General features: G+C 62.4%; 60 protein-coding genes and 2 pseudogenes (1 of these 62 cut by a window edge). 31 read left to right on the top strand and 31 right to left on the bottom strand.

Going from position 1 to position 56037, the window contains the following annotated elements:
- The 14 genes and pseudogenes from ATN38_RS32830 to ATN38_RS17745 form a co-directional block, all read right to left on the bottom strand.
- A pseudogene (locus ATN38_RS32830) lies at positions 1-300 on the bottom strand (hypothetical protein); the annotation flags it as partial.
- Complete coding sequence (locus ATN38_RS17685; protein WP_042926277.1) at positions 297-1397, bottom strand: ATPase AAA; 1101 nt, start codon at positions 1395-1397, stop codon at positions 297-299. The gene ATN38_RS17685 and the pseudogene ATN38_RS32830, both read right to left, overlap by 4 nt.
- Before the next feature lie 388 nt (positions 1398-1785).
- Positions 1786-2595: a hypothetical protein gene (locus ATN38_RS17690; protein ID WP_128638076.1), complete on the bottom strand. Its 810-nt coding sequence runs from the start codon at positions 2593-2595 to the stop codon at positions 1786-1788.
- A gap of 340 nt (positions 2596-2935) precedes the next feature.
- Positions 2936-4693, bottom strand: coding sequence for an arsenical pump-driving ATPase (gene arsA / locus ATN38_RS17695; protein ID WP_003944661.1), 1758 nt, complete (start codon positions 4691-4693; stop codon positions 2936-2938).
- Between the two features lie 16 nt (positions 4694-4709).
- Complete coding sequence (gene arsD / locus ATN38_RS17700; protein WP_003944649.1) at positions 4710-5117, bottom strand: arsenite efflux transporter metallochaperone ArsD; 408 nt, start codon at positions 5115-5117, stop codon at positions 4710-4712.
- A gap of 31 nt (positions 5118-5148) precedes the next feature.
- Positions 5149-6231, bottom strand: coding sequence for an ArsO family NAD(P)H-dependent flavin-containing monooxygenase (locus ATN38_RS17705; protein WP_003944597.1), 1083 nt, complete (start codon positions 6229-6231; stop codon positions 5149-5151).
- Between the two features lie 53 nt (positions 6232-6284).
- Entirely contained in the window at positions 6285-6692 is a 408-nt protein-coding gene (locus ATN38_RS17710) for a low molecular weight phosphatase family protein (protein ID WP_003944607.1), read from the bottom strand.
- Positions 6693-6719: 27 nt separating this feature from the next.
- Positions 6720-7706, bottom strand: a complete 987-nt coding sequence (trxB, locus tag ATN38_RS17715) for a thioredoxin-disulfide reductase (RefSeq protein ID WP_003944628.1) — start codon at positions 7704-7706, stop codon at positions 6720-6722.
- A gap of 41 nt (positions 7707-7747) precedes the next feature.
- Positions 7748-8164: an arsenate reductase ArsC gene (locus ATN38_RS17720; protein ID WP_003944644.1), complete on the bottom strand. Its 417-nt coding sequence runs from the start codon at positions 8162-8164 to the stop codon at positions 7748-7750.
- On the bottom strand, positions 8161-9249 hold the full coding sequence (arsB, locus tag ATN38_RS17725) for an ACR3 family arsenite efflux transporter (protein ID WP_003944591.1): 1089 nt from the start codon (positions 9247-9249) through the stop codon (positions 8161-8163). Before arsB ends, ATN38_RS17720 begins: the two co-directional genes overlap by 4 nt.
- Positions 9246-9629, bottom strand: a complete 384-nt coding sequence (locus ATN38_RS17730) for a helix-turn-helix transcriptional regulator (RefSeq protein ID WP_037131620.1) — start codon at positions 9627-9629, stop codon at positions 9246-9248. The genes arsB and ATN38_RS17730 overlap by 4 nt, the downstream gene beginning before the upstream one ends.
- A 24-nt stretch (positions 9630-9653) precedes the next feature.
- A complete protein-coding gene (locus tag ATN38_RS17735; RefSeq protein ID WP_003944646.1) occupies positions 9654-9980 on the bottom strand; it encodes a DUF3349 domain-containing protein in 327 nt (108 codons plus the stop codon).
- A 36-nt stretch (positions 9981-10016) separates the two neighbouring features.
- Positions 10017-10688 (bottom strand): arsenate reductase ArsC, encoded by a 672-nt coding sequence (locus ATN38_RS17740; protein ID WP_011331629.1) that lies wholly within the window; start codon positions 10686-10688, stop codon positions 10017-10019.
- On the bottom strand, positions 10685-11377 hold the full coding sequence (locus tag ATN38_RS17745; RefSeq protein WP_003944613.1) for a helix-turn-helix domain-containing protein: 693 nt from the start codon (positions 11375-11377) through the stop codon (positions 10685-10687). The genes ATN38_RS17740 and ATN38_RS17745 overlap by 4 nt, the downstream gene beginning before the upstream one ends.
- A gap of 231 nt (positions 11378-11608) precedes the next feature.
- Between ATN38_RS17745 and pstS the strand changes: the two genes are divergently transcribed.
- The 6 genes from pstS (at position 11609) to ATN38_RS17775 (ending at position 17470) form a co-directional block, all read left to right on the top strand.
- Positions 11609-12736: a phosphate ABC transporter substrate-binding protein PstS gene (gene pstS / locus ATN38_RS17750; protein ID WP_003944624.1), complete on the top strand. Its 1128-nt coding sequence runs from the start codon at positions 11609-11611 to the stop codon at positions 12734-12736.
- A gap of 14 nt (positions 12737-12750) precedes the next feature.
- The gene (gene pstC, locus ATN38_RS17755; RefSeq protein WP_374104622.1) at positions 12751-13815 is read left to right on the top strand and encodes a phosphate ABC transporter permease subunit PstC; all 1065 of its coding nucleotides are present in this window, start codon (positions 12751-12753) and stop codon (positions 13813-13815) included.
- Positions 13812-14714, top strand: a complete 903-nt coding sequence (gene pstA / locus ATN38_RS17760) for a phosphate ABC transporter permease PstA (RefSeq protein ID WP_003944617.1) — start codon at positions 13812-13814, stop codon at positions 14712-14714. The genes pstC and pstA overlap by 4 nt, the downstream gene beginning before the upstream one ends.
- Before the next feature lie 21 nt (positions 14715-14735).
- Positions 14736-15512 carry a phosphate ABC transporter ATP-binding protein PstB gene (pstB, locus tag ATN38_RS17765; protein ID WP_003944636.1) on the top strand — a complete coding sequence of 259 codons (777 nt, stop codon included), beginning with the start codon at positions 14736-14738 and terminating at the stop codon, positions 15510-15512.
- Positions 15513-15603: 91 nt separating this feature from the next.
- Positions 15604-16353 (top strand): response regulator transcription factor, encoded by a 750-nt coding sequence (locus ATN38_RS17770; protein ID WP_003944618.1) that lies wholly within the window; start codon positions 15604-15606, stop codon positions 16351-16353.
- 52 nt (positions 16354-16405) lie between these two features.
- Complete coding sequence (locus tag ATN38_RS17775) at positions 16406-17470, top strand: helicase associated domain-containing protein (RefSeq protein WP_011331631.1); 1065 nt, start codon at positions 16406-16408, stop codon at positions 17468-17470.
- 360 nt (positions 17471-17830) lie between these two features.
- On the opposite strand, the gene ATN38_RS17780 is transcribed toward ATN38_RS17775, so the two are convergent.
- Entirely contained in the window at positions 17831-18253 is a 423-nt protein-coding gene (locus ATN38_RS17780) for a heavy metal-responsive transcriptional regulator (protein WP_011331632.1), read from the bottom strand.
- A gap of 339 nt (positions 18254-18592) precedes the next feature.
- On the opposite strand from ATN38_RS17780, the gene ATN38_RS17785 reads away from it, so the two are divergent.
- From ATN38_RS17785 to ATN38_RS17800, 4 genes are read left to right on the top strand one after another with little or no spacing between them, the layout of a single operon-like run.
- On the top strand, positions 18593-18973 hold the full coding sequence (locus tag ATN38_RS17785; protein WP_003944657.1) for a helix-turn-helix transcriptional regulator: 381 nt from the start codon (positions 18593-18595) through the stop codon (positions 18971-18973).
- Complete coding sequence (locus tag ATN38_RS17790; RefSeq protein ID WP_003944623.1) at positions 18966-20918, top strand: cation-translocating P-type ATPase; 1953 nt, start codon at positions 18966-18968, stop codon at positions 20916-20918. Before ATN38_RS17785 ends, ATN38_RS17790 begins: the two co-directional genes overlap by 8 nt.
- Complete coding sequence (gene lspA, locus ATN38_RS17795; RefSeq protein ID WP_011133466.1) at positions 20915-21439, top strand: signal peptidase II; 525 nt, start codon at positions 20915-20917, stop codon at positions 21437-21439. The genes ATN38_RS17790 and lspA (ATN38_RS17795) overlap by 4 nt, the downstream gene beginning before the upstream one ends.
- Positions 21440-21488: 49 nt before the next feature.
- The gene (locus ATN38_RS17800) at positions 21489-22091 is read left to right on the top strand and encodes a cadmium resistance transporter (RefSeq protein WP_003944587.1); all 603 of its coding nucleotides are present in this window, start codon (positions 21489-21491) and stop codon (positions 22089-22091) included.
- A gap of 362 nt (positions 22092-22453) precedes the next feature.
- On the opposite strand, the gene ATN38_RS17805 is transcribed toward ATN38_RS17800, so the two are convergent.
- From ATN38_RS17805 to ATN38_RS17830, 6 genes are all read right to left on the bottom strand, one after another.
- Positions 22454-23821 carry a rhodanese-like domain-containing protein gene (locus tag ATN38_RS17805; protein ID WP_003944677.1) on the bottom strand — a complete coding sequence of 456 codons (1368 nt, stop codon included), beginning with the start codon at positions 23819-23821 and terminating at the stop codon, positions 22454-22456.
- A 53-nt stretch (positions 23822-23874) separates the two neighbouring features.
- A complete protein-coding gene (locus tag ATN38_RS17810; RefSeq protein WP_003944639.1) occupies positions 23875-24144 on the bottom strand; it encodes a metal-sensitive transcriptional regulator in 270 nt (89 codons plus the stop codon).
- Positions 24145-24222: 78 nt separating this feature from the next.
- Positions 24223-24996, bottom strand: coding sequence for a sulfite exporter TauE/SafE family protein (locus ATN38_RS17815; protein ID WP_003944622.1), 774 nt, complete (start codon positions 24994-24996; stop codon positions 24223-24225).
- Positions 24996-25412: a DUF302 domain-containing protein gene (locus tag ATN38_RS17820; protein WP_011133463.1), complete on the bottom strand. Its 417-nt coding sequence runs from the start codon at positions 25410-25412 to the stop codon at positions 24996-24998. Before ATN38_RS17820 ends, ATN38_RS17815 begins: the two co-directional genes overlap by 1 nt.
- Before the next feature lie 44 nt (positions 25413-25456).
- Positions 25457-25708, bottom strand: coding sequence for a YgaP-like transmembrane domain (locus ATN38_RS17825; RefSeq protein ID WP_003944652.1), 252 nt, complete (start codon positions 25706-25708; stop codon positions 25457-25459).
- Between the two features lie 26 nt (positions 25709-25734).
- A complete protein-coding gene (locus ATN38_RS17830) occupies positions 25735-27891 on the bottom strand; it encodes an MMPL family transporter (protein WP_037131615.1) in 2157 nt (718 codons plus the stop codon).
- Positions 27892-28435: 544 nt separating this feature from the next.
- On the opposite strand from ATN38_RS17830, the pseudogene ATN38_RS32835 reads away from it, so the two are divergent.
- The 3 genes and pseudogenes from ATN38_RS32835 to ATN38_RS17840 all read left to right on the top strand — a co-directional run.
- Positions 28436-28822, top strand: a pseudogene (locus tag ATN38_RS32835) (HAD-IC family P-type ATPase); the annotation flags it as partial.
- 56 nt (positions 28823-28878) lie between these two features.
- A complete protein-coding gene (locus ATN38_RS32840; protein WP_087503898.1) occupies positions 28879-29304 on the top strand; it encodes a DUF3703 domain-containing protein in 426 nt (141 codons plus the stop codon).
- A complete protein-coding gene (locus ATN38_RS17840; protein WP_003944633.1) occupies positions 29291-29629 on the top strand; it encodes a hypothetical protein in 339 nt (112 codons plus the stop codon). The genes ATN38_RS32840 and ATN38_RS17840 overlap by 14 nt, the downstream gene beginning before the upstream one ends.
- Positions 29630-29993: 364 nt before the next feature.
- Here ATN38_RS17840 and ATN38_RS33215 read toward each other — a convergent pair whose 3' ends face one another.
- Positions 29994-30359 carry a DUF4229 domain-containing protein gene (locus tag ATN38_RS33215; protein ID WP_019747393.1) on the bottom strand — a complete coding sequence of 122 codons (366 nt, stop codon included), beginning with the start codon at positions 30357-30359 and terminating at the stop codon, positions 29994-29996.
- A gap of 128 nt (positions 30360-30487) precedes the next feature.
- Between ATN38_RS33215 and ATN38_RS17850 the strand changes: the two genes are divergently transcribed.
- The 7 genes from ATN38_RS17850 (at position 30488) to ATN38_RS17880 (ending at position 37388) form a co-directional block, all read left to right on the top strand.
- Positions 30488-31126: a TlpA disulfide reductase family protein gene (locus tag ATN38_RS17850; protein ID WP_003944602.1), complete on the top strand. Its 639-nt coding sequence runs from the start codon at positions 30488-30490 to the stop codon at positions 31124-31126.
- The gene (locus tag ATN38_RS17855) at positions 31123-31767 is read left to right on the top strand and encodes a TlpA disulfide reductase family protein (RefSeq protein ID WP_003944594.1); all 645 of its coding nucleotides are present in this window, start codon (positions 31123-31125) and stop codon (positions 31765-31767) included. The genes ATN38_RS17850 and ATN38_RS17855 overlap by 4 nt, the downstream gene beginning before the upstream one ends.
- A complete protein-coding gene (locus tag ATN38_RS17860; RefSeq protein WP_003944619.1) occupies positions 31764-32570 on the top strand; it encodes a cytochrome c biogenesis CcdA family protein in 807 nt (268 codons plus the stop codon). The genes ATN38_RS17855 and ATN38_RS17860 overlap by 4 nt, the downstream gene beginning before the upstream one ends.
- Before the next feature lie 101 nt (positions 32571-32671).
- Complete coding sequence (locus tag ATN38_RS17865) at positions 32672-34198, top strand: cytochrome c biogenesis protein ResB (protein ID WP_229757318.1); 1527 nt, start codon at positions 32672-32674, stop codon at positions 34196-34198.
- A complete protein-coding gene (gene lnt / locus ATN38_RS17870) occupies positions 34195-35796 on the top strand; it encodes an apolipoprotein N-acyltransferase (RefSeq protein ID WP_003944595.1) in 1602 nt (533 codons plus the stop codon). The genes ATN38_RS17865 and lnt overlap by 4 nt, the downstream gene beginning before the upstream one ends.
- Positions 35797-35857: 61 nt before the next feature.
- On the top strand, positions 35858-36652 hold the full coding sequence (locus ATN38_RS17875; RefSeq protein ID WP_041814189.1) for a DUF3105 domain-containing protein: 795 nt from the start codon (positions 35858-35860) through the stop codon (positions 36650-36652).
- Positions 36645-37388 (top strand): DUF305 domain-containing protein, encoded by a 744-nt coding sequence (locus ATN38_RS17880; protein WP_003944664.1) that lies wholly within the window; start codon positions 36645-36647, stop codon positions 37386-37388. Before ATN38_RS17875 ends, ATN38_RS17880 begins: the two co-directional genes overlap by 8 nt.
- A gap of 50 nt (positions 37389-37438) precedes the next feature.
- On the opposite strand, the gene ATN38_RS17885 is transcribed toward ATN38_RS17880, so the two are convergent.
- Together ATN38_RS17885 and ATN38_RS17890 are read right to left on the bottom strand one after the other, a co-directional pair.
- Complete coding sequence (locus ATN38_RS17885; RefSeq protein ID WP_037131609.1) at positions 37439-38374, bottom strand: cytochrome c oxidase assembly protein; 936 nt, start codon at positions 38372-38374, stop codon at positions 37439-37441.
- Positions 38375-38418: 44 nt separating this feature from the next.
- On the bottom strand, positions 38419-38961 hold the full coding sequence (locus ATN38_RS17890; protein WP_229757319.1) for a copper resistance CopC family protein: 543 nt from the start codon (positions 38959-38961) through the stop codon (positions 38419-38421).
- 183 nt (positions 38962-39144) lie between these two features.
- Here ATN38_RS17890 and ATN38_RS17895 point away from each other — a divergent pair, with 183 nt between their 5' ends.
- The 3 genes from ATN38_RS17895 (at position 39145) to ATN38_RS17905 (ending at position 40788) form a co-directional block, all read left to right on the top strand.
- On the top strand, positions 39145-39801 hold the full coding sequence (locus ATN38_RS17895; RefSeq protein WP_003944626.1) for a thioredoxin domain-containing protein: 657 nt from the start codon (positions 39145-39147) through the stop codon (positions 39799-39801).
- Positions 39798-40454 carry a vitamin K epoxide reductase family protein gene (locus tag ATN38_RS17900; RefSeq protein ID WP_003944651.1) on the top strand — a complete coding sequence of 219 codons (657 nt, stop codon included), beginning with the start codon at positions 39798-39800 and terminating at the stop codon, positions 40452-40454. The genes ATN38_RS17895 and ATN38_RS17900 overlap by 4 nt, the downstream gene beginning before the upstream one ends.
- A gap of 142 nt (positions 40455-40596) precedes the next feature.
- Positions 40597-40788: an antitoxin gene (locus ATN38_RS17905; RefSeq protein ID WP_003944616.1), complete on the top strand. Its 192-nt coding sequence runs from the start codon at positions 40597-40599 to the stop codon at positions 40786-40788.
- A gap of 122 nt (positions 40789-40910) precedes the next feature.
- On the opposite strand, the gene ATN38_RS17910 is transcribed toward ATN38_RS17905, so the two are convergent.
- The 6 genes from ATN38_RS17910 to ATN38_RS17935 form a co-directional block, all read right to left on the bottom strand.
- Entirely contained in the window at positions 40911-41450 is a 540-nt protein-coding gene (locus tag ATN38_RS17910; protein ID WP_229757320.1) for a hypothetical protein, read from the bottom strand.
- Positions 41451-41479: 29 nt separating this feature from the next.
- The gene (gene ctaD / locus ATN38_RS17915) at positions 41480-43231 is read right to left on the bottom strand and encodes a cytochrome c oxidase subunit I (RefSeq protein WP_011331640.1); all 1752 of its coding nucleotides are present in this window, start codon (positions 43229-43231) and stop codon (positions 41480-41482) included.
- 117 nt (positions 43232-43348) lie between these two features.
- Positions 43349-44299, bottom strand: a complete 951-nt coding sequence (locus ATN38_RS17920; protein ID WP_003944663.1) for a M56 family metallopeptidase — start codon at positions 44297-44299, stop codon at positions 43349-43351.
- The gene (locus ATN38_RS17925; RefSeq protein WP_003944627.1) at positions 44300-44659 is read right to left on the bottom strand and encodes a BlaI/MecI/CopY family transcriptional regulator; all 360 of its coding nucleotides are present in this window, start codon (positions 44657-44659) and stop codon (positions 44300-44302) included.
- 32 nt (positions 44660-44691) lie between these two features.
- Complete coding sequence (locus ATN38_RS17930; protein WP_229757321.1) at positions 44692-45594, bottom strand: M23 family metallopeptidase; 903 nt, start codon at positions 45592-45594, stop codon at positions 44692-44694.
- Between the two features lie 138 nt (positions 45595-45732).
- Positions 45733-47661, bottom strand: coding sequence for a bifunctional copper resistance protein CopD/cytochrome c oxidase assembly protein (locus tag ATN38_RS17935; RefSeq protein ID WP_011331643.1), 1929 nt, complete (start codon positions 47659-47661; stop codon positions 45733-45735).
- 179 nt (positions 47662-47840) lie between these two features.
- Here ATN38_RS17935 and ATN38_RS17940 point away from each other — a divergent pair, with 179 nt between their 5' ends.
- The 6 genes from ATN38_RS17940 to ATN38_RS17965 all read left to right on the top strand — a co-directional run bounded on the left by ATN38_RS17940 (position 47841) and on the right by ATN38_RS17965 (position 53072).
- Positions 47841-48761: a cation diffusion facilitator family transporter gene (locus ATN38_RS17940; RefSeq protein WP_003944635.1), complete on the top strand. Its 921-nt coding sequence runs from the start codon at positions 47841-47843 to the stop codon at positions 48759-48761.
- A complete protein-coding gene (gene lspA, locus ATN38_RS17945; protein ID WP_011331644.1) occupies positions 48758-49285 on the top strand; it encodes a signal peptidase II in 528 nt (175 codons plus the stop codon). The genes ATN38_RS17940 and lspA (ATN38_RS17945) overlap by 4 nt, the downstream gene beginning before the upstream one ends.
- A gap of 244 nt (positions 49286-49529) precedes the next feature.
- Positions 49530-50591: a multicopper oxidase domain-containing protein gene (locus ATN38_RS17950; RefSeq protein WP_011331645.1), complete on the top strand. Its 1062-nt coding sequence runs from the start codon at positions 49530-49532 to the stop codon at positions 50589-50591.
- The gene (locus ATN38_RS17955; RefSeq protein WP_011331646.1) at positions 50588-51850 is read left to right on the top strand and encodes a ZIP family metal transporter; all 1263 of its coding nucleotides are present in this window, start codon (positions 50588-50590) and stop codon (positions 51848-51850) included. Before ATN38_RS17950 ends, ATN38_RS17955 begins: the two co-directional genes overlap by 4 nt.
- The gene (locus tag ATN38_RS17960; protein WP_011331647.1) at positions 51847-52266 is read left to right on the top strand and encodes a ubiquinol-cytochrome c reductase iron-sulfur subunit; all 420 of its coding nucleotides are present in this window, start codon (positions 51847-51849) and stop codon (positions 52264-52266) included. Before ATN38_RS17955 ends, ATN38_RS17960 begins: the two co-directional genes overlap by 4 nt.
- A gap of 89 nt (positions 52267-52355) precedes the next feature.
- Positions 52356-53072 (top strand): TIGR02206 family membrane protein, encoded by a 717-nt coding sequence (locus tag ATN38_RS17965; protein WP_003944610.1) that lies wholly within the window; start codon positions 52356-52358, stop codon positions 53070-53072.
- Between the two features lie 443 nt (positions 53073-53515).
- On the opposite strand, the gene ATN38_RS17970 is transcribed toward ATN38_RS17965, so the two are convergent.
- On the bottom strand, positions 53516-54397 hold the full coding sequence (locus ATN38_RS17970) for a metalloregulator ArsR/SmtB family transcription factor (RefSeq protein ID WP_037131630.1): 882 nt from the start codon (positions 54395-54397) through the stop codon (positions 53516-53518).
- A gap of 99 nt (positions 54398-54496) precedes the next feature.
- On the opposite strand from ATN38_RS17970, the gene ATN38_RS17975 reads away from it, so the two are divergent.
- Together ATN38_RS17975 and ATN38_RS17980 are read left to right on the top strand one after the other, a co-directional pair.
- Positions 54497-55849, top strand: a complete 1353-nt coding sequence (locus ATN38_RS17975; RefSeq protein ID WP_003944612.1) for an NAD(P)-binding domain-containing protein — start codon at positions 54497-54499, stop codon at positions 55847-55849.
- A gap of 10 nt (positions 55850-55859) precedes the next feature.
- Positions 55860-56037, top strand: the 5' portion of a protein-coding gene (locus ATN38_RS17980; RefSeq protein ID WP_218748310.1) for an MFS transporter. The gene runs 1055 nt beyond the window's last position; 178 of the gene's 1233 nt are visible here — the first part of the coding sequence; it begins with the start codon at positions 55860-55862; the stop codon falls past the right edge of the window.

The raw sequence follows: 56037 nt of genomic DNA on the forward strand, positions 1-56037 counted from the left end.
GTGCACCGGCTTCGGCAAGGACTGCCCCCGCACACCGTGTGCCCGCAGCAAGTGCCCGACCTCGTGCAGCAACACCGCACCCGCCACCGGCACCGGCCACGCACCCGCCCCCACCAACAACGCCGGATCTAGATAGAGCCGCCATTGCGCATCCACCGCGAACGTGCCCAACCCCGGTGCAGCAACAGGCTGCGCCGCGAACAATGCCCGCATGAAATACGGCATCTGTTCGGCAGAAACCAGTCGTGCCAGGCGAAACGCCCGCAACTCATCCGGCGCGAGGACCCGAACCCCGCTCATGCTGCCGCCTCCATCAGACCCGCAGCGGTCAACATCGGCGCGAACCGACGAGCAGACGCCGGGACAGTCGCCTTCGCCGGTCGCGCCTTCGCCAGCGTGCGCGCCGCCGCGCCCGCCACGTCCGGTGCGCCCGCCTCCGCAGCCGCGATCAGCGGACCCCACGCACTGCGCCAGGCCTCCACCGTGCCCCGTCCCACCGCCCACGCCGTGACACCGGACAGCACCGCCCACACCAGATCAGGACGCGACTGCCAATCGAACGCCGAATCGGGATTCTCCACCACCGCAACCGGATCGGGAAGATCCGCGCTACGCCGCCACTCCAAGAACTCCACGCCCGCGCCCTCACCGATCAACCCGAACACCGCCGTGTTGATCGCCGCGTTGTCGTCCTCCCGCAAATGCGGCAACACCGCCGCCAACATCGACCACGTACGACGCGACGGCCACGCACCACCGGTCTGCGCAGCCGACGACGGAAACGCATCCAACGCATCAGGATTGCGCTGCACAAAGCCGGTGATCGAACTGCGCACCAACGCAACCCGTTGCTCATCGGTGGCCACCGCACGCGAGGCAGGCGGTGCACCCCACCCCGTCGCCATACCGTCCAACCACTCATCCACAGACGGCGTGAACTCCACATGGCAGAACCGATTCGCCAACGGCGCTTCCAACTCGTACCCACCAGCAGCGCAATCCGGAGGATTCGCCCCCGCAATCACCCGAGTCCCCTTCGGCAACTGCACATCACCGACAGTCAAATCCAACGCCACCGCCAACATCGCCGCCTGCACAGCAGGCGGACTCGTCGTCAACTCGTCCAAAAACAGATACCCACCACCACCGGCAACCAATTCCTTCGCCCACGCCGGAGCCTCCAACGCCACACCGTGCTCCCGCACCACCGGCAACCCCGCGAAATCCGACGGCTCACGCAACGACCCCAACACCGTCTTGCACAACACCCCATCCGCCGCAGCCAACCCACGAACCAAACTCGACTTGCCCATACCCGGACCCGAAATCAACAACGACGGCACACCCGCCCGCCCATTCGCATCCAACACAGTCACAGCAGTAGCCAAATCAGCCACAGGAATCCTCCAGAATCGAGCGAACTGGTCAGGTCCGCTACCGAATTAGACTCCCCAATTATATAGGTTGACCTGCGCAAATAGGCGCTAGAATCGTTTCTCACGTCCCCGGCGCACCCTGTGCCGGGGACGTGAGAAACCACTACCTCACCGGCCGCCGGCACCACCGCAGACAGGCGAAGGAAAGGTGGCTACAAGACCGCGATTTCGACCTCCGATCAGCGGTCCCCAGCATGCCGACCTCTACGACATCTTTTCGGGCCGGCATCTGCACACAAGAAGTCAAACCTGCGAAACGCCACGCTAAAAAGCGGATAGACCGCAAACGATGTCCGGGCTTGGCTGTCAGCTCTTGAGCTCGCCGACCCACAACACCTCAAACAACCCGTTACTCAAGTCGAAATATGTACGGAGAGTTCGTTTCACCGTCGATACGACGCTGAAACTCAACTTGGACTTGCTGCAGCAACTCGAGGTCGTCCCAAGCAGATGAGTGATCCTTGCTCTGTTCTCGAGAGTCAAACAACAGATTCACCCACCGGGCATTGTGGGATGACCACATCACAAAGAAGACATCCGGCCACATCACCCAGACGGTGTCTACGCCAACAATCCCGTCCAGTGGGTTCAGAAGGTGTGCCACGATAGGAGCAACGTCCATTTCAACGACGGGATAGTCAAAGGGATGGGCAATCAGAAATATGTTCTTCGAGTGCGCAACCCTCACTTTCTTGTTTAGTTGGCGGAGCGCGCGATCAATCTGATTGAGGCCTTCACCTGCCAGGACCTCGTTTACAGTCGTAACAGCTGCGGTGAACGTCGTCACCATCGGAATTTCGCCACGCCCAAGGGATTGATCAATCGTGGCGTCAAACTTTCGGTACCAAAGACCAATCGATTTCACTTCGAAGTCCGCAAACCTCTTATTCGCCAAACCCATCGACGATATGGGGCTGCGCTCCGATTTCGAATGCGAAAGATCGAAGATCAAGTCTGGTTCGCCAGCACAATCAACGCTAGTCGGCGCACAGGCTAGGAATGCAGTCGTTGAAATGGCGGCTAGGTCCTCGCCCGATCTCACTTTCAGTTTTCGAAGCACCTCGTGCGGCAACGCACGGCAGAGCTCGTCGACCGCCCACCATAAAGTTCGTTGCGGTATCACCACTACGTCACTGCCCTTTGCGCCCGGATCGAGCATGAACTTATAGTCGCACATCGCAAAGCAAAGCCCCGGGAGTTCGGGTCACTTCAATCCCGGGCTTCGGCGATAGCATCAGCGGTCACCAGCATGTCGATCTCAACAACATTGGTTCCGCCGGCATCGGTGACGCGCACGGTTACTCCGGCGAGCTTGTGTACCGTCGGTCATTGACCGCAGAGGGGAAACCGAGATGCTGTTGTCTTCCTGGCGAGTGTGTATCACCGAGAGTCGTGTGGTCCGACCCCGGATCACGGCATACCGGAGCGCGGCGAGAGAAGCCGTCGCCACCATATCCAGCCAACGAAAATGACCAGCCAGAAGTCGATTCCTACTCCCGTCAGGCCTTACTCAACGCCGCCAATGCATCTGTGCCGACGGGTTCTTCGGCGAGCATCGGGACGATGGCGGTTCGCTGGCTGTATTTGTTTGTGATGCTGTCGATTTCGGTGATCTCTCCGGCTGCGCGTTGCTGCAGGAGCGTCGAGGTCGGTTCGGCTGCCGCGAGGGAGTTGTTGACCACCCACGCCCAAGGGTGAATGCCTGCGCGTTGCAGGTCGGCTTGCAGACCGGCGGCCTCGAGGACAGGTGTGGTTTCAGCGAGGGTCACGAGTAGGACTTTCGTGGCGTTCGGGTCCTGGAGCCGCATGAGCGGGGTGGTGAAGTTCGTGTTCTCACCCATTTGGCGGGCGATTTCCCGGTGGTAGGAGCCGGTGGCGTCGAGCAACAACAAAGTGTGCCCGGTCGGGGCGGTGTCGACGACGACGAATTTGCGGCTCGATTCGTGAATCACCCGCGAAAACGCCTGAAAGACCGCCACTTCCTCGGTGCAGGGTGATCGGAGGTCTTCGGCGAGGTTCGCGCGTCCGCGTTCGTCGAGGTTCTTGCCTTTGGTGGTCAGAACCCGGGTGCGGTACTGCTCGGTGGCTTCGGCGGGGTCGATTCGGGAGACCTGGAGGTTGTCGAGTTCCCCGTTCAAGGTTTCTGTCAGATGTGCGGCCGGGTCGGTGGTGGTCAGGTGCACCTGGTGGCCGCGTTCGGCGAGGGCGACAGCGATGGCGGCTGCGATGGTGGTCTTGCCGACTCCGCCTTTGCCCATGCACATGATCAGGCCGTGATCGTCGGTGTCGAGTTCGTCGATCAGGGATGAGAGCGGAGCACTGGGTAGCTGCAGGGCCGGGTCCGCTGAGGCGGCGGATACCGGGCTGAGGTCGGGGGTGAAGAGGCTTTCGAGTGCGTCGATGCCGACGATATTGGTCGCTTTGAGCGGGACCTGATCGGTGGGCAGCTGCGCCAATTCGTCGGGCAGGCCGGCTATCGCGGCTTGTTCACGCCGGTAGATCGCGGTCGCGAGTGGATCGGTGTCGTCGCCCGGTGCCGGGAGGACACCGTTGATCACGACATGCTGATGGGTCAGTCCGATGTCGGCGAGTTCGCGGTGGGTGCGGGTAATTTCGGCGAGCGTCGAACGCTGGGCGCGCGAGACCAGGACGAGGCGGGTCCGCTGCGGATCTGCGAGCGCGGCAACAGCGTCAGCGTAGATGGCTCGCTGCTTCTCGAGCCCGGACAGCGGCCCCAGGCACGATGCGTCGCCCCTACCGTCGTCGAGGAACTCGGTCCACGATCCGGGAAGCTGCAGCAGCCGGATGGTGTGCCCCGTCGGAGCGGTGTCGAAGAGGACATGGTCGAAGTCGGCGGTGATGTCGCCTTGGCAGGAGAGCAGTCCGGTGAACTCGTTGAACGACGCTATTTCGGTGGTGCAGGACCCAGAGAGCTGTTCGGCGATCGCCGCGATCTCCTTCTCGGGGAGCAGTCCGCGGACGGGGCCGATGATCCGCTCGCGATAGGCGGCGGCGGCTTGTTCCGGGTTGATCTCGAGCGCCGACAATCCGGGAGCGGCGGGAATGTCGGTGATGGTGTTGCCGATGCTCACGCCGAAGACCTGCCCGACGTTGGAGGCGGGATCGGTGCTCACGAGCAGCACTTTCTTCCCGGCGCGGGCGAGGGTGATCGCGCTCGCGCAGGCGATGGAGGTCTTTCCGACACCGCCTTTGCCGGTGAAGAACAGGAATCGGGGTGCATCGTTCAGGAACTTCATTGCGTTGTGGGTGCTTTCAGCAGCAGGTGGTGGAGTCGGCGTCGTCGGTGGAGCAGCATGCTGAGCCGTCGGCGAGTCCGAGCATGGCGATCCCGGCCGGCGCGTCCGCGGCTCCGGCTTCGGTGATGCCGGCCCATTTCGCGAGCTGGTTGCGGGTGGGATAAGTACCGGTCAGGGCGGTGACTCCGTCGACGATCGCCAGCGGGAGTCCTTCGGAGCCTGAGATTTTGAGGAATGCTGCGACGGTGTCGTTTCCGGCGAAGGCAAGGGGGTCGTTGGCGAGGTTGTGACGGGTGATGGTGCCGCCGTTGCTCGCGACCCAGTCGAGGTCGGCGGTGAAGGTGATCAGCGCTTGGTCGACGTCGTCGCCGCAGACGCCGGTGTTGCAGCACAGGGCGGGTTCGAATACTTCGATGGTGCTCATGATGTGTCCTCTGTTTTGTTTCGGATGTTGCTCAGATGGCCGGGACTGTGAAGAGGTCGTCGTCGAGTGCGGTGATGGCGTCGCGGGCGGTGCGGCCGACTCCGATCAGGGTGGCCGATGCGGGACCGGTCCAGTCGCCGTATCCGAGGAAAATCAATCCGGGTTCACCGGCGACGTGCGCTCCGTCGAGTTCGATGCGTCCGGTGTCGCCGTCTCGGAGTCCAAGGGGCTGAAGGTGCCGTAGCGCGGGGCGGAATCCGGTGCACCAGATAATGGCGTCCACCTGTTCGACGTGATCGCCGAATCCCAATCCGGTGGCGGTGAGGCGGTCGAACATCGGGTGCGCCACCATCACGCCGCGCTCGCGGGCGGCTTGGACCGGGGGCACCATCACGATGTCGCCGAGGCCGGCGATGCCACCGGAATCGGTTTCACCTGAAGCGATTTCACGGGCATGTTCACGGGCGACGTCGAAAAGGATCCGGCCGTCGACGTCGTCGGGCAGGAACCGCGGTTCCCGGCTCGTCAGCCAGAGTGTCTCGGCGACGGTGGAGACTTCGGCGACGATCTGCGCGGCAGAGTTTCCGCCGCCGACCACGGCGACCTTGCTACCGGCGAACGGGGTCGGCGAACGGTAGCTGGTGGTATGGATTTGGGTGCCGGTGAACTCGCGGATACCGGGGTAGATCGGCCAGAATGGTTGCCGCCACGTCCCGGTGGTGTTGACGACGGCCCGCGCGGACCAGCTGCCGTGATCGGATTCGACGAGATACCCGTCACCGGAGCGGGTCACGGACGTGACGCGGACCGGGCGGCGGACCGGTAGGTCGTATCGGGTCTCGTAGGCGGTGAGGTAATCCACGACGTGTGAGGCGGGCGGGAAACCGGGACTCCAGCCCGGCATCGGCCAGCCGGGCAGCGAGGAGTATTCGGCTGGTGAGAACAGGTGCAGTGAGTCCCAGTAGTGCTGCCAGGATCCACCGGGCGCTGTTTCGGCGTCGAGGATGACGAAGTCGCGGCCGGAGCGGCGCAGGTAGTACCCGGCGGCCATTCCGGCTTGACCACCACCGATCACGACAACGTCGACCGTGATCGGTGTCCCTTGCGAGTGCACGAGTGTCCTTTCCTTATCCAGATCTTCTGCTGACAGCCGGGGTGATACGTCGATTACGTGGTCAGACGCCCGGCCAGGGCGTCGACGCGGGCAGCGATGTCGTCGCGGACCAGCCGCATTCGTTCGATTCCGTCGATGCCGCGTTCGGACGGCTCGTCGGTGTCCCAGTTCTCGAAGTCGGTACCGGCGACGGGATCGACCTTCGCTTCGCTGCCCAGGGTGACGACGAGGTCGACATTGCGCACCAGTTGCGGATCGATCAACGTCGGGGTCTCACCGGAGATGTCCACCCCGACCTCGAGGAGCGTTTCGGCGGACAGGGCGTTGACCGCGTCGCCGGGTTTGGTGCCGGCCGAGTACACGTCCACCTGGTCGCCGGCGGCTTTGCGCATGAGGCCGGCGGCCATCTGGGATTTGCCGCCGTTCTTGACGCACACGAACAGCACTGAAGGCTTGCTCATCGAAGTTCCTTTCGCTGGGTGTGGGAGTCAGACGGCGTCTACGGTGTGGCCGGCTGCGTCGAGCGTGTTGGCGGTGATGTCGCCGCGGTCGGCCAGCCAGCGTTCGGCGTCGATTGCTGCGGAGCATCCGGTGCCGGCAGCGGTGATCGCCTGACGGTACGTGTGATCGACCAGGTCACCGGCAGCGAAGACGCCGTCGACGGAGGTCGCGGTGGAACCGGGAGCGACGCGCACGTATCCGGCGTCGTCGAGATCGACCTGGTCCTTGACGAGCTCACTGCGCGGGTCGTGGCCGATGGCGACGAACATGCCGGTGATCTCGAGTGTGGAAGTTTCGCCGGTGACGGTGTCGCGCACGACGAGGCCGGTGACGCTGTTCTCACCGAGCACCTCGACGGGCTCTGCGTTGGTCAGGAAGCGGATCTTCTCGTTGGCCTTGGCGCGCTCGAGCATGATCCGTGAGGCGCGGAACTCCTCGCGGCGGTGCACCAGGGTGACCGAGCGAGCGAAGCGGGTGAGGAAGGTTGCTTCTTCCATCGCGGAATCGCCGCCGCCGACCACGACGATGTCCTGGTCACGGAAGAAGAAGCCGTCGCAGGTGGCGCAGGCGCTGACGCCGCGGCCGAGGAGGCGTTCTTCACCGGGAATGCCCAGGTAGCGGGCTGCTGCGCCCATGGCGAGGATGATCGCGTGCGCGGCGTAGGTTTCGCCGTTCGCGACGACCGTCTTGATCGGGCCGCTGAGATCGATCTCCTCGACGTCCTCGGTGCGGATGTCGGTGTCGAAGCGCAGTGCCTGCTCGCGCATCTGTTCCATCAGATCGGGGCCCATGATTCCTTCGCGGAATCCGGGGAAGTTCTCGACCTCGGTGGTGGTCATGAGGGCGCCACCGAACTGGGTTCCCTCGAAGAGCAGGGGCGCGAGCTCAGCGCGCGCGGTGTAGACACCAGCGGTGTAGCCGGCCGGTCCGGAACCGACAATGATGACGTCATGGACCGCGGACGGGATGGTCATAGTGTCTCTTTCACGGGATCGAATACGGGCAGTACGAGCGGTCAGCGCGATACCGACGGGGCGGTGAGTTCGCTGATCAAGGCTTGGACGCGGGTTTTGATCTCGTCGCGGATCGGGCGAACCGCGTCGATGCCTTGGCCGGCGGGATCGTCGAGGACCCAGTCGCGGTAGCTCTTGCCGGGGAAGATCGGGCAGGTGTCGCCGCATCCCATCGTGATCACGACATCCGAATCCTGCACGGCGTCGGTGGTGAGGATCTTCGGGGTCTGGGCAGAGATGTCGATTCCGAGCTCGGCCATCGCCTCGACCGCGGCGGAGTTGATGGTCTCCGCGGGGGCAGATCCGGCGGAGCGGACCTCGATGGCATCGCCGGCGAGGTGGCTCAGGAATCCCGCGGCCATCTGCGATCGGCCGGCGTTGTGGACACAGACGAACAGGACGCTGGGCTTGTCGGTCATGGGGCTGAAACCTTTCCGTCAGTGGGTGTGAAGCGTTTGCGTAGAGCAAGGGAGACATAGACCAGCCCGACGAGCACCGGTACCTCGATCAGCGGGCCGACTACGCCGGCAAGAGCTTGCCCCGAGGTGGCGCCGTAGGTGGCGATGGCTACGGCGATCGCGAGTTCGAAGTTGTTGCCCGCGGCGGTGAACGCCAGGGTCGTCGTGCGTTCATAGCCCAATCCGATTGCGGCGCCGAGGACGTAGCCTCCGCCCCACATGAGCGCGAAGTACGCGAGCAAGGGCAGCGCGATCCGGACGACGTCCCAGGGCTGGGAGGTGATCTGTTCGCCCTGCATCGAGAAGAGCACGACGATGGTGAACAGCAGACCGTAGAGCGCCCAGGGGCTGATCTTGGGGATGAACTTGTTGTCGTACCAGTCGCGGTCTTTGGCGCGTTCACCGAAGAAGCGGGACAGAAAACCTGCCAGCAGCGGGATACCGAGGAAGATCAGGACCGATTTCGCGATCTGCCAGGGCGAGGTGTCGATGGTGGTCTGTTCGAGGCCGAGCCACCCGGGCAGGACCGAGAGGTAGAACCAACCGAGCACGGCGAACATGATCACCTGGAACACCGAGTTGATGGCGACCAGCACCGCGGCGGCTTCGCGGTCTCCGCAGGCCAGGTCGTTCCAGATGATCACCATCGCGATGCAGCGAGCGATGCCGACGATGATCAAACCGGTTCGGTATTCCGGCAGGTCAGGCAGAAACAGCCAGGCGAGGGCGAACATCAGCGCCGGGCCGAGAACCCAGTTCAGGAACAGGGAGCCGGCGAGGAGTTTCTTGTCCCCGGTGACAGTGTCGAGGCGGTCGTAGCGAACTTTCGCCAACACCGGGTACATCATGATCAGCAGGCCGAGGGCGATCGGTAACGAGATGCCGTCGATCTGCACCTTGTCCAGGGCAGTGTTCACGCCGGGGATCCAGCGTCCAACCAGCAGGCCGACGACCATGGCCACGCCGATCCAGACCGCCAGATAGCGGTCGAGGGTGGAGAGTTTTCCGACGACTTCGGGGTGTTCGGTACTGGACGGGGCGCTCATACGGCGGTCTCCTGTGGGACGTCGGCGGCAGTGGATGATGCTTCCACGAGCAGAACGGCGGAAAGTTGTTGCAGGGCTGCGGGTATCACCCAGTAGTACACCCAGGTCCCGCGACGTTCGCAGTCGAGGAGTCCGGCCTGGCGCAACACCTTGAGGTGATGCGAAATCGTCGGCTGGGACAAGTCGAAGGTGTCGGAGATGTCGCAGACGCAGGCTTCACCGCCCTCGTGGCTGGCCACCAGGCTCAGCAGTCGCAGCCGGACGGGATCGCCGAGCGCTTTGAACATCCGGGCCAGATCACCAGCCCAGTCTTCGGTCAACGGTTCACGGTTGAGTGGCGAACAACAGGCGCCGGTCTCCGCCACATCTTGATTCGACATACATCAATATTGACATCGATCAAATCAGTTCGCAACATGGGGCACGCCTCTGGTTCTGCAGCACGGGAAGGCCCCTTCCCTGGACGCGGATTTCTCGATGGCCGCGCATACGGCACTCAGATCGGCGGGTGAGGGCATCCGCCGTGCGACAGCCGTGATGGCCACTTGGATGTCGATGGCCTCGGTGGCCGGCTCCCCGTCGAGCGCGATCACGATCTCACTGATCTGCGCAGGTGAGAGCCGTTGATCCATCAGAGCCAGTAGCGGGCTGTGACCGTATCTCGGTGCGTCCTGCGGGTAGCCGCTGCGAAGCCAGTGCACAAAAGCGGTGACCACTGCCGGAATGAACATGAGAGACCTTCTTCGCAAGGAATTCATCGACGAGCATCAGTGCTGGGCGGCGATGTCGATCTCGTCGAGCAATGTGAGTACTCGCCGTTCGATCTCGTCACGGATCGGGCGGATCGCGTCGACTCCGAGACCTGCGGGGTCGGGAAGGACCCATTCTTCGTAGCGGCGTCCGGGGAAGATCGGGCATGCATCTCCGCAGCCCATCGTGATGACGACGTCGGCTGCGCGGACCACTTCGTCAGTCCATGGCTTGGGGTATTCACCGCTGATGTCGATGCCACGTTCGGCCATTGCTTCGATGGCTGCTTCGTTGACGCTGGTGCCGGGTTCGGATCCGCCGGACCATGCGACGGCACGTTCCCCGGCGAGTTTTTCGAAGAATCCCATGGCCATCTGGGAGCGTCCGGCGTTGTGCGTGCACAAGAACAACACGGTGGGTTTGCCGTCGTTGGAGAGTCCTTCGACCTTGGCCAGGGCGCGTAGTCGCTGCCGGGCGAAGCGTTCGGCCAGGAGAGGGAGGTAGTTGACGACGGAGGCGCGGCCGGCGAACTGGTCGTAGGACGAATGCAGGAACCGCTCGATGGTTTCGGTGTTGAAGACGTCGGTGAATTCCGTGGCCAGGTGTGCGGCGGCGCTTTTGAGGGCTAACCGTTGATCGATGGTCAGGTCGTCGCGGTGATGTGTTGTGGTGCTGAGGTTGTCGGTCATGAGAGTTCTCCGTTCGGGAGGCAATGGGGGGCGAGTCGAGCGACTCGGTGGTCGATGTCGTCGAAGGCTCGGTCGAACGCTGCGGCACTGCCGGTGCGGGCAGGGTCCGGAATCGACCAGTGAAGAGAGTTCGGGTTTTCGCGCATTTCTTCGTGGGCGTTGTCGCACACGGCGATGACCATGTCCCCGGGTGCGAGGACATCGGCGACATCGGCCGGGCGCGTGGCGTCGAGAGGTAGGTCGTGGCGGCGGGCGGCGGCGAGGGCGCCGCTGTGAATTCGGGGAGCGGGGTGGGTGCCGGCCGATGCTGCCGGGATGTGGGATTGCTTGTTCCACAACGCCGCGGCCAGTTGCGAGCGCGCGGAATTGTGGGTGCACACGAACACGATCCGCGTCGCGGTCAAGGGCGACGAGGTAGGAACGAGCACCTCCAGCGCGGTGGGCTGGAGTCGTAGGTAGGTACGGCGCTTGTCACCTTCGGATCTCGATCGGTGCACGAGACCAGCGCGTTCGAGGACCCCGAGGTGGTGGGCGAGCAGGTTCGAGGAGATGGAGAGTCGGCGTTGCAGTTCCGAGGGCGATGCGTCGCCGAGGACGAGCATGTCGACGATCGACAACCGTGCCGGATCGGCCAGGGCGCCATAGAGAGCGGCGCGTTGTTCGAGCGAGAACTTTTGCTCAATAGTCATTGAGTCAATACTCACTGAGTTAATTTGGGATTGTCAAGCAATACCTGCCGGTAGCCGGGCTGTTCATTCAACTTTCGCCCATGGATTCATGTTCCGTTCATTTTCGCAGCGATATCCGTTCATCCCCGGCCTCTAGGTTCATCACCCGAGCGGCAATCAGCGCTGCTCAGTGTCACTCGATCTCGGTGGCCGCGCGCCGCGCGAGCAACCCCGATACTTCGAAGGAACTACGTGAAGCTCAAGCGATCTGGCGCCGCCCTCAGTGTGCTGGCGGCCAGCACCCTCCTGCTTTCAGCGTGCGGCAGCGACAACAACACCGGCGCGACGGGTTCGACCGGATCTACGGGCGCGGGCTCGACCTCGAATGTCGAGTGCGGCGGCAAGTCGGCACTCAAGGGCAGTGGTTCTACCGCCCAGGCCAACGCCATGACGCGTTTCGTGAATGCGTTCGAGCAGGCGTGCAGCGGGCAGACTCTCAACTACACGTCCAACGGCTCCGGCGCCGGTGTGAGTGAGTTCATCGGAAACCAGACCGACATCGGTGGTTCCGATTCGCCGCTCAGCAAGGACAAGGGCGAGTACGACCGTGCGAAGGAACGCTGCGCCAGCGACGCCTGGAACCTTCCCGTCGTGTTCGGTCCGCTCGCGGTGACCTACAACGTCAAGGGTGTCGACGATCTCGTCCTCGACGGCCCCACCGCTGCCAAGATCTTCAACGGTGCGATCACCACCTGGGACGATCCGGCGATCAAGGCTCTCAACGAGGGCGCTTCGCTGCCGTCGGAGAAGATCAACGTGATCTACCGCAACGACGAGTCGGGCACCACCGACAACTTCCAGAAGTACCTCGACGCAGCCTCGGACGGCGCCTGGGGCAAGGGCGCGGGTAAGTCGTTCGTCGGTGGCGTCGGTGAGGGCGCCAAGGGCAACGAGGGCACCTCCGCCGCCATCAAGAGCACCGAAGGCGCGATCACCTACAACGAGTGGTCCTTCGCCAAGGCTCAGGACCTGCAGACCGCCAAGATCGTGACCTCCGCCGGTCCCGAACCGGTCGAGATCACCACCGAGACCGTCGGCAAGACCATCGCCGGCGCCACCATCAAGGGTGAGGGCAACGACCTCGTGCTCGACACGTCCACCTTCTACAAGCCCGCCGAGACCGGCGCGTACCCGATCGTGCTGGCTACCTACGAGATCGTGTGCTCGAAGTACCCCGACGCCGAGGTCGGCACCGCTGTCCGCGCGTTCCTGCAGTCCACGATCGGCGCCGGCCAGAACGGTCTCGAGGAAAACGGGTACATCCCGCTCCCGAGCGCGTTCCAGCAGAAGCTGACCACCGCAGTCAACGCGATCTCCTGATTGCCTGATCAGCGATGGCTCTGCACCCCGACGACGTAACCCGCTCCCCGGAGACGCCCACTGCGGCGGCTCCGGGGGCGGGCGGAAAGATACCCGGCATGCCTGATCACAGCGGCAAGACTTCCCCGACCATTCCCTCGTCTCTTTCGACCGGAAAACACCAGTTCGGTGACAAGTTCTTCCGGTGGCTGGCCACCGGTGCCGGTGCCACGATCGTCGTCTCCATCGGCCTGATCGCCATCTTCCTGCTCATTCGCGCCATCCCGTCGCTGCAGGCGAACAACGCGAACTTCTTCACCAGCACCGAATTCGTCACCAGCGATGCATCGAATCTGCGTTTCGGTATCCGTGACCTACTGACGGTCACCGTGCTCAGTTCGGTGTTCGCTCTGGCGATTGCGGTGCCGATCGCACTGGGTATCGCTGTGTTCTTGACGCAGTACGCGCCAGCGCGTCTCTCCCACGCTTTCGGCTCGATCGTCGATCTCCTCGCCGCAGTGCCCTCGATCGTGTTCGGTCTCTGGGGAATTTTCATCCTCGCCCCCAAGCTCAGCCCGGTCGCGGAGTTCCTCAACGACAACCTCGGCTGGTTCTTCCTCTTCAGCGAAGGCAACGTCTCCTTGACCGGCGGCGGAACCATCTTCACCGCAGGAATTGTTCTCGCGGTGATGATCTTGCCGATCATCACCTCCGTCACCCGTGAGGTCTTCCGCCAGACACCGCGCTCGCAGATCGAAGCGGCACAGGCCCTCGGCGCCACCAAATGGGAAGTCGTGCGTATGACCGTGCTGCCTTTCGGGCGCAGCGGCATCATCGCCGCGTCGATGCTCGGTCTGGGTCGCGCTCTCGGTGAAACCGTGGCCGTGCTGATCATCTTGCGTTCGGCTGCCAATGCCTCGACCTGGTCGATCTTCGACGGCGGTTACACCTTCGCCTCGAAGATCGCCTCTGCAGCGGCAGAGTTCAGTGCTCCCCTTCCGACCGGCGCGTACATCGCCGCTGGTTTCGTCCTCTTCGCATTGACCTTCGTCGTCAACGCACTCGCTCGCATGGTCGCGAAAGGCAAGGTCAACGGATGAGCGCCGATCTCCTCGATGCGCCGGCCAAGGCGCCGACGTTCCAAAGCATCAGCACCAGCCGCAAAGCCAAGAACGGTATCGCCACCGTACTGTTCTACGCTGCCTTCGGTATCGCGCTGATTCCTCTGGTGTGGGTGCTGTTCACCGTCATCGAAAAGGGATGGCGCGCCATCACCTCCTCCGGTTGGTGGACGAATTCTCTGCAGGGTGTGCTTCCGGAACAGTTCGCCGGCGGCATCTACCACGCGCTGTACGGCACCTTGATCCAAGCAGCGATCGCAGCGCTCATCTCCGTCCCGCTCGGCATCATGGCCGCGATCTACCTGGTCGAATACGGGCGCGGAGCCTTCGCTCGCACAGTGACCTTCATGGTCGACGTTCTCGCAGGTGTGCCCTCGATCGTTGCGGCGTTGTTCGTTTTCAGCCTGTGGATCGCCACCCTCGGATTCGAACAGAGCGCTTTTGCCGTCTCGCTGGCGCTGGTGCTGCTGATGCTGCCGGTCGTCGTACGCAACACCGAGGAAATGCTCAAGCTCGTCCCGGACGAGCTTCGGGAAGCCTCCTACGCACTGGGCGTCCCGAAGTGGAAGACGATCATGCGCATCGTCATCCCGACCGCGATGCCGGGCATCATCAGCGGAGTCTTGCTCTCCATCGCCCGAGTCATGGGTGAAACAGCTCCGGTCCTCGTGCTCGTCGGCTACTCCCGCTCGATCAATTTCGACGTCTTCGAAGGCAACATGGCCTCGCTCCCGCTGCTGATCTACACCGAGCTGATCAACCCGCAGCCTGCAGGCCAGCTCCGAGTGTGGGGCGCAGCCCTGACGCTGATCATCGTCATGGCACTCCTCAACCTTCTTGCGGCGCTCGCGACCCGCTTCCTCACCAACAAGCGCTAGAAACGGACAGGAACACCAGACATGGCCAAGCGCCTCGACATCAAAGATCTCAACATCTACTACGGCAAGTTTCACGCTGTCGCCGATGTGGGCCTGTCCGTCCCGCCCCGGAGCGTGACCGCGTTCATCGGTCCGTCCGGCTGCGGAAAGTCGACGGTCCTGCGCACTCTCAACCGCATGCACGAAGTAATTCCCGGTGCGCGCGTCGAGGGTTCGGTCCTGCTCGACGGCGAGGACATCTACGATTCCAGCGTCGATTCGGTAGGCGTTCGCAAGACCATCGGCATGGTCTTCCAGCGACCCAACCCCTTCCCGACCATGTCCATCAAGGACAACGTCGTCGCCGGCCTGAAACTGAGCGGTGAACGCAACAGGAAAAAGCTCGACGAGGTGGCCGAGCGTTCGCTGCGCGGCGCCAACCTGTGGAACGAGGTCAAGGATCGCCTCGACAAGCCCGGTGGTGGCCTCTCAGGCGGTCAGCAGCAGCGTCTGTGCATCGCGCGTGCCATCGCCGTCTCGCCCGACGTCCTGCTCATGGACGAGCCGTGCTCCGCGCTCGACCCGATCTCGACTCTCGCGATCGAGGACCTGATGACCGAGCTGAAGAAGGACTTCACCATCGTCATCGTCACGCACAACATGCAGCAGGCTGCGCGTGTGAGTGACCAGACGGCTTTCTTCAACCTCGAGGCAACCGGCAAGCCCGGTCGACTCGTCGAGATCGACGACACCGAGAAGATCTTCTCGAACCCGACACAAAAAGCCACCGAGGACTACATCTCCGGTCGCTTCGGCTGAGCGACACTGTGGCTGTGCGGGCAGTCGACCTCCTCCTCACCGGCTACTTCAGGTGAGACAATGGGTACGTTCTGAAATAGGGGGTCGACAGTTGACTATCGAATTGCGTCAGCCGGACCGGGAGGTCGCTGCGGGAGCGCATTACGGCTACTCCTTGGCCGATTCGCATACGCGTCTGCTTCTGGCGGAGCCGGACCCAGCCACCGCTGCGCAGTTCATGGCGGCCGCCGACCACATGGGGATTCGCACCGACTGGTGCCGTGACGGTGCCGAGACTCTACTGGCGGTGGGTGCAGAGGTGCCGACCGTCCTGATCTTGGCTGCTCACACCGACAACGTCGACGCCGCCCGAGTGGTGGCCACGATTCGAAGCCGGTCCGATGTTCCGATCCTGGTCGGTGCAGCCAAGTCGGGCGACGAGCGCATCGTGCGCGAAGTCCTCGCCGCGGGCGCGTCGGCGGTCGTTGCCCGCCCGTACGACATCACCACCATTGCTCCGTTCGCCGGCATCACCGCGCTCTCCCTCGCCGAAGACAGTGTCGTCACCGCCGGACCGATCCGGGTCAACCCCAGTGGCTACGAGACCCGCGTCGGAAACCGCGAAGTGCAGTTGACGCAGCGGGAGTTCGAACTGCTCGTCTACTTGATCAAACGCCGCGGCCACGTCGCCAGCCAAAGCGAGATCAGCCTCGCAGTCTGGGGTCACAGCGCCGAAACGAACACCGTCGCGGTGCACGTGAAGCGGCTACGTGAAAAACTCGGCTCGGACACCCAGCACGGACAGTTCATTCGCACCATCCGCGGCGCCGGCTACCGCCTCGCTCCTTCCTTGTGTGCATGAACCCATCAGCTCCCTGCGGTAGCAGAACCCGGAAGAACTCCCAGGTCGTGTGATGGGCGCACCCACCGACGACTGGGAATCAGGATTCCGAGCACTGACGAAGTTCGTCGAACTCAAAGGTCATGCCGGCCCGGCAGGTCGAGTCCATGCGTTCGGAATCGATCTCGGCGGCTGGGTGGCACGTCGACGGATCGCATACTGGGACGGCACACTCTCCGCCGGTGAAGCCGACCTCCTCGAAAACCTACCCGGCTGGACCTGGGGGAAACCGCGACGCAAAAGTTGGCGAGCAGCACTGTCCGCATTATCGGACGAGCTCGCCGCGCGCCCCGACACGGACCTGTCGTCGACTCTCGTGATCGATGGTATCGATCTGGTCGCATGGGCGAACGCCCAGCGCACAGCCCACCAGAATGGCGAGCTCACCGACACCCAGATTCTCATGCTCGAAGCCCTACCCGCCTGGATGTGGGACAACGACACCGTTCGTTGGGAAACCGGGCGCTCTGCACTCGAGATGTACCTCCGAGAGCACGATGGTGCCGATGTCCCTCGCTCAGCGCGCGCCAACAGCTTCGACGTGGGCAAATGGGTGTTCCGCTGCCGAGAAGAGCATCGCGCCGGCACCCTGCCCCCGGATCGTATCGCCGAACTGAACAAGCTCCCAGGGTGGCGATGGGGCCGCGAGAGCGACGCGTGGATACAGGGGATCTCGGCCCTTAAGGCCTACACCGCCATCCACGGAACAGCCTCCCCCCGACAATCAGAGATCCTCGACGGGTTCTCCCTCGGACAGTGGGTCCACCACCGGCGCCGCGACTACAAAACCGGCACCCTGGCGATCGAGAAAATCGCCGCCCTCGAAGCGCTGCCCGGCTGGGACTGGGATCCTTTCCAAACACAATGGGAGAGAGGGTTTTCCGTATTGACTCAGTTCGTCGCGAACTCCGGTCATGCTCGACCATCCAAGAGCGCGGTCACCGGAACTTATCCCCTCGGCGAATGGGTCAGCACCCAACGAAAACACCACCACCGAGGAATTCTGTCCGACGCCCGCTCCGCACGACTCGAACAACTTCCAGGTTGGCGCTGGATCGACGACAAACAGCACGAGTAAACCCGGCAAGTGAACCGTCGCAAGACAACCCCACTCATGCTCGCCAGCAACCTTGGATCACAGCGATGCAGGTTTCGCAGAGGATTCCTGCTTTCCAAGGCAAGGCGAAGTGCACATGGCTCCCTGGGAACGAAAGTTCCGGAAACGCTCAATGGTGACCTCGGCCCCCGAGTGGCGGCGCCTGTCAATTCCCGCACCCGGAGAATCCGCCGAATCGATGTTCCCGACAGATCCCGACACCACTACTTCTGCACCGGACTGATCAACACACCGGCAACACCGCTACAACCGCTTCGCTCACCTCATCACATTGCTGAGCGCCGAACCTGCTGAAACAGGGGGGTGCACCCGCAATCGATTTCACGATTCAGCAACACCGTCCTGAGGCTCAGATTCCAGGATCCAGCACACACCGACATCGTCGGTTTCCGGCGGAATCCCACTTTCCGCTCGACCCAGCAGCGCAACAAGGTTTGTTTCGAGGGTGGCAAGTTCGCGGATCTTGCCACGAACCTGGGAGAGATGCTCCGAGAGCATCTCCACGACCTGCTCACAAGGAGCCGCCCCGCGGTCATGGGTGGTGAGGATCTGGCGGATCTCTCGCAAGGTGAGACCTGCAGACTGGGCGCTGCGGACGAACCGCAAACGCGAAAGAGATTCCGGACCGAAATCCCGGTAGCCGTTGGACTTTCGGACCGGGACGGGAATCACCCCACTGTCCTCGTAGAAACGCAGCGTCTTCGGGGCAACGCCACTCCGAGCGGCCAGTTCACCAATTTTCACGAGATCCTTGACCTTCCATCGCACTGGAATGTCCATTATGGATGACGTTCGGGAACCGCAGGTGACTCGGACCGCTCGTCGTCGCGCTGACGGCGAACGCTCAGAAGGAGGTGTGAAATGAACCCACTGGAGATGTTGTGCGACTGGCTGTGTCGAGCGATGGGTCCTTGCTGTCCCCCCATGTGATGCCGTGGCGAGCAACTCGGAATCTACCGATGTCACTTCGCCGTTCCTGGTGAGGTACGTCGGCCGGCCACCGTTCGGCTGGCGTACCGCATTCACTTCCAAGTCCGGTGCATCACCCTTCCTCGAATCGCCCTACATTGCTATCATCGTTTTATGACGATGAATAACGAGTCGGGATGCCTCGCTGCAACCGGCAGCGGGTCCAGTCTGGATGCGGCAGTGGCACTGTTCCACAGTCTCTCGGATGGCACCCGGTTGTCGATCGTGCGCCGTCTCGCCGAAGGAGAAGCGCGGGTTGCGGATTTGATCGGTGAACTCGGCCTCGCCCAGTCGACGGTGTCCGCACATGTCGCATGCCTACGTGATTGCGGTCTGGTCGACGGCAGACCAGAAGGTCGGCAGGTGTTCTACTCGCTGGCCCGACCGGAGTTGATGGACCTACTCGCCTCGGCGGAGACGCTGCTTGCCGCGACAGGGAACGCGGTTGCCCTGTGCCCGAATTACGGCACCGACACCGGAGATAGCCGTGAGTGACGCGTGCGGCTGCGGCCACGACGAACCCCGCGCCGAGGGCGAGGAAGAACACGAGATCGAAAAGTGGTGGCAGGTTACCGAGATCCGGGCGGCCGCAGCAGCGGGCGTGCTGCTGATCGCGGCCCTGACAGTCCGGCTGGCCGGCGGGCCTGATGCTCTCGGGATCGGCTTCGAAGCGGGCGCGCTGATCATTGCCGGCTACACCTTCGTCCCGTCCACTCTCACACGCCTGGCCAAGGGCAAGATCGGCGTCGGCACCCTGATGACGATCGCGGCCGTCGGCGCGGTACTGCTCGGCGAGGTCGGCGAAGCAGCCATGCTCGCATTCTTGTTCGCGATCAGCGAGGGACTCGAAGAGTATGCCGTCACCCGCACTCGCCGTGGCCTGCGCGCCCTGCTGTCCCTGGTCCCGGACACCGCGACAGTGCTCCGCGGCGGCCGGGAGGAAACCGTCCCGCCCTCGGAGCTCGAGCTCGGTGAGGTCATGATCGTCAAGCCCGGGGAACGGATCGCCACCGACGGCATCATTCGCAGCGGGCGCACCGCCCTGGATACCTCCGCGATCACCGGAGAGTCGATGCCCGTCGAAGCCGGTCCCGGCGACGAGGTGTTCGCCGGGTCGATCAACGGCACCGGCGTCCTCGAAGTCGAGGTCACCGCAGATGCGCAGGACAATTCGCTGGCCAAGATCGTGCGGATCGTCGAGGCCGAGCAGTCCCGCAAGGGCGAGGCGCAACGCCTCGCCGACAAGATCGCCAAGCCGCTGGTTCCGGGCGTGATGATCGTCGCCGCGGCTATCGCCGCGGTCGGTAGCATGCTCGGTGATCCGCTGGTGTGGATCGAACGAGCCCTGGTGGTACTGGTCGCCGCGTCGCCGTGCGCGCTGGCCATCGCGATCCCCGTCACCGTTGTCGCCGCAATCGGCGCAGCATCCAAGCTCGGCGTCCTGGTCAAGGGCGGCGCTGCCCTCGAAGCGCTCGGCCGGATCCGCACCGTCGCGTTGGACAAGACCGGCACCCTTACCCGCAACCAACCCGCCGTGATCGACGTCGCGACCGCGAACGGCGCCGACCGCGGGGACGTTCTCGCGGTGGCCGCAGCGTTGGAAGCGCGTAGCGAGCACCCTCTCGCTCGCGCGATTCTCGCCGCCGTCGAGGACTATGTGCCTGCCGACGACGTGGACGCGGTCACAGGGGCGGGCTTGACCGGCTACATCGACGGCATACCTGTGCGCCTCGGTCGACCGGGCTGGATCGACCCGGGTCCGCTGGCAGGGGATATCGAGCGGATGCAGCATGCCGGCGCCACTGCGGTGCTGATCGAGCGCGCCGGAACGGTCATCGGGGCGGTCGCCGTCCGTGACGAGCTCCGACCGGAAGCACGTGAGGTGGTTGCCGGGCTACGACGCGGCGGGTACACCGTCGCGATGCTCACCGGCGACAACGAACGCACCGCCCAAGCGCTGGCCGCCGACGTCGGCATCGACGACGTGCACGCCGACCTGCGCCCGGAGGACAAGGCACGGATCGTGGAAACCTTGCGTGCGCGCCGCCCGACGGCAATGGTCGGGGACGGTGTCAACGACGCCCCCGCCCTGGCCACCGCCGACTTGGGCATTGCCATGGGCGCGATGGGATCCGACGTGGCCATCGAGACCGCCGATGTTGCTCTGATGGGCGAAGACCTGCGGCACCTGCCGCAGGCGTTGGCGCACGCGCGCCGCTCCCGGACCATCATGCTGCAGAACGTCGGACTGTCGCTGGCGATCATCACCGTCCTGATGCCGTTGGCCTTGTTCGGGGTCCTCGGCCTGGCCGCCGTGGTCCTGGTGCACGAGGTCGCTGAGATCGTGGTCATCGCCAACGGTGTCCGGGCCGGCCGCGCGCAAGCCTTCCCCACCGGATCGGTACCCGCACCGGCGGGGAAGGTCGAGGCCCGCACGTGAGCGAATTAGCGGCTCGATCAATCCGCACAGGTAGCACGCGGCGGGTGATTCTCGTGGTCGTCGGTCTCGCTCTCATCGCGATCGCACTGTCGGCCGAACCCGTTGCGCGCCGTACCCTTTCCGGTGCACGCACCGTCGATATGGGATTGCTGCAACTGAAGTTGGCGTACAACAGCGGTGTCGCGTTCAGCATCGGCCAACAGCTTCCGGCCTGGATCATCCTCGCGGTCACCGCCGCCATCACTCTCGGCGTCGGAATTTACGCCTGGCGCACCGTCCCCACCGCTTCACTGGTGGGGACGGTGGGTTGGTCGGCGATCCTCGCCGGAGCTGCCGCCAACGTGATCGATCGTGCCGTCGACGGAAAGGTCACCGACTATTTCCACACCGGCTGGTGGCCCACCTTCAACCTCGCCGACACCTACATCACCTGCGGCGTCGTGCTGCTCGTCGCATCACTGATCTTTGAGTCCACCCACGACCCGGCCGATCCCCCGCCCGCACAGGAGAGTTCGAAATGACAGCAATACCCGAGATCAGGCCGCGCCGCGGCAGCCGCCGGATGCGAGGATGATCGGCACCATCGCCGCGGCGGTAGCGATGTTCGCCGGCACCAACATCGACGACATCGTCGTACTGACCGTCCTGTTCGTCGCCTCCGCCAGTCAAGGACGGCCGCGGGCATGGCAGATCGTTGCCGGCCAGTACCTCGGCCTGATCACCCTCGTCGCGATCAGTGTGGTCGCCGCCCTCGGGTTGGTGATCGTGCCCGAGGACTGGGTTGGACTACTCGGATTACTTCCCCTGTCGCTAGGAATCTGGGGACTGATCCAGGGCTTACGCAGCGACGGAGACGGTGAACCCGTAGTGGTCGCGGCCGGGACGATCAGCGTCGCCGCCATCACCATCGCCAACGGCGCCGACAACATCGCCGTCTACACCCCGGTCTTCCGCACTCTCGGTGCGCCCCAGACCATCGTTACCATCGCCGTGTTCCTGATCTGTGTCGGACTCTGGTGCGCCGCCGGCAGAATGCTCGGCACCCACAAGAAGGTCATCGACACCCTCGAGCGCGTCGAGCACTGGCTCGTGCCCACAGTCTTCATCGGGCTGGGCGTCATCATCCTGCTCGAATCCGGTGTGATCGGCCGCCTGATCGCCGCCGCGGCATGACCGACACTGCTGGCACGGTGGCACCTTGATCCGTCCCGGCTCCTCGCGGTCGCCGGGGCACGCGGATGTCTGCGACTCCGCGCACCGCATCCCGGCCGGAACCGTGCATGGCGCGTCACAACGGTCCGGCCACCGAAGCAAAGGCGAGCGGAAGATCCAGTGCGAATTGGCAGAACGACAAACTCGGACGGCGCCCGAATGATCGTTGGACCAGCGGTGGCCGCCTTCTCGGACGTCGGCACGGGCAGGGGTTGGGCTTCCTGCCCTCTGTCGGAATTATCCGATGGCCGTTTGCTGAAATCGGGGAGATCAGCCCCGTGAACCACTCGCATCGTGCGGCTTGCGCAGCGGCGGCGCATTCGTCAGGCGGGCGATGTGTGGAGGCCGAGCTGCACGGCATGCTCGTAGTCATCGTCGATGAGGACCACTGTGCGGTGTTCGCGGTCGAGAAGTGAAGCGGCGATCGATGCGCGGTAACCGGATGCGCAGTGCACCCACACTTCGGCCGCGGAAACTTCCTCGAGTCGGTGTGGTAGCTCGTGGAGGGGGATGTTCACGGCACCAGGAAGGTGGCTGTCCGCGTACTCGGACTGTTGACGCGCATCGAGGACGCTTATCTCACGTTCGCCGGTGGCCGCCGCGAGTCCGGCGAAGTCGGATACATCGTAGGAGCGGACCTTTCCGTCGCCGACGAGCGAGTGAATCTCACCGACGGCGGATCCGGAGGGACTGTCGATGCCGATCCGAGCCAGCTCGCGGGTCGCCTCGGCGATCTGGTCGGTTGTTTCACCGATCAGCGTCAACGGCACGCCCCACTGATAAAGCCATCCGAGATAGGTGACGAAGCTGGTCGACAGTTCGAACCCGAGAGAGCCATCGACGTGGCCGGCGGCGAAAGCGGTGCGTGCTCGTAGGTCAACGACCCATTGCCCGGCGTCGATGCGGCGACGTAGTTCGTCTGGATCGACGGGCTCGGGCATGGACAGGTCGATCGGGGCCGGCCCTTTGGTGTTGATGACGCCCATATGGGCGTAGTACGCGGGATATGCAGACAGGCCCGCGATCAGCTCGTCGACATAGGTGTGTTCGTCCTGAGTCAGTGCGGGGTTGGACTGCTGCTGTTCACCGATGGTGGATGAGTCCCCGCTGGTCGGAGTTGCGGCACAGAAGCTACCGAACCCATGTGTGGGGTAGACCTCCACCTCAGCGGCCAGTTCGGCCGCGATACGGCGGACCGAATGGTACTGCGCGTGGGTCAGTTCATCAGTGTGCTCGGAGCCGAGCAGGTCAGTGCGCCCGGTGGACCCGTAGAGCATGGAGCCGCCGGTGAAGATTGCGATCGGCTCGCCGCGCCGGTGCAGAACGTAACTGACGTGGTGATGAGTATGCCCTGGGGTGTGCATGACCTCGAACGTCGTCGATCCCGCGTCGACGACATCGCCGTCGACGACTGCTCGGCGCTCGTATTCGACCGGATCGCCGTCCGGGACGACGTATTCGGCACCCGTGGCGCGCGCAAGTTCCAGGCCGCCAGTGACGTAGTCGTTGTGGATGTGAGTTTCCAGCACGTGGGTGATGACAGCGTTCTTTTCTGCTGCCAGCGCCCGGACGCGGTCGATGTCGCGTTGTGGATCGATCACCACGGCGATACCGTCGTGGCTGATCAGATAGCTGCGGTCGCCGAGGCTGGAAGTTTCAATGATGGCGATGTCCGGGTCGGTCGTGCTCATGGGGAGCTCCTACATGTTGTCGGTCGGCCTCGTTCCTGATGTGAAGCGGGCGTTCAGGCCAGCGCCAGGAAGAGCTTTTCCAGTTCTGCTTCGGTCATGGGTTCTTTGTTGTCTGCCGCTTCGCCTGTCATGCACTCTCGGAGACCGGTAGCGACGATCTTGAAGCCAGCTTTGTCGAGGGCCCTGGAAACAGCGGCGAGCTGGGTGACAACGTCTTTGCAATCGCGTCCGTTCTCGATCATGCCGATCACTCCCGAGAGTTGGCCGTGTGCGCGGCGGAGGCGGTTGAGGACCAATGCGATGCTGTCTTCGTCGCCGATCATGGGGTCTCCTTCAGATGCATGATGATGCCAGAAATTGCCAGATTACCCCCGGGGGCATCCAACGGGGTGCACGGTAGATCATCCGAGAACGAGAGTGTCGATGAGGACGTAACCTGCCACGACAAACACCAGGTAGGCGAACCACTGCCGAAGTGAGTCCGTGGCGATGCGTGTACCGAATCGTCCGGCCACCAACGAACCCGCAATGGCTGAACCTGCGAACGCTGCCGTCAAGGGCCAGTTTCCACCTAGGCCGTCGGCCTGAGCGATGAGTCCGGCGGCGGAGTTGGCGACGATGACCACCAAAGAGGTTCCGACGGCGACACTCATCTCGATTCCCAGCAGCAGAACCAATGCGGGGATGATCAAGAAGCCCCCGCCGACGCCGAACAGTCCGGTAAGGACACCGACGCCGAATCCGGTCGGTATGGACCGAGGTGCGCATCGGCGCCAGTTGATCCCGGAATTGCTCGTCCTGCAGGCGGTTCCGGGATTGTCGGGGCTGCGCAGCATGCGTGCCCCCGCGAGGATCATGACGATCGCAAAGCCGATCATCACGGCAGTTTCAGGTAGATGCTTGCCAAGGGCAGTGCCGGCCAGGGTGCCGAGGACTCCGGTGGCGGCGAAGATTGCCGCGAGTCGCCATTCGATGAGCCGCGCCCGCACCTTGGAGATGACCCCGACCGCGGAGGCGACACCGATCACCAACAGCGAAGTCGGTATCGCCTCCGGCAGGGGGAACCCGAGAGCGTACACGAGGATCGGGACAGCGAGGATCGATCCACCGCCTCCGAGGAGACCGAGCAGGATTCCGACGGTGAGGCCGAGCGCCAGCGCCAGGGTCAACGTCATCAACTGCGCACTGCATCCCGACTGCCGAGCGTGTCCAGGGCGGCTTGGAGTTTGGTGGTGGCCTCGGCCGCGACATCTGACAGTGCTGGTTCGCCCGTCACTTGGACCATGAGGTCCGGGTTCATCGCCTCGACGATGACCGATCCGGCGGTGGTGTCGGCACGGACGACGACGTTGCAGGGCAGTAGCAGGCCGATCTCACGCACGATTCCTACGGCGCGGTGTGCAAGCGTGGGATTGCACGCGCCTAGGATCAGATACTTCTCCATGTCTGTGCCAAGTTTGGCTTTCAGGGTGGCCTGCATGTCAATTTCGGTCAGCACACCGAAGCCTTGCTCGGACAGTGCTGCTTTGGTGGCGGTGACCGCCGTCTCGAAGTCGGTGTCGGTCAAGGTGGTCGAGAGTGCGATGGTCATGGTGGAGAATTCCTTCCGTTCGTCGAACTGCGGCAATTGTGTGCCTATCCGCTTCGGGGGTGGCGAAGACTTGGTACGCCCGCTCTGGTGAGAAGCGCACTTGCCGGGCACCAGCCGACCGCGGCGTAGAGGGCGAGGTTCGCGGCGGCGAAGGCGCTGAGCAGCCTCCACCGTGGTGCGTGGAGTTCGCCGAGGGTCAGGCCCGTCGCGGTGACGCCGGCGGCCAGTGCGGGGACGATACGTTCGATCGGCCACCCGGCAGACGTGCTCGAATGCGTGATGTTCGGATCGGTCATGATTCCTCCGTGAGGTGTTGTAATGGTCAGTGCGAGAAGCGGATCGACGGCAACATTCTGCGCAGCCAGCCCGGTGCCCACCATGCAGCGTGACCGCTCAGCCGGAGCAGGACCGGGAGCAGGATCAGCCTGATCAGGAAGGCGTCGAGCAACACCGCGACGCCGAGGATGATGCCCATTTCCTTGGGTGGGAGCGGATCGGAGAGCGCGAAGGTGAAGAACACGGCGACCATGACCGCCGCAGCGGCGAAGATGACGCGTCCGGAGTGCGCGAGGCCGTCGACCTGAGCAGCCTTCGGGTCCCCGGTCTTCTCGTAGTGTTCTTTCGCGGTGGCGAGCAGGAACACGGTGTAGTCCATGGCGATGGCAAAGATCATCGCGAAGAAGAACACCGGCCCCCAGCCGTCGAGGAAACCTTGAGGGGTGAAGCCGAGCAGCGACGATCCGTGTCCGTCTTGGAAGATCAGCTTCGCAACCCCGAACGCTGCGGCGGTCGACAGCAAACTGACGGCGGTGCCGAGGATCGCGATCAGTGGTACCTGCAGAGCGACGAGCAGCAGGATGAAGCCGAGGGCGAGGATGATCCCGATAACCAACGGTAGGTAGTCGTTCAGGGCTTGCTGCAGGTCGAGGTTCTCCGCTGGCGCGCCGCCGACGAGCGCGGACTCCGGTAGTTGTGCGCGTAGGTCACCGAGGATCGTGCCCATGGCCTCTGCGGAAGGGTCCACGGCAGGAAACGCTTGCAGCAGTGTGTAGTTCGAATCGTCTGTTGATGGTGTGGGCGGGGTGACCATCGAGATCCCGTCGACGCTGCTCGCTGCCGCGGCGGTAGCAGCCGCATCGGAAGACGGGACAACTATCTGCAGCGCGCCGGGTGCCCCGTCACCGAACTGGGCCTGAACCAACTCGTAACCTTGCCGAACGGGCGCATCGTCGGGAACGACAGCGATGGACGGCATTGCCACCTTCAGTCCCAGGACAGGTAAGGCCAGGGCGACGAGGATGCCGACGGAGACCAGCGCGAACGGCCATGGGTACTTGTGAAGCAATTCGCCCCACGCAGCGAACTTCGGGGATCGGTGCTGTTGGCGTTTCGCGTAAGGCAGGGATGCTGCGTTGACCTTGGGGCCGAGTGCGCCCAGCGTGGCCGGAAGAAGTGTCATGGTGGCGATCAGAACGAACGTGACGGCCAGCATGATGCCTACGGCCATGGTGCGCACGGCCGGTGCGGGAACGAGCAGCACTGCCGAGAGGCTGACCAGGACGGTAAGTCCGGACAGGAGCACCGCTTTGCCTGCGGTGTCCATGGTTTCGGCAACGGCTGCTCGTGGATCGGCCGTACGGAGGGCGTCGCGGAAGCGGGCGACGATGAACAAGGCGTAGTCGATGCCGAGAGCGAGGGCGAACATCATCGCGAAATTCATCGCCCATACCGAGATCGGTGTGACCTCGTTGAGCAGCACCAAACCGCCGGCGGAGGCGACGAGTCCGGCCACTGTGAGCAACAGCGGCAGCCCGGCAGCGACGAGGGAGCCGAATGCGAGCACCATGATCGCCAAAGTGACTGGCCAAGAGAATAGTTCAGCCTGAATCATCGCATCGTGGTTGGCTTTGTTGAAGTCGGACCACAACGCGGAGGATCCGGTGGGATAGACCTCGATACCGTCGCCGGAGAGTGCGGTCAGCTCGTCTTTGACATCGTCGACGGCTTTGACCATGTCGTCCGCGTTTGCGTTGGCGCCGGCGATGAGGATGCCGGTGTGGCCGTCGGGGCTGATGGTCATACCAGGCTGTGGGGCGATGACGGCACCGAACCGGGTGTCACCGTCGAACACAGCTGTGACGTCGATGAGTCTCTGCTGCACGGTGGGATCGTCGATCGACGCGGTGTCCGAATGGACCACCACCTGAACCGCGGCCGAGGAGTTCCCGCCGAAATGCTGTTGCGCGAGTTCACGGACCTGGACCGATTCGGATCCGTTGGCTTGCCACCCAGCACCCGCCAGTGACGAAAAAACCGACGGCGCTGCAGATCCGAGCGCGACAAGCGCGATCAGCCAGACACCGAACACCCATCGGCGGCGTGCGACCATCGCGCTTCCCAGGCGTCCGAGTATGCCGGGTGTAGATACGCGATCACGATCGTCACGACCGGTGGCCGTCACGGTGTCGGGCACAGACATAACTTCTCCTAAAATACGGGCTGGGGTATTCAAATGAGCGAGCTAGACCTCGGTAAACCTGACCCAATTGGAAGGTTAGGCCCTTGCACTCGCGACCGGGATTGGCGGCGAAACAGCGATCGCGAGGCGCTGGCGCCGATCGATAGGACCAACGGTCTCAGCAGAGCAGGTGCACTGCCGAGGCCGTGAAACATCCTTCGTGACGTCGTCGACATGTCGATCGCAACCTGCCCACGCGATCTTGTCGCATATCGGGCACGGGACGGGGTAACACATAGACAGTCCTTTCTGACGAGCGTCTACCCACTGTTGCATATACCCAGGGGGGTATGCAAGTACCCCTGGGGGTATACGCTCGGGTAGGCCGTTCGCTCCTCTCGGGCGCCCACCCGAGGGGGTGGGCCGTCCGGGTCGTCGAGTGCCCAGGCGAGGTACCGCTTTCTGGGTAGCCGACGCACACGTCGGCGCATCCGTCGAGACGACTCAGTCCGGGTGCGGCGGCCACGCCATCGGTGAGAGGTCTCGGGAACTCGTGGCGTGGATCGAGCGCGCCGGAACCGTCATCGGGGCAGTCGCCGTACGAGACGAGCTCCGACCGGAAGCACATGAGGTGATCGCCGGGCTACGACGCGGCGGGTACACCGTCGCGATGCTCACCGGCGACAACGAACGCACCGCCCAGGCGCTGGCCGCCGACGTCGGGATCGACGACGTGCACGCCGACCTGCGCCCGGAGGACAAGGCACGGATCGTGGAAACCTTGCGTGCGAACCGCCCGACGGCAATGGTCGGGGACGGTGTCAACGACGCCCCCGCCCTGGCCACCGCCGACTTGGGCATTGCCATGGGCGCGATGGGTTCCGACGTGGCCATCGAGACCGCCGATGTTGCTCTGATGGGCGAAGACCTGCAGCACCTGCCGCCGGCTCTGCATCCGATGAACCGAATGCTCGCACAATTGCGCAGTGTCTACACGAAGCGCATCGCTTGCACGACCGACACAGCGCCGTCGCGTTTCGGCCCGCAAAGAGGACCGCAGCCGGCCGCACCAGCGATGACACCCAGCGTTGGCATCACCTCGAACGCACACATGTCCTCTCCCAGCCCTGTCCATGGCCACACAAACCACCTCGCCATGCTCCCCTGGCCTTACATCAGCGTGACTGCCGCGAAGCCGTCGGGCAGGTTCTTCGCATCATCGTCGTCGCCGCCCCGGGATCCGCACTGGGCCGCTATCCGGAGGGCAACACCGAACGAACTCGTGCCGGTCTTATGACACCGATGCCGATACCTGACGATCTTGCCGAGAAAATGCAGACCTACCAGTCCTGGGTTTCGTTTACCGCGAGCTGTCCTGCACTGCCGCATACTCGAAACCACACGCCGACGGAGGAACACCATGATGCACCTTGAAATTTTGCAAGTCCCGGACTGCCCGAACGTGCAGCTCCTCGAACAACGGATCGAGCACGTTCTCGCGGAGGAGTCCATCGATTGGGAACTGCGCCACGTAATCGTCGACGATCCTCGATCCGCAAGGCTTGCGGGCATGACCGGATCGCCGACGTTGCTCGTCGACGGCCGCGATCCGTTTGCCGAACCGGACCAGGTCCCCAACGTGTCATGCAGGCTCTATCGAGATTCCACGGGCGAGGTCGGTGGCGCTCCTACCGTTGCTGCACTGAGGGGTGCGTTCGGTATGGCTGCGCCCACAGCTGATGTAGAGGGCGATGAGTGAAAGTATCGGCCACCCACCGGTGGTCCCAACAGGGTCGTCTCCAGCAGCAGCCCCGGGGTTCCTCACAAGGGCGAGCTGACTCAACGGTCCTCCGTACTGCGCCTGCTCGAGTCTCGTCCGCCTGATCCCGCAGCTTGTACCGATTCCGAAACTCGAGACCACCACGGATACCGCCGACTCCGCACCTGATCCCGTCACCTGACATCTTCATCCCAATGCCAATCAATGCATGATCGCGCGCCCTCGGCATCACCCAGGAAGGCAGCTTTGAGCGGTCATACGTCCAAAAAAGACAGGTTGTGGCACCGATGCTGGGCATTTTCGTTACTGGAGCTTTCACGCGCACCTAACCGGAGGGAACCCTTCACCGGGTGCGCATTGCACGCCGTTTTTCATCTACGACCATCACTTCTTCATTGATCCGGCGGCGCAATGACCGGAACGCGATCGCAGAGATGGCGAATCCGAGCAGCACCGCCCCGAACAGTGCTAACACACCGGGGATTTCGAGTTCGAGTATGGCGTTGATTCCCATGATGATCACTGCGAGGCCGGCGATCAGGGCGAGTCGAACCGCGGTGTAGTACATCACCAGACGCACGAGCTTTGACCGTGCTACACGGTTGATCCGCGCCACGCGCGTCTGCGGTGCTTGATGGGCACCCAGTGCCGCAATTTCTGGGCTGACTGGTGGATTGATACGGCCCTTCGGAGCGGACTGGCGTTTCACGATGCTCGATTCTCGGGTTCGGATCCCGCCTCTGGTTGGCGGGGGCGACAGAACGAACCATATGTCTACTATGCACAATAGTAGTTCAGTGTTGTCCCGGTTCACCGCACCACGCTTGGAGGAAGTGCATGCAGGCACAGTCTCGGTGGTTCCTGCTCTTCCTGGTTGTGATCGGTCTTCTCGTCGTGGCGATCTGGCCTCGATCAACGTCAACCGAGACCCATTCCTCGACCCGGCCTCAAGTGCCTCCGGCCGCCCAGGCAGATGAAGATCGCGTCGACTCGGGGTTTTCCTCGAAGTCCGCGGCAGCAGCGGTTCCCTGTCCTGTGGCCCCGGCAGTACCGCCCGCTGGAGGAGAACTCCTGGGAATCAAAGCGACGTGTCTTGGCGAGAATACTGTGGTCGACCTCGGTGCAGCGCTGTCCGGGGAGCCGACCCTGATCAACCTCTGGGCCTCGTGGTGCGGGCCGTGCCGATCGGAAATCCCGGTCCTGAATGACTATGCAGGTACTCCGGGCTCCATCCGAGTAGTCGGGATCAACGTCCAGGACGACATGTCCACAGCACTAGCGCTTCTCACCGCTGCAGGCGTGCACTATCCCTCGTTCGCTGCGGTCGACGACATCGGAATTGCGCTATCGGCGCCGCCAGTTCTGCCGCTGAGCTTTCTCGTCCAACAAGACGGGTCCGTCGAACAGATTACAACCCCCATGGTTTTCGAAAACACTGACCAAATACGCTCCGCTGTAAGTGAGTTGATGAAATGAATGCCCCCGCACTCCCTCGCAAATCGAGACAACGCGTACTCGGAAAACCGACCCGCATCCTCCCACTGGTCGCTATTCTCACTGCGATCGTCGTCGCCGCGAGTGGATGTGCAACCGGCACCGATGCAGTCGCTTCGGGTGCGAATTTCGATTTCGTGTCACCGGGAGGACAAACCGATATTTTGTACGACCCGCCCGAATCGCGAAACATGATCGGTGTATTGGCCGGACCTGACCTCATGGCCGACGGTAGCGATATTTCACTCACTGATTACGCCGGTCAGGTCGTCGTGATCAATCTGTGGGGGCAATGGTGCGCCCCGTGCCGGTCCGAGGCCGACGATCTCGAGCGCGCGTACGAAGCAACCGAAAGTCTCGGTGTTCAGTTTCTCGGGATCAACGTTCGAGATCCTCAACGAGACAAGGCCCAGGACTTCGTCGTCGACAACAACGTCAGCTACCCCTCGATCTACGACCCGTCGATGAGAACTTTGACAGCGCTCGGCGGAAACTATCCGACAAGCGTGATTCCCTCCACCTTGGTGTTGGATCGCAGACAGCGCGTCGCCGCTGTGTTTCTTCGCGCACTTCTCACCGAGGATCTGCAACCGGTCATCGAGCGCGTGGCGGCCGAGCGGTGAACGAACTCGCCCAAGGTGTCGGCTCCAGCTTCCAGACCGCCGCCGCGAGCGGCCCGTTACTGCTCGCCGTAGCAGCGTGCATTCTGGCCGGTCTGGTGTCGTTCGCATCGCCGTGTGTGGTGCCGCTCGTTCCCGGATATCTGTCGTATCTGGCCGGCATTTCCGGAGCTGATTCTCCAGCGGTGACCCGTGGCGACGAGACCTCGGAACCTGCAGGCAGATGGCGGGTTACCGGCGCGGCAACGATGTTCGTTGCCGGATTCACCGTGGTGTTCGTTCTCGCCACCGCGTCGGTGTTCGGGGTGATCGGAACCCTGCGCATCAACGAAGACCTGCTCCAACGGGTGGGTGGTGTGATCACCATCGTGATGGGGTTGACCTTCATCGGCTTGATTCCTGCCTTGCAGAAAGACACACGGTTCGCCCCGCGGCGTATCTCCTCCCTTGCCGGCGCGCCCTTGTTGGGGGGCGTGTTCGCGTTGGGTTGGACACCATGTCTCGGCCCCACCCTCGCCGGAGTTATTTCGGTGGCGGCCGGAACTGAAGGCACGACAGCAGCGCGGGGCGTGATACTGATTGTCGCCTACTGTCTGGGATTGGGACTGCCGTTCATCGTGCTTGCGTTCGGGTCGGCGAAAGCTCTCCGCGGCGTCGGGTGGCTCAAACGCCATTCACGGACGATTCAGATCGTCGGCGGAATAATGCTCGTCGCTGTCGGGCTCGCACTGGTCACCGGCGTGTGGGGCATGTTCGTCGGCTGGTTACGCAACGAATTCGTCAGTTCGGTCGTGCTGCCGATATGACAGATAACGCCACCGCGGGAGGTCGCATCCGCCGCCTACCGAGACTGATTATCCGAGAAAGCGTTCGACTACTGCGCCACAATTGGCGCCGGTTGACGTCGATGAGCACCGCGCTCGTGCTCCTGTTCCTCTTGGCACTCGCAGCACTTCCCGGTGCTATGTTGCCTCAGCGAAATCTCAACGTACAGAAAGTTTCCCAGTACATCGCGGCGCAGCCAACCCTCGGCCCGCTATTCGACAAGCTGGAGTTGTTCGACGTCTTTTCCAGCTTCTGGTTCACTGCGATCTACGTCCTGCTGTTTCTCTCTCTCATCGGCTGTCTTGTTCCACGCCTGCAGGCGCATCTCGGCGCGCTTCGGAGCCAACCTGTACGAGCACCTCGGAATCTGTCCAGGTTGCCGCACCATTTCCACGGCGTAGTTGACATCTCGCATGACGAGGCCCTCACCAGAGTGCGGCAGTCGCTCAAGGGCTGGCGGGTAGCCGTCAGGTCCGAAAAGGATTCCGAGGTATCGGTTTCCGCGGAAAAGGGGTATCTGCGTGAGGCCGGGAATCTGGTGTTCCACTTCTCGCTGATCGGGTTGCTCGTCACCGTCGCGATCGGCAAGTTGGTGGGGTACGAGGGTTCGGTGATCGTCATTGCCGACGGCGGCCCCGGTTTCTGTAATACGTCACCTGCCGTGTACGACTCGTTCCGCGCGGGAAGTGCTACTGACGGCACGGGTCTCGCGCCCTTTTGCATCAAGGTCAACGACTTTTCCGCAGATTATCTCGATACTGGTCAGGCCGAAATGTTCACCTCCAACATTTCGTATCAGAGCGGGCAGGATATCGCGACCAATACCTGGAAAGACTATCGTCTTCGGGTCAACGAACCGCTGCGTACCGACGGTGCCCGTGTTTATCTGACCGGCCATGGGTACGCGCCGCAGTTCACCGTCACTTTTCCCGACGGACAGTCCCGTACCGAGACGATGCAGTTTCAACCGGACGATGCGGTCACGTTCCTGAGCAGTGGGGCGTTGCGGTTCGATCCGCCAGGTGGATCGTTTCCGAATCCGGACGAGCGCCGGAAGAATCAGATCGCCATCGAGGGACTCTTCGCGCCGACCGCTTCCTTCAGCGGGACGCTTCTGACTTCGTCGTTTCCCGATGCGCGTGACCCTGCGGTCGCGATCGACATCTACAAGGGCGATACGGGTCTGGACACCGGCATCCCGCAATCGATCTTCTCGTTGAACAAGGAAATGATCAACCAAGGAAGGCTGGTCAAACAAGATCGTGTGAACCTCCGCCCTGGAGAGACGCGGACTCTCACCGATGGAACACAGGTTCGGTTCGACGGCGCAAAGGAATTCGCCAATTTGCAGGTGTCGTACGACCCTGTGCAACAGTGGGTTCTCGTTTTTGCGGTCACGATGATGCTCGGACTTCTGATCTCGCTCGTGATCAGGAGGCGACGGATGTGGGTCCGTCTACGCCCGGGGGCGGGACCAGAGCAGGTTGATCTCGAACTCGGCGGATTGGCGAGGACCGATCATGCCGGGTGGGGCGGCGAATTCGACGACCTTCGCGAGAAGTTGGTGGCAGATCAGCGAAGTTCTCCGCCGATGAGAGTGAGCATGTGAAGGTCCCTTCCCTCGAATGTGCACTTGTCAGCGACGGTCACACTGATTCAGGCCCCAAAGATGTCCGGCCCGCGCGGCGCAGCGGCGGAATTGCTCTGCGTTTCGCGTTTTCGGTGGGCGCTGGATGGCTGCTGTTTCTCAGCTTCCCGCCGCGCACGCTGTGGTTTCTCGCACCTGTCGCCATCGCCCTGCTGACGGTTGTTCTCCGGGGGCGAAGTCTCCGGGCAGGTTTCGGATTCGGCTATGCGGCGGGGCTGGGCTTCTTCATGCCCTTGCTTCCGTGGGTCGGGGCGTACGTGGGTCCGATCCCGTGGTTGGCGTTGGCGTCGATAGAAGCGGTCGCATTCGGAGTGTTCGGCGTCCTGGCAGTGGCGGTCGGTCGCGCTCCGCTCTACCCGGTGTGGATTGCGGGCGCATGGGTAACCACAGAAGCGCTTCGTAGTCGAGTTCCGTTCGGCGGTTTCCCTTGGGGGCGTTTAGCTTTCGGGCAAGCAGACAGTCCGTTGCTACCGTTGACGGCGATAGCCGGGGCACCAGGGTTGTCCTTTGTGACCGCGCTGACCGGAACTCTCCTTGCCTGGTCCCTGGCCGGAACCTCCCGTGTTCGATGGCAGGCATTGATGAAGGGTGGAACGGCCATCGTCCTCGTGTTCGTGAGTGCCTTCGTGGTGAGTTCTCCTGAAGTAACCCCGGACGAAGTCGTCACGGCGACCGTCGTTCAAGGTAATGTGCCGCGCCTGGGCCTGGATTTCAACGCCCAACGCCGAGCGGTGCTCGACAATCATGTTGCCCGCACCGAACAACTCGCAGCTGAGGTCACAGCGGGCCGAGCAGCCCGGCCACGACTTGTCATCTGGCCCGAAAACGCTTCGGATATAGATCCTTTGACGAATCGGGATGCGGCGGATCGACTGGACCGAGCAGCCCGTTCTATCGGCGCCCCGATCCTGGTCGGTACGGTCCTGCAGGGCGAGCCAGGAACATCGATCAACAGTGCCATGGTCTGGGATCCGACGGACGGCCCTGGGCAGCAACACATCAAACGGCAGCTTGTGCCCTTCGGGGAGTACCTGCCGCTCCGATCGATCGTTCGTGCAGTGTCGTCGTATGCCGATGCAGCAGGCAATTTCATTGCCGGGAACGGGAACGGCGTCGTCGACCTCAACGGCGTCCACATAGCTGTTGCCACCTGCTACGAGGTGGCCTTCGACGATCTGGTGACCGAGTCCGTCAAGGCAGGAGCCACCGTCATCGCGGTTCCCACCAACAACGCGACCTTCGGCCGGACCGAGATGACCTTTCAGCAGCTGGCCATGTCGCGGGTGCGGGCGGTCGAACACGGCCGCAGTGTGCTGATCGCAGCAACCAGCGGTGTCAGCGCAATCATCACGCCAACGGGTGTGGTGCGTCAACAGAGCGAGATCTTCACAGCACAAGCATTGACCGACGAGATCGCCGTTCGCTCCGATCTCACGTTGGCAACACGTGTGGGTTCGATTCCGGAACTCGCGTTGTCTGCGATCGTGCTTTCTCTCGCCACTTCGGCACTCTTCAGAGGCATGTACCGGGTTCGGCGGGGTGAAAGAACGAGAACATGAATTACTATGCATGATAGTAATTCAGTGTCGGTGCCAGTGCACAAGCGAAACGAGTTCACCAATGACCCAGAGCCGCAAAAAGTCCCCCACACGGCCGCGAGGCGGCGTGGTGCCTGGTGGCCGAGGATTTCCGTGGGCGATATCGCTGGCAGTCCTGGTCATCGTCGGTTTGGTCTCGGTCATCGCGTACAACGTGGTGCCTCGCGCAATCGATAAGAACGAGGCCCAAAAGTACGCTCCGAGTGCCGACAATCCCGACCCGTCGACGTCGATCGACGGCGTGAGCGAGATCGAATACGCAGCCGGCAGTCATATTCAAGCGCCGCAGCGCGTTGCATACGATCAAAATCCGCCATCGGGAGGTGCTCACGATCAGTACTGGGCAACGTGTACCGGAGTCGTCTATCCGGAGCCGATACGCACCGAGAACGTGGTGCACTCCCTCGAACACGGCGCGATCTGGGTGTCGTACGACCCCGAAGCGTTGAACTCGTCCGACATCGACACTCTCGCCTCCCGGGTCGACGGGGAACCGTATTCGCTGATGTCCCCCTTCCCCGGCATCGGCGCACCCATCTCTCTTCAGTCATGGGGGCACCAACTCAAGGTCGAGAGCGCCGACGACCCCCGTATCGCGCAATTCATCACCGCACTCCGACAGAATCCGAACACCCATCCGGAACCCGGTGCCAGTTGTGCGACGGTTCCGGGCGGATTCGACCCGAAGGAACCCTTCCCGTTCGATCCATCCCCTCCGGGTCCCGACGCCATCCCCGCGGCGGATCCGCCAGCCGCCGGCGTCGCCCCCGCTTCGCCCGCCCCGATGCCCACAGCCGGAGATCGCGGCAATGGCTGAACAACGCGATACGGACCAGATCGAACGCCAGCCAGTGGCTGCCTCTCCCGCAGATCGCCGACACACGCCGCCTGCGGTGTTGGTCGTCGGTATCGTCATCGCCTTGCTGCTCGGCATCGTCATTGGACTGTGGGTACAAGGGAAGATCGCCGACACCTCATCCGGGACGTCATCCGCCGAGTCCGTGGATATCGGCTTCGCGCAGGACATGTCCGTTCATCACGGGCAAGCAGTCGAGATGTCCTCTCTTGCCCTGGTCAACGCCACCGACCCGGCCATTCGAACTCTCGCCTTCGACGTCGTCACCACTCAGCAAAGCCAGATAGGAATGATGCAGGGGTGGCTGACGCTGTGGGACCGCCCCGCCCGTAGTTCAGGTGGGTACATGGAGTGGATGCCGATGCCTTCGGTATCGATGGATCATTCGATGCCAGGGATGAGCACCGCGCAAAGTGATGCCGAAGCGACTGCTGTATCGATGCCAGGTATGGCAACTTCTGCCGAGCTCGCCGAACTACGTGCGTTAACCGGCCCTGCCTTCGAGATTCGCTACCTACAGTTGTTGTTGCGCCACCATCAGGGCGGTATCCCCATGGCCCAGTACGCCGCCGACAATGCCGCTCTCCCGGCCGTGACGAATCTCGCGCGACAAATCGCTGTCACGCAGCAGGCGGAATCGACAGCTCTGCAAAATCTCCTCGCGGACAGGGATGCTCAACCAATCCCGATGAACTGAACCCCATAGGCGTCCGCGGACCACTCGGAACCGTGGCGTGTCGAAAACCTTTACCGGCGCGGAAGAGTTCTCAGGAACTCGTTGTAGGCATCGAGGTCGACATCGCCTTCGCGTGCGACCTTCTTGTCGACTGCGGCGTTGGTGAAGGATTCGTCGCGTTTCCACCGCATCGCGAAAACCACCATGATGATCAAGGCGATCGGTTCTCCGTAGGACCAAGCCAGTGCGCCGGCCATTTGTTGATCCGCCATCAGGTCCACATTCCAGGAGGCTGGCGGATTGGTGAAGGTACTCAGGAGTGGCGAAGTTGCCATCATCAGGATCACGCCGATGAAAACGTGGAGAGGCATTTCGACGAACAGGTCGAAACATCGACCCAGGTTGCTTTGTTTGACGGGCAACGGCCCCGAGGAGAGCACCGGGACGATGAACAGTACTCCGGTGGCCAGGAAGAAGAGCTCGAGACCTGTGTGACCGATCCAGGACCGCGCTACCAGGTCGAAGACCGGCGAGAGGTAAATGCCGTAGTAGCTGAACAGGAACAGTGGAATTGTGACGCCGGGGTGCAGCAGGATCTTCGCGGTCCGGCTTCGAAGCGCCGTCAGGGAAACTGTGAGAATCGGAATTCCCCAACCTGAATGAGGCGTGGAGCGCAGCAAAAGAAGTCCAGGACTGCCCAGAACCAGAAGTGGCGGAATGGCCATGGAGAGGGTCAGATGCTGGAACATCCAGATACTGAAAAGTTCGTATCCGTACCCCTCGACCGCCAGGCCCGTGACGAGAATCAGTAGCACGCAGCCGAAGACGAAACTGGCCGTCCTCGTCCACGGCCATGCTCTTCCGGACGCTTTCACCCGATGGACGCCCCAGCAGTACCACGCCGCCATCAAGATTCCGATGACCGGCAGCATCGGCAATGGCTGCGGAGCCCAGCCGACCATCTCACCGAACGAGGGTGCGGCCTCGGGAAGTCGTATCCAGTCCATCACCTGACCTGGCCTTTCCGTCCTCGCTCGACTGTGCTGCAGGTTCAGCGCTTCGAGCGCTTCTCTCCGCGCAGGACGATCACCATTCCGACCACGAACAGCAACGCCACGGCGCCACCGAGAATCGGCAGCAGCAGTGGGGATCCGTCGGCGGCGCCGGTTTCACCGGTGGCTGCCGACGGGGCGACTGTGACAGAGGGAAGAGCACCTGCAGGAGACGGTGCCGCCGCGTTCGGTGCCACGTTCAACGTGAAGGTATAGGACCCTGTGATCGGATGGCCGTCCTCGGAAATCACGCGATACCCCACGGTGTAGGTGCCCGAAGGCATCTGCGGGGTCGTGGAGAGAGAGACGCGCTCTCCCTGCACTGACGGATCCCCGGCCCCGACCTGCGTTCCGTCGGCCGTACTGACGGTCACGTTCGCAAAACTCGTCTGAATCTCTTGGTTGAACACCAATTCCACGGAAACAGGTGCAGCATCGAGAGCTGCATCCGCGGATGGAGTCGATCCGACCAGCGCACTGTGGGCTTGCGCGGTGCCTGCGCCGATGAGCGCACACCCTGCAGCCACCAGCAGCACAACCATTGCACGCCTCAAAATCTGTTCCTCCTACTCGGCTCACACCATCACGGTGCGGAGTCCGGCGATCGATGCACACCGGCATCTCGCTGAGAGACTACCTCCGACTACTATGTTGCATAGTAGTCAGGGTGTGTGGTCGCCGGAAGGCTGCGCGCACGAACGAACATCGACCCGGTAGGCGGATCCATGAAGTTGACCACCAACGCGAAATTTTCGATAGCCCTGGTAGCTGTCTTCGCTGTCGTCCTCGGTGCACTGTTGCTCGGTAACCGCAGCGGGACAGGGACCACCAGCGCCGGCGCTTCGGACGCGACGGTGCTCCGAGCCGACACCCATCTGCTTTCCACTGCCCCCGACAACGATGTCGTTCTGGTCGAATTCCTCGACTTCGAGTGCGAGGCATGCCTGGCTATGTATCCCACGATGGAACGGATACGTACCGAGTACGCGGACCGCATTACCTTTGGCGTGCGGTACTTCCCTATCCCCAGCCACACGAACAGCGGACTCGCAGCGCGAGTGGTCGAGGCAGCTTCTCGGCAAGGGAAGTTCGTCGAGATGTATCAGCGCATGTACGACACACAGACCGAGTGGGGTGAATCGTCCGAATCTCAAGAACCCCTCTTTCGTACGTTCGCACAGGATCTGGGGCTCGACATGGCTACCTTCGAAGCGGATCTGAAGGATCCCACTGTTGCCGAGCGGGTTGAACGAGACTTCAACGAAGGGATCGACTTGGGGGTGCAGGGCACGCCGACACTTTTCCTCGACGGCGTCCAGTTGCCAGCCATGCCCACATACGAGGAGCTCACCGGGCGCATCGACGCAGCGCTGGCCCGATGACGTCAACGGGTGGCACCCGGACCGATACCAGGGGGGCTCGCACTGCTGGTTCCTTCCCTGCAGCGTGTTCTTCCTACGCGATCGGTTGGATCCTCTCAGGTGCTGGCGTGCTCGGATTGATCGCGTCTCTGATACTGACGATCGAGAAGTTTCGACTTCTCTCCGATCCCTCGTATCGTCCGTCCTGCAGCATCAACCCCGTCCTCAGCTGCGGATCGGTGATGAGTTCTCCCCAGGCGTCGGTCTTCGGTTTTCCGAACTCGATCCTCGGCGTGGTGGCATTCACCGTCTTGCTGACCACGGGAATCGTAACGCTTTCCGCGAAAAGCGGACTTCCTCAATGGTATTGGCGGTCTCTCGTCATCGGATTGTTCGCCGGCGCGGTACTGGTCCACTGGCTGATATTCCAAAGCTTGTACAGAATCCAGGCGCTGTGCCCGTACTGCATGGTCGTGTGGGTGGTGACGATCACAGCACTCTGGTATGCCTCTTTGCACCTTTGCACCCGCAGCGCCTCAGCCTCCTCTCGACCCGTGACGAGAATCGTGACGGTCGGCGCCCAGAATCACACTCTCGTGCCTACCATCTGGATCTTGTCCGTCGCGAGCATGATTCTCAGCGCATTCTGGACTTATTGGTCGACGTTGATCTGAGGGTCTGACGCAAAAGGGCCACCGCCGCCGAACTCGGCAGGTGCACGATCAGCCACGCTCAACGCAACTACTATGGATCTTAGTTTTTAGCTCGGCAATCCACGGGCACATCGGCAATTGAGGCCAGGAGAAGGAGACGAACATGAAACTCACGGGTGCAGCGAAAGCGCTGGTCGACAAAGGCATGGAGGCCGCCTCGAAGAACGCGGACAAGATCGAAAATGCAATCGACAAAACCGCCGCTGCGGCCGAAACCAAAACCGGTGGAAAACTGACCAGCCAGATTCAGAGGGCCGCCTTTGCCGCGAAGAGAGCGATCCCTCCGAAGAAGTAGTCACCCCCTTTGTCGTGCCGCCTGATTGTCGTCGAATCCAAGGCGTACGACTGAGGATGAGTGTCGAATAATCTCGCTTCGGTGTGCCCCCCCTCGTAAAAGCACACCGAAGCGAGGAGCGCTCAGGGTTCGGTCGGTGGAGGGATGACGATGCTCGCGTGAAAATCGCTGTGCCACAGCCGCGCAAGGAGTGCGTAATAGGATTCGGTTACCCTCGATTGGGTCGTGAGCGCCGCTTCCGGCGACTCGATTGTCGTCGGAGCCAGAAGGAGTGCACGATTGGCCAATGCCGCCGCGGAACTCCCGATATCCATCACGGCACCACTGATACTGGCTGCGGCGTTCAGCACGGGGTCGGGAAGGACCGTGATCGAAGGCGTGAAGGTCCGTTCTGCGTCGACGGAAACCGCGACGGTGTGGAGATGGTTCTCGATTGTCGCGATTGCTTCGCCGACCCGGCGGGTGTGGACCCGAAGTTTGCGGGGGTGTCGGACGTGGCGACGAGATATCGGCGGCAAGGTCCGCAAGTGGTCAGCGGCATGGTTCGCCACTCCGCCGTCGAGAGCGGTGGGCAGTACGTCTCGGATCAACCAGTCCGTCAGTAGGGCGGCAGCGGCATCTGTTGCCGGGACGATGACCACTGGCATTGTTCGTGTTGACATTGGCTTTCCCATCGGACTTCGTCGCCGAACTACTTCTTCTCGTCATCGTCGGGCATGCCGGTAAGTACCTTCTCCGATTCTGAGGTCGTCTCCGGCCGATGACCGACCCCGACGTGTGCTTCTGCCCGCATCCGAGCCACCATGTGCGGGTAGTGCAACTCGAAGGCCGGACGCTCGCTACGAATGCGCGGCAACTCCGTGAAGTTGTGCCGCGGCGGCGGGCAAGTGGTCGCCCACTCCAGCGAGTTTCCGTAGCCCCACGGATCGTCGACGGTGACCACTTCGCCGAATCTGTAGCTCTTGAAGACGTTCCAGATGAACGGGAGAGTGGAGGCTCCGAGAATGAAGGATCCGATGGTCGAGACTGTATTGAGGGTGGTGAATCCATCCGCGGGTAGGTAGTCGGCGTAACGACGGGGCATACCTTCGGCACCGAGCCAGTGCTGGACGAGGAACGTCATGTGAAAGCCGACGAACGTGGTCCAGAAGTGCCACTTGCCCAGGCGTTCGTCCATCATGCGACCGGTCATCTTCGGGAACCAGAAATAGATACCGGCGTACGTCGCGAACACGACCGTACCGAAAACCACATAGTGGAAATGGGCGACAACGAAGTAAGTATCCGTGACCTGAAAATCCAGCGGAGGGCTCGCCAGCAGCACACCGGACAGGCCACCGAAGAGGAAGGTGATCAAGAATCCGAGAGAGAACAGCATCGGTGACTCGAACGTCAAGTGCCCCTTCCACATCGTTCCGATCCAGTTGAAGATCTTCACACCCGTCGGCACGGCGATCAGGAACGTCATGAACGAGAAGTACGGCAGCAGGACCGCGCCCGTCGCGTACATGTGATGCGCCCACACTGCGATCGACAGCGCCGCGATACCGAGCGTCGCGTAGACCAGGCCGCTGTAGCCGAAGATCGGTTTGCGGCTGAAGACCGGAAATATCTCCGAGACGATACCGAAGAACGGCAGCGCGATGATGTAGACCTCGGGATGACCGAAGAACCAGAACAGGTGCTGCCACAGCAGGACTCCGCCATTCGCGGGGTCGAAGATGTTGCCACCGAGGCGACGGTCGTAAAGCAGTGCGAAGAGTGCCGCGGTCAACAGCGGGAAGGCCAACAGAATCAAGACCGAGGTGATGAAGATGTTCCACGTGAAGATCGGCATGCGGAACATCGTCATCCCCGGAGCGCGTAAGCAGACAATGGTGGTGATCATGTTGACCGCGCCGAGAATGGTGCCGAGACCGGAGACGAGAAGCCCCACAATCCACAGATCCGCACCGACCCCAGGTGAGCTGACTGCCGAACTCAGAGGTGTGTAGGCCGTCCAGCCGAAATCTGCGGCACCGCCGGGAGTGACGAAGCCGCCCGTAGCGATGAGCGCACCGAAAAGGTAGAGCCAGTAGCTGAACGCGTTCAGTCGCGGGAAGGCGACATCCGGCGCACCGATCTGCAGGGGGAGAACGAAATTGGCGAATCCGAACACCACCGGCGTCGCGTACAGCAGCAGCATGATCGTGCCGTGCATGGTGAACAACTGGTTGTACTGCTCGTTCGACAGGAATTGCATGCCCGGAATCGCCAGTTCGCTGCGCATGATCAGCGCCATGAGCCCGCCGATGAGGAAGAACGCGAACGAAGTCACCAAATACATCAAGCCGAGCGTCTTGTGATCGGTCGTCGTCACAAGGTTCCGCAGCACCGATCCCTTCGGCGCCCGTCGCGCGGGGTACGGCCGGGCGGCGATGGGGGGTGATGCAATTGCGGTCATGGTCAGCCCGCTTCCTGTCGAGACGCAAATAGAGTGTGCGACAGAAGCATAACCCAAATACTACGTTGCATAGTTTTTGGGTTCGAGGTACCGATCGAGTGTTCCTCCGGTGCCGCCTTAGGTCACGAGGGCATGAGCGGACGCGGAGAAGACGACCATGGTGGTCAACGCGGCGATGACGGGAACGATCATCGGGAGCATCGCAGCAGAGATACAGACCAGTTTGGTGGCGCGAATCCGGGAATCGGCCTGCAGCCTGACCAAACGCACCGCGATCTCGTCGTCACCGAGCCCGAGAGTCCACACCGGCTGAGGTAGCGGCGACGTCGCCACCACGCGCAATGCCGACCGGACGGCATCGGGGCTGGTGGCTTGTGCAGCTCGATCGTCGGCAGCGAGCTCGACCAGCCGCCGCACCGCAGCGGGAGCCGCTTTGAACAGCGGGATCACCGGCAGCGCCTTCGCGAAGACTTCGCACACATTGATGATCCGGTGATGCTGCCCTCGCAAGTGTGCCCGCTCGTGCGCGATCACCGCTTCACGCTCGGATGCAGTCAAGCAATCGGAGAGACCTTTGGTCGCTACGACGAATCCCGGCCGTCCAGCGACGCTGTAGGCCATCGGCATCGGATGATCAAGCCAGAGAACGTCATCCGATGCCGGATCTGCGCGGGCGATGATCGATACGACATCACGGTGGTAGTCGCGGACCTTCGCTCGGCCCTTATGTTGTCGATGAGCCAAGAACAAGCTCCGAGCGGCGATGAGCGCGGTAACCGCAACTCCGCCGACAGCGAGCGCTTCCCCGATCCAGGGAGCCATCGCGTGCTGGAAGGCAGTGAAGCATCGCACGAGGGCCTCGGAGAGCCCTTCCGCTGGTGCATGGCTCGGCCACAGAAGGATCACTACTGCCGATACGGCAAGGAATCCCAGACCCACGATACTGCCGATCCATGCCGCGAGAATCGCTGCAGGAGCCAGAGTGGTCGATTCGAAACGCCGCAACACCTTGGGCATGAACGCTCCGATGAGCACGGCCCCGAGAAAGAGGACTGCGGCGAGAGTCATCTACCGAACCTTGCCGTGATCCAGCGCTCGCCGCAGTGCCTCGTATTCGTCATCCGAGACGTTTTGCGCGAAGTGCAGAAGCGCTGAAACAGAGTCGTTGCTGTTGTCGAGTAATTCGCGCATGGCCAGTGAGGTCGCTTCATCGCGGCTACGCGATGGCGAATAGATGTACGCGCGGCTTCGTTTTTCCCTCTGCACCCAACCTTTTTCGTGAAGGTGCGTCACGACGGTCAAGATCGTGGTGTATGCCTTCGGGGCGCCGCCCTCGAAGCGGTCGACCAGATCCCGCACAGACTGCGGCTCTTCTGCATCCCACAGGAGATCCATCACTTCGGATTCGAGCCCGCCGAGCCTCTTCATCTTCCTTCCCCCTTCGAAAATCGTCGATTGCGTCAGTCACTGATGGCCGGAGGCTGAATCTGTACCCCGCGCGCGTCCAACCATGCCATGGGATCGACCTTCTGGCCGTCTGCCTGCCACACCTCGTAATGCAGATGTGGCCCTGTTGATTGTCCTCTGTTTCCTACCGTCGCAATCAATTCTCCGGCACGCACCTTTTGACCCGCGGTTACCAGAGTCTCGTTGATGTGTCCGAAGACCCCGATTGTCCCGTCATCCTGCAGGATACGGACCCACAGTCCGAAACCCGACGCAGGTCCGGACTCGAGTACCGTACCGTCGGTCACGGACACGATAGGTGTACCAATCTCATTGGCAATGTCCAACCCGTAATGAGTCGACCCCCAACGCGGCCCGTAGTTCGACGTCAATGTTCCGCTGACAGGAGCCATCGTCAGCGGTTGGCGTGCAGCTGCCTCTCTCGACGCGCGATCGGTTGCCTCTCTCGACGCGCGATCGGTGTCGCGTTCGGTGCCTCGAGCCAACTGTTCGGCCAGCCTCCCCAGGTCGGCCAGTTTGGGAACCTGGAGAATTTCCGGAGCCGATGCCAGTGCCTGGTCGAGAGGTGCCAGCGGTTGTTGGTCGAGCTCGACGGGAGCACTGACGCTCCCTGCCGATGCATGTGAGGCGGATGTGCCGGCGGCAAGCAAAGCGCCGGTGGCGACAGAGAGAACCAAAGCCCGTCCACCAGGACGACTGCGGGACTGTCGGCGATGAGCACCGCCGCGTCGCGCCTGAACGCTTCCAGCGACGGATTCACGGTCGACTGCAGATGCGGTGGAGATATACATCGTGTCGACTGGCAGGTCTCGATCGCTGTGTGGCGTGCCGAAAAGATAACTTTCCCGAAGTGGGCAGTCGAGATCGTCGGTGTCGGGCTTGCGGTGTCGGGCCAAGATCGCATTCCTTGCGTCGCGGAAGGTCACAGAATGGTGACGGTCCCAGACAGCGTACTACTATTTCGCATAGTTTTTGGGCGAGCGTTGACAAAGTTCAGAATCTCGACGAAACGTCCCCTGCGAATGCACCTTCTCCTACTCATGTGCCGCGCGGTGGCATCTCGGCGAGCAGCACGCGGTGAGGAACCCTGTCGCGATTGCCAGGGGCATTGCTCCGATCGCGATTATCAGTCCGGCACCGAACCGTTGATCTCGCGAGAGGTCGTCGAGCCAGCCGCGCTGCAACGACGCGAAGTACTGATCAGCAATCACCGTGTCAGTGGTGATCAGTGCTGCTGCGAGGCCCCCGTAGGCCAAGAACGCCACCAGGAGCAGGGCCATCCTGACCGCGAGGCTCGCCCGCCTCGGCAAGGGATCGACGCCGACCATGACCCAGAAGAACATGAAACCGCAGATCAGCAGGGTTCCGTTGATCACCAGATGGGGGACGTGCGAGCCGGCGACAGAGCTGTACATCCCCCCCAGGTAAAGGAGAGGCAGGGCTCCGGCGAAAATCACAGCAATCACATAGGGCTGGGACATGAATCGGAACCAGGAGCCTCTGTACACGCTCTGCGCCCATTCCCTGAGGCCGGGCGCATCTCCGGACGATCGTCGAACGGAGAGCCTAAACAGCGTGAACGGGGCGCCCAGGACCAGACAGAGTGGAGCAAGGACCGCCACGGCGGACGTTGCGGCCATATGCATACTCATCACTGCGGGTGCATATCTACCCACTCCCGACGATGTTGCGACAAGCAACACCAGGCACCCCAGAGCCCAGCTGACCGATCGGAACGTCGACCACTGCACGCCCTGCTGTCGGAGGCGAAAAACGCCGACGACGTAGCACGCAGCCAACACCACGGCGAGAGTTCCGAAAATGAGATCGAATCGCCAGTCGACGAGCAAGCGGCCCGCAGTCGGTACGCCATCGAGCGCATACCCGAGTACCTCCTCGACTCTGCTCGGATCCTGTCGTTCCGTGGGCGCCGGGGGCGGCGTGCGGCCCAGGGCGACGGCGATACCGACGGTTACTGCGAGAACCACCGACTCCACCCCTGCCAGACGAATGAAGGTGCGACCGTCGCTAGGGTCCTTCGTCAGTTCGGCGATCGCGATTGTCCGTTGGCGCCAACCTGCCAGTCCGGTGAGGACCAAGGCGGCGACTTTGGCAAGAATCAAGACACCGTAGGTGCTACTCCACACCGCGGTGAGCGGCACCCGCACGGCAGCGTTGACCACACCGCTGATCGCTATGACGACGAACGCCATGAGTGCCACGGCCGAGAAGCGGCGCGCGGCGAAGTCGAGATAGCTCCCCTTTCTGCGGGCATGCAGCACGAGAGCCGCTATTCCTCCCATCCAGATCGACGCCGCAAGGATATGCAGAACCAAACTGTTCGTGGCGATGTCGTGGGATCCGCCCGAGGAGGAGTGACCCGACAATGCCCTGGGGAGCAGGCTGAACAAAGCGAATGCGAGAAGTAACGGTGTCCACGAATATCGCAGGGTCAGACGACACGCAATCGCGAGTACGAGTGTGAGTCCTGCGGTCCATGCCCATGCAGTTGTGACATCGATGTCCGAGATCGCGCGAGCGAACAGCCCTGGATCGGCGAACACGACGGAGAGAGGTTGGCCTGAACTGTCCGAGAGGGTGAGTGGAACGAGCAGCGCCGCGCATACCGCCCAGATAGCGGCGGCGACGCTTGCGGTTCGTAGCGCCAGATATCCGTCGACATCGAGTACACCTGAGGCTTGAGGCGGAACGAGAACGGCAGCCAAAAGTAGACTGCCTACGGTCATCACGGCGGCAACCTCGCCGAACGCCATCACCGCCGGGAGTCCGTAAATCGTCAAGGGCCCCGGATCTGGAAGTCCGAGCAATCGCAGCGCCTCGGAAGTTGATGCGCGCGCCAATGCCGCCGCAGTGATTGCAGCTATGACACCCCATCCCAATACTTTCCGTATGGGTCGTCCGACGACGAGGGTATCGGCGCCGGACGGTTCGGTTTCGATCATTTGCGGGTGGACCTCTCAGCATTGTGGATCTCGCCCGCGCGATCGGTGCTCCGGACCAAAATACTATGACGGATAGTTGCATGGGTGCTTCAGCCAGGGTTTACTGAAACTCTCTCGTTGGCAAATATGCGCATATGAGAATACGACGCTCCAGTCATCGGCGAGAAGGGCATATCGAGATGGGTCACGGCCATGGGCACGGCGTTGCGGAACAAGCTGCGAGTGCATCGGGTAAACATGTCCGCAAATTATGGATAGCCGTCGGGCTCGGTCTGGTCACGTTCGTCACGCAAGTCATCGTGGGGTTGTCCACGTCATCACTCGCCCTGCTCTCCGACTCCGCACACGTCTTCACCGATGTGTTCGGCATCCTCATGGCATTGACCGCTATCTTGCTTGCGCAAAGAGCGCGATCGCGCCCGGATCGCACGTTCGGTATGTACCGGGCGGAGGTGTTCGCTGCCTTGTTCAATGCTCTACTCCTGTTCGGTGTCGCCGGATGGGTTCTCTACGAAGCTCTCGGTCGACTTTCCGATCCGCCTGAGGTCCCTGGACTCCCGGTGAGCATCGTCGCTGTCGTCGGCCTCGTGATGAACATCGCGGCATTCTTGCTGCTTCGCAGCGGGGCGAAGGAAAGCATCAACGTCCGGGGCGCCTATCTCGAGGTCATGGCTGACATGCTCGGGTCCGTTGGAGTCCTGATCAGCGGATTGGTCACACTGATCTTCGGATGGCGGTATGCGGATCCGGTGATCGGTGTTGCGATCGGCTTGTTCGTCCTACCGCGTGCATACAATCTCGGCCGCCATGCCCTGCGGATCCTGCTCCAGCACGCCCCCGCCGGCGTGAGCATCACCGAGGTGACGCAAGCCTTGCAGGGGATCCCCGGAGTCAAGGACGCTCACGACCTTCACATCTGGACGCTCACATCGGGCATGGAAGTTGCGTCGGCGCATTTGACGATCGACGAGGAGTCCGATCCGACCAAGGTTCTCGCTGCTGCCCAGGATCTATTGGCCACCCAGTTCAATCTCGTACACGCGACCCTGCAGGTAGAACCCGCCGCGGGTGACGGGCGTTGCCAGGAGCTTCCGTGGTGAGTACCAACGAGGTGACCACGAACGACAAATCCCCCCATCGCAAGAAACGAATTCTCTTCGCTACGACGGTGCTCGTTTCGGTCGTCGTCGCCCTGACGATTGAGCCCGTTGCGCGGAAGCACCTGTCCGGGGCCAACGAGATGGATCTGGGCGTCGTCAGTTTGAGGCTGGCTTACAACAGTGGTGTCGCCTTCAGCCTGGGCAATCAGCTGCCGAGTGCCGTCATCATCGCCTTTACCGGCCTCGCCACCATGGGAATCGCCGTATACGCCTGGCGGAGTGTCCCGCAAAGTCGCGGGGTGGCCGTGATCGGTTTCGCTCTGATTGTCGCCGGAGCTGCCTCCAACGTGGTCGACCGAGCCCTCGACGGGAAGGTCACCGACTACTTCCACACCGGCTGGTGGCCCACCTTCAATCTTGCCGATACCTACCTCACCTGTGGATTCATCCTGGTCGCCGTGTCGCTGCTGTTCGAATCCGCGCGCGGGTCCGAACGTGAGATTCAGCGTCCGCAATCCGTGTGACCTGATTCGAGCGAGGAGGGAGCCGGAGCGCTGTCGACAGGGAAGCAGTCCATCTCTGCGAACTTCTGCGGTTCGAGGTGGCGAAACCACGACGCCCCACTCGTCGAAAATTTCCGCGGTCCGCCTGTTTTCGGTCGAATGCGTTCGGATAGTTTGGGGGCTATGAAAATAAAGTTCGGCATGACAAACTTTGAGGTGTGACTCTTTTGACTGCCAGGAATGTCGATGCTTCGGTCGGGTGGCCATGAGCGCACCGTCGCGGCGACAATTGTTGATCGGTGGGGCGCTCGCCGGATCAGCCGGACTCATGATGAACGCAGGAAGAGTTGCGGGCGCATCGCCTACCGAGCATCCCGGAAACACCAACCCGGGTACCGCCGCACCTGACGGAGACGGCGGAGTCCGTCACGGCGGCACGAGCGGTGCGACCTTTCGGGCCGGTCAGCAGGTGAACCACACTGCCAACGGGTTTCATCCCACGGCAATGCTGCGTGACTTCGACTACGGGACGACTTCCGAATTGCCTGACGGTCGAACGCTACGCGAGTGGGAGATCTTCGCAGCCGACGAGGAGATCGAGGTAGCACCCGGAGTCTATTTTCCCGCGTGGACCTTCAACTCCCGCATTCCAGGTCCCGCCTTGAGATGCAGTGAGGGAGACCGGCTCCGGGTGCGGTTCGTCAACGGTTCCGCGCACCCTCACACGATGCACTTTCACGGAATCCATCCCGCTGACATGGACGGAATTCCCGGGGTAGGTCGGGGCATCATCGAGCCGGGCGAATCATTCACTTACGAATTCGATGCAACCCCTTTCGGATTGCATCTCTATCACTGCCACGTCAATCCACTTGCAGAGCACATTGCCCGCGGCATGTACGGCACATTCATCGTCGATCCAGCTCAGGGGCGCCCGGCGGCTGACGAAATGGTGATGGTGATGCACGGCTACAACACCACATTCGACGGGCAAGGAAACCAGCTCTACGCGGTCAACGGCATCCCGTTCCATCACATGCACGAACCGGTACAGGTGAAACGAGGCGAGCTGGTTCGCATCTACCTGGTCAACGTCCTCGAATACGATCCGATCAACAGCTTCCACGTGCACGGGAACTTCTTCGACTACTACCCGACCGGGACTCGGCTCGAGTCCAGCGAATTCACGGACACGATCATCCAGGCCCAAGGTCAGCGCGGAATATGCGAACTGCGCTTTCCCTACCTGGGCAAGTACATGTTCCACGCCCACAAGACCGAATTCGCCGATCTGGGCTGGATGGGATTCTTCGAGGTGACCGAATGACCGGCACCCCAGATCCTCCCTCTCCTACGAGCACTCATGAGAATTCCTTTGACACTGCGGGTTCCGCGCATACAGAGTCCGATCAAACAGGCGCATCTCGCACCGGCCTTTGGCTCCGAGGCGCCGCAGTACTCGCGATCATCGTCATCGCCCTGACTGCGCTGGCAATGCTCGCCGGACAAAGCCTCCCCGAACGCACCGGCCCACCGATCGAGAACATCTCCGTCGAACGAACGGCCCTCGAACCAGGCCGAATCACGTTGACGCTACGCAACACCGGCCCCGACGCGGTGACCGTCGCGCAAGTTGCCGTGAACGACACATTCGTCGATTTGGTAGGCGCTGCAGATCCCATCGGCAGACTCGAGTCCCAGACGATCACCCTCGACTACCCGTGGATCACCGGACAGCCGTACCTCGTCTCGATGCTCACCTCCACAGGGTTGGTCATCGAACACGAAATTCCCGCTGCCGTAGCAACTCCCGTCCCGGGAGTGGCGTTCTTCGGCTTGATGGCTCTATTGGGCACATACGTCGGAGTCATCCCGGTCCTGCTCGGGATGCTCTTGCTACCTGTGATGCGGGGCGCCGGCGTCAGGGCAGTCAGATTCGTGCTGGCCGTCACGGTCGGTCTGCTCGCCTTTTTGATCTTCGACGGCACGAGCGAGGGGTTCAAGCTGGCAGCAGCCTCGAGCGGAGCCTTCGGCGGCGGCACTCTCGTCGTTCTCGGCGCGGCGATCGCCTTCCTGACGCTCACGTGCATCGACCGCTACCTACGCGGAAGACGCCCAGCCGGTACGACAGGTGCATCCGAACTCAGACTGGCACTGATGATTTCCATCGGCATCGGATTGCACAATCTCGGAGAAGGCCTCGCGATCGGATCCGCGTATGCGGTAGGTGAGCTTGCGCTCGGCGCGTTCCTCGTTATCGGATTCACCCTGCACAACACAACAGAGGGACTCGCGATCATCGCACCGTTGGCTCGGCGACGTACCCCCCTGTTGACCTTGTTGGGGTTGGGATTGATCGCGGGTGCGCCGGCAATTCTCGGTGCTGTTATCGGGGCGGGCGTCGACAACCGTGAAGTATCTGCGTTGCTGCTCGGAGTCGGGGTCGGCGCAATCATCCAGGTCGTCATCCAAATTGCACCGTCCTTGCGCACACAAGGCCGCTCGGATCTGGATCCGATGGTTCTCGTCGGCGTCGGTGTCGGAATACTCCTGATGTTTCTCACTGGTTTGGTGGTCCCCGCATGAGCACGATCGATCCATCCGACATCAAGGTCGGGCGCAGAACGGTCCTCCTCACAGCCTGCGCGACAACTTGTCTCGCCGTTGCCGGATGTAGCACCCAGAACAACAGCAATGCACCCGGCGTAACCCTGGGCAGTGCCGAGGTTCCGATATCAGCGGTTCCTGTCGGCGGCGGAGTCATTCTGGCGGACGAGCAAGTCGTGATCACCCAGCCGCAGGAAGGCGTGTTCCAAGCCTTCTCTGCGGTATGTACCCACCAGGGATGCGTAGTCTCCGAGGTCAGCGATGGAACGATCAACTGCCCATGTCATGGCAGCCGATACTCCATCGTCGATGGCTCGGTCGTGCAACGACCTGCTCAGAAGCCACTGCACAGCTACGCCCTTTCTCGCACCGCGGACACGATCATCGTCAACTAAGCCGGAGAACGGCACTTCCGAACTGGGACAGCTATCTGCGAAGGTTGTTATGGAACAGTGCGTTCGGCGGCGCTGAGGAAGTGAGAGATGTGTATTCTGCACAACCCGAGTTCTCGGCGTACGGCCCATCGCATTGGGCAGCCATCGCTCTGTTTGTCGCGGGTTCGGTGTTTCTGATCTGGGCGGGACGTAGACAGACCGAAGCGCAAGCTCGCCACCTCAGCCGCGCCCTCGGCGGAATACTGGCGGTGATATACGGCTCGGCGGTGCTCTACTCGCTGTCCTCACCCACGCTAGGAGGATCCGTACCCTTACAACTCACCGATCTCGCGACAGTGTCCGCGATCTACGCATTGTGGTCGCACCGACATTGGCCGTTCGCCCTCACCTACTACTGGGGGCTTGTATTGAGTACGCAGGCGTTGATTTCACCGGCTCTGGCCGGGCCCGACTTCCCCGGTTACGAGTTTCTTGCCTTCTGGGCGATTCACCTGTTTGTCGTCTGGGCCGCGATCTATCTCACGTGGGGCCGGAGAATGCGACCTACATGGCGCAGCTACCGCTTCGCGGTACTGGTCACGCTGACATGGGCGATAGTCACTTTCATCTTCAATCGCATCGCCGATACCAATTACGGCTTTCTCAACGCCAAACCTTCCACCGCATCGCTGCTGGACCTGATGGGTCCGTGGCCGGTGTATCTGTTTTCTGGGATGACAATCGTATTCATCATCTGGGCTCTGATGACGTGGCCGTGGGAGAGAGACGGAATTCTCGACAAGGACGCCGCGCAACCCGTGGTCTAGCCGTCCTCGCTCGACCTCCGCACCCCTGGCATGGACCGACCGCTTTTCAGCAACAATCTGCACAGTCCTGCCCAATCGAGCTACCGGGCAGCCGAGTGACAGGCAAGCGAGAGCAGCAGATGTGATACTCAACCGGCATGTAGATGCAGGCGGCGTTGCACACTCCGATCGGCGACTCGCGAAGACTTTCAGTTTCACCCGCTCCAGTTCGTCTGCACGTACATCCCCGACGGTGACCGCTCTGCTGTGAAGCCGCTGATCCCGAGCCCTCAAGAACTCACTGCAGGAGGACGTGACACCAGCCCACGAATAATTTGCCAGTTACAGCGGGAATCACGTCTCAGCAGATTCACTCTGCACTCGAGCTAAGGGGTTGCTTCGAGTTGCTGATCACATATGGCGGATCGATTGCCGAAAAATGCTTCGATTGGCGGTTCAGAAAATCAGGAATCCGCTGCCGTTCGGCGTTCGAGCAGGACTGTGTCGCGCCAGATCCCGTCGAGTTGGGCGATCTTCTCGCGGATCCCGATGGTGCGGAACCCTGCCGAGTGATGCAGGGAGACGGAGGCGCGATTTTCAGGGAAGATCGACGTCTGCAGGGTCCAGAGCCCATCCGCGTCCGCTGCCATGACTTGCTTGCGTAGCAACGCTTTTCCGACACCTCGCCCGCGCATCCCGTCGGCGACATAGACGGAATTTTCGGCGACTCCGCGGTAGCAGTCCCGCCCGGAGGTCGAACTCAGGGCAGCCCAGCCGACGACGACATCGTCGATGGTGGCGACCCAGCGATGATTCGGCAGCCACTGCGCATCGAGATACTCCCGGCTGGGGACTTCGGTGGTGAAAGTGGCGTTGCGCGTGGCGATCCCTTCGCCGTAGATCCGCAGAACGGCGTCCCAGTCGTCATCGGACATGACCCGGACGGCGACATCGTCAGGAAGATCGCTCGGGCAGCACGGCCGCGGCGCGAGAACTCCCATCACGATGTCGGCGGCCTGCGGCAACGCGACGCAGCACGTCGGATTCATCGCGACAACGGTGCTGGTCCCCTCTTTGCGCAGGCTGACGAATCCCACATCGGCGAGCTTACGTACATGGTGGGAGACCGTGGGCTGCCCGATCCCCAACGCCTCGGCGAGAGCCCCGATCGTGATGCCGCCAGCAGCGCTCGCGACGCGGTGCAGCAGCCGCACCCGCATCGGTTCGGCCAGGCACGCGAACCACTGCGCGTAGGTGTCGGCGTCAGCTTGCTCGAGCACATTCGAGTCGACCGCACCTGGGTCCGAATCGCCGACGCGCACCGTCGGGGTCTGCAGCGATGTCATGCACACACTATATCGACCTTCGTCGATGGTTGCATTCATCGACTGATATCGATACAGTTCGAATTAAAGATCGATCATTGTCGATGAAAGGAATTTGTGATGACCGAACTACCCGTTGTCGTGATCGGAGCTGGACCGATCGGCCTCGCCGCCGCCGCGCAACTGCGCGAACGAGGACTCACGCCGCTGGTGCTTGAGCGAGGCGCCGTCGCCGGTACGGCGATCGCCGAATGGAATCACGTCCGGCTCTTCTCCCGCTGGTCCGAACTCGTCGATCCCGCCGCGCAGTGTCTGCTCGAGCAGAACGGGTGGAGCGCTCCCGACGTAGATGCGTACCCGACCGGACAGCAGTGGCGTCAGCTCTACCTCGAACCCCTCGCCGCCGCCCTCGGTGATGCGGTGCAGTTCGACACCGAGGTGATCGGCGTCGCCCGACGTGGCCGCGACCTGGTCGTCGACGCCGGCCGCGATACCGAACCTCTCTCCATCCACCTGCGCCGCGCCGACGGCAGCGAAGACCGCGTCTTCGCCCAGGCCGTCGTCGATGCTTCCGGCACCTGGGGCACCCCGAACCCGCTCGGCGGGGAAGGACTGCCCGCCCTCGGCGAGAGGGCTGCCGCTGCCGCGATCACCTACCGTGTGCCCGACCTCGACGACGAGGCGATCCGTGCCCAGTTCGCCGGGAAACACACCGTCATCGCAGGCAGCGGCCATTCCGCACTGACTGCCATCGTCGCGCTAGCCGGACTCGAAAAGCAAGCCCCCGGTACGCGCATCACGTGGGCTGTTCGCCGCGGGGCTATCGGTTCCGCGTTCGGCGGCGGTGAGTCGGACGAGCTGCCCGCTCGCGGCGCACTCGGACTCCGCGCGAAGAAGGCTGTCGACGACGGACTTCTCACCGTGGTCACCGGTTTCCGCACCGCCGCCGTCGAATCCGCCGACAATGGTCAGCTCGCACTGGTCTCCGATGCCGGCACCCGGATCGAGAACGTCGACAACGTCGTCACCTTGACCGGATTCCGCCCCGACTTGTCGTGGCTGTCGGAAATCCGACTCGGCCTCGACCCCGTGCTGCAGGCCCCGACACAGTTGGCGCCTCTGATCGACCCGAACGTCCACTCCTGCGGCACGGTCTATCCGCACGGCGCGAAAGAACTTCGCCATCCCGAACCGGGTATGTACCTGGCGGGGATGAAGAGCTACGGCCGCGCGCCGACGTTCCTGGCGATGACCGGGTACGAGCAGGTACGCAGCATCGCCGCCGAACTCGCCGGCGATCACGAGGCCGCCGCCCGGGTGGAGTTGATCCTCCCGGAAACCGGAGTCTGCGGCGGCGCTGGTGTTTTCGACGAACCCGATACCGCGGAATCCGAGGGTGGCTGCTGCGCCGCACCTGCTCCGGAGCTGATCTCGCTGTCCAGTCCCTCCGGCAGTTCCAACTCCTGCGGATAGGGCACAGCCGATGACGACCATCGAAGATCCGCCTCGCCCCGTCAGCCTCGATCCGTCGGGGCTGCGGCGGGTCCTGGTGGCGCTGTGTCTGACCGAAATCACCAGCTGGGGGATTCTGTACTACGCGTTTCCCGTTCTGTCGGTAGCCATTTCCCGCGATACCGGATGGTCGAGCGCTGTGATCGTGG

It is taken from the genome of Rhodococcus sp. FH8 (assembly GCF_019266085.1).
GTDB lineage: Bacteria > Actinomycetota > Actinomycetes > Mycobacteriales > Mycobacteriaceae > Rhodococcus_F > Rhodococcus_F qingshengii.

What these genes read in the sequence shown, in the direction of transcription:
- ATN38_RS17690 (WP_128638076.1), bottom strand. Translation starts at nt 2,595, where the DNA reads ATGCTCGATCCGGGCGCAAAGGGCAGTGACGTAGTGGTGATACCGCAA.
- arsA (WP_003944661.1), bottom strand. Translation starts at nt 4,693, where the DNA reads ATGAAGTTCCTGAACGATGCACCCCGATTCCTGTTCTTCACCGGCAAA.
- arsD (WP_003944649.1), bottom strand. Translation starts at nt 5,117, where the DNA reads ATGAGCACCATCGAAGTATTCGAACCCGCCCTGTGCTGCAACACCGGC.
- ATN38_RS17710 (WP_003944607.1), bottom strand. Translation starts at nt 6,692, where the DNA reads ATGAGCAAGCCTTCAGTGCTGTTCGTGTGCGTCAAGAACGGCGGCAAA.
- trxB (WP_003944628.1), bottom strand. Translation starts at nt 7,706, where the DNA reads ATGACCATCCCGTCCGCGGTCCATGACGTCATCATTGTCGGTTCCGGA.
- ATN38_RS17720 (WP_003944644.1), bottom strand. Translation starts at nt 8,164, where the DNA reads ATGACCGACAAGCCCAGCGTCCTGTTCGTCTGTGTCCACAACGCCGGC.
- arsB (WP_003944591.1), bottom strand. Translation starts at nt 9,249, where the DNA reads ATGAGCGCCCCGTCCAGTACCGAACACCCCGAAGTCGTCGGAAAACTC.
- ATN38_RS17730 (WP_037131620.1), bottom strand. Translation starts at nt 9,629, where the DNA reads ATGTCGAATCAAGATGTGGCGGAGACCGGCGCCTGTTGTTCGCCACTC.
- ATN38_RS17735 (WP_003944646.1), bottom strand. Translation starts at nt 9,980, where the DNA reads ATGTTCATTCCGGCAGTGGTCACCGCTTTTGTGCACTGGCTTCGCAGC.
- ATN38_RS17740 (WP_011331629.1), bottom strand. Translation starts at nt 10,688, where the DNA reads ATGACCGACAACCTCAGCACCACAACACATCACCGCGACGACCTGACC.
- ATN38_RS17745 (WP_003944613.1), bottom strand. Translation starts at nt 11,377, where the DNA reads ATGACTATTGAGCAAAAGTTCTCGCTCGAACAACGCGCCGCTCTCTAT.
- pstC (WP_374104622.1), top strand. Translation starts at nt 12,751, where the DNA reads ATGGCTCTGCACCCCGACGACGTAACCCGCTCCCCGGAGACGCCCACT.
- pstA (WP_003944617.1), top strand. Translation starts at nt 13,812, where the DNA reads ATGAGCGCCGATCTCCTCGATGCGCCGGCCAAGGCGCCGACGTTCCAA.
- pstB (WP_003944636.1), top strand. Translation starts at nt 14,736, where the DNA reads ATGGCCAAGCGCCTCGACATCAAAGATCTCAACATCTACTACGGCAAG.
- ATN38_RS17775 (WP_011331631.1), top strand. Translation starts at nt 16,406, where the DNA reads ATGGGCGCACCCACCGACGACTGGGAATCAGGATTCCGAGCACTGACG.
- ATN38_RS17785 (WP_003944657.1), top strand. Translation starts at nt 18,593, where the DNA reads ATGACGATGAATAACGAGTCGGGATGCCTCGCTGCAACCGGCAGCGGG.
- ATN38_RS17800 (WP_003944587.1), top strand. Translation starts at nt 21,489, where the DNA reads ATGATCGGCACCATCGCCGCGGCGGTAGCGATGTTCGCCGGCACCAAC.
- ATN38_RS17805 (WP_003944677.1), bottom strand. Translation starts at nt 23,821, where the DNA reads ATGAGCACGACCGACCCGGACATCGCCATCATTGAAACTTCCAGCCTC.
- ATN38_RS17810 (WP_003944639.1), bottom strand. Translation starts at nt 24,144, where the DNA reads ATGATCGGCGACGAAGACAGCATCGCATTGGTCCTCAACCGCCTCCGC.
- ATN38_RS17815 (WP_003944622.1), bottom strand. Translation starts at nt 24,996, where the DNA reads ATGACGTTGACCCTGGCGCTGGCGCTCGGCCTCACCGTCGGAATCCTG.
- ATN38_RS17820 (WP_011133463.1), bottom strand. Translation starts at nt 25,412, where the DNA reads ATGACCATCGCACTCTCGACCACCTTGACCGACACCGACTTCGAGACG.
- ATN38_RS17825 (WP_003944652.1), bottom strand. Translation starts at nt 25,708, where the DNA reads ATGACCGATCCGAACATCACGCATTCGAGCACGTCTGCCGGGTGGCCG.
- ATN38_RS17830 (WP_037131615.1), bottom strand. Translation starts at nt 27,891, where the DNA reads ATGTCTGTGCCCGACACCGTGACGGCCACCGGTCGTGACGATCGTGAT.
- ATN38_RS17840 (WP_003944633.1), top strand. Translation starts at nt 29,291, where the DNA reads ATGATGCACCTTGAAATTTTGCAAGTCCCGGACTGCCCGAACGTGCAG.
- ATN38_RS17850 (WP_003944602.1), top strand. Translation starts at nt 30,488, where the DNA reads ATGCAGGCACAGTCTCGGTGGTTCCTGCTCTTCCTGGTTGTGATCGGT.
- ATN38_RS17855 (WP_003944594.1), top strand. Translation starts at nt 31,123, where the DNA reads ATGAATGCCCCCGCACTCCCTCGCAAATCGAGACAACGCGTACTCGGA.
- ATN38_RS17865 (WP_229757318.1), top strand. Translation starts at nt 32,672, where the DNA reads ATGAGCACCGCGCTCGTGCTCCTGTTCCTCTTGGCACTCGCAGCACTT.
- ATN38_RS17875 (WP_041814189.1), top strand. Translation starts at nt 35,858, where the DNA reads ATGACCCAGAGCCGCAAAAAGTCCCCCACACGGCCGCGAGGCGGCGTG.
- ATN38_RS17880 (WP_003944664.1), top strand. Translation starts at nt 36,645, where the DNA reads ATGGCTGAACAACGCGATACGGACCAGATCGAACGCCAGCCAGTGGCT.
- ATN38_RS17885 (WP_037131609.1), bottom strand. Translation starts at nt 38,374, where the DNA reads ATGGACTGGATACGACTTCCCGAGGCCGCACCCTCGTTCGGTGAGATG.
- ATN38_RS17890 (WP_229757319.1), bottom strand. Translation starts at nt 38,961, where the DNA reads ATGGTTGTGCTGCTGGTGGCTGCAGGGTGTGCGCTCATCGGCGCAGGC.
- ATN38_RS17895 (WP_003944626.1), top strand. Translation starts at nt 39,145, where the DNA reads ATGAAGTTGACCACCAACGCGAAATTTTCGATAGCCCTGGTAGCTGTC.
- ATN38_RS17900 (WP_003944651.1), top strand. Translation starts at nt 39,798, where the DNA reads ATGACGTCAACGGGTGGCACCCGGACCGATACCAGGGGGGCTCGCACT.
- ATN38_RS17905 (WP_003944616.1), top strand. Translation starts at nt 40,597, where the DNA reads ATGAAACTCACGGGTGCAGCGAAAGCGCTGGTCGACAAAGGCATGGAG.
- ATN38_RS17910 (WP_229757320.1), bottom strand. Translation starts at nt 41,450, where the DNA reads ATGTCAACACGAACAATGCCAGTGGTCATCGTCCCGGCAACAGATGCC.
- ctaD (WP_011331640.1), bottom strand. Translation starts at nt 43,231, where the DNA reads ATGACCGCAATTGCATCACCCCCCATCGCCGCCCGGCCGTACCCCGCG.
- ATN38_RS17920 (WP_003944663.1), bottom strand. Translation starts at nt 44,299, where the DNA reads ATGACTCTCGCCGCAGTCCTCTTTCTCGGGGCCGTGCTCATCGGAGCG.
- ATN38_RS17925 (WP_003944627.1), bottom strand. Translation starts at nt 44,659, where the DNA reads ATGAAGAGGCTCGGCGGGCTCGAATCCGAAGTGATGGATCTCCTGTGG.
- ATN38_RS17935 (WP_011331643.1), bottom strand. Translation starts at nt 47,661, where the DNA reads ATGATCGAAACCGAACCGTCCGGCGCCGATACCCTCGTCGTCGGACGA.
- ATN38_RS17940 (WP_003944635.1), top strand. Translation starts at nt 47,841, where the DNA reads ATGGGTCACGGCCATGGGCACGGCGTTGCGGAACAAGCTGCGAGTGCA.
- ATN38_RS17950 (WP_011331645.1), top strand. Translation starts at nt 49,530, where the DNA reads ATGAGCGCACCGTCGCGGCGACAATTGTTGATCGGTGGGGCGCTCGCC.
- ATN38_RS17955 (WP_011331646.1), top strand. Translation starts at nt 50,588, where the DNA reads ATGACCGGCACCCCAGATCCTCCCTCTCCTACGAGCACTCATGAGAAT.
- ATN38_RS17960 (WP_011331647.1), top strand. Translation starts at nt 51,847, where the DNA reads ATGAGCACGATCGATCCATCCGACATCAAGGTCGGGCGCAGAACGGTC.
- ATN38_RS17970 (WP_037131630.1), bottom strand. Translation starts at nt 54,397, where the DNA reads ATGACATCGCTGCAGACCCCGACGGTGCGCGTCGGCGATTCGGACCCA.
- ATN38_RS17975 (WP_003944612.1), top strand. Translation starts at nt 54,497, where the DNA reads ATGACCGAACTACCCGTTGTCGTGATCGGAGCTGGACCGATCGGCCTC.